At 57.8% G+C, this 57,671-nt stretch carries 53 protein-coding genes (2 of these 53 cut by a window edge); 26 read left to right on the top strand and 27 right to left on the bottom strand.

From position 1 onward, the window contains the following. Positions 1-1,147, bottom strand: partial view of a glycoside hydrolase family 30 protein gene (locus AC6IY8_RS13560; protein WP_497775056.1) — the 5' portion only. Its footprint begins 284 nt before the window's first position; the window shows 1,147 of its 1,431 coding nt (coding positions 1-1,147); the start codon lies at positions 1,145-1,147; its stop codon lies beyond the left edge, outside the window. A gap of 119 nt (positions 1,148-1,266) precedes the next feature. Continuing rightward, positions 1,267-5,019: a carboxypeptidase-like regulatory domain-containing protein gene (locus AC6IY8_RS13565; RefSeq protein WP_497775057.1), complete on the bottom strand. Its 3,753-nt coding sequence runs from the start codon at positions 5,017-5,019 to the stop codon at positions 1,267-1,269. Positions 5,020-5,446: 427 nt separating this feature from the next. Between AC6IY8_RS13565 and AC6IY8_RS13570 the strand changes: the two genes are divergently transcribed. Continuing rightward, positions 5,447-7,642, top strand: coding sequence for a winged helix-turn-helix domain-containing protein (locus AC6IY8_RS13570; RefSeq protein ID WP_497775058.1), 2,196 nt, complete (start codon positions 5,447-5,449; stop codon positions 7,640-7,642). 52 nt (positions 7,643-7,694) lie between these two features. Here AC6IY8_RS13570 and AC6IY8_RS13575 read toward each other — a convergent pair whose 3' ends face one another. The 7 genes from AC6IY8_RS13575 to AC6IY8_RS13605 all read right to left on the bottom strand — a co-directional run bounded on the left by AC6IY8_RS13575 (position 7,695) and on the right by AC6IY8_RS13605 (position 14,487). Beyond that, a complete protein-coding gene (locus AC6IY8_RS13575) occupies positions 7,695-8,060 on the bottom strand; it encodes a VOC family protein (RefSeq protein ID WP_497775059.1) in 366 nt (121 codons plus the stop codon). Between the two features lie 151 nt (positions 8,061-8,211). Continuing rightward, complete coding sequence (locus AC6IY8_RS13580) at positions 8,212-8,502, bottom strand: hypothetical protein (protein WP_497775060.1); 291 nt, start codon at positions 8,500-8,502, stop codon at positions 8,212-8,214. Positions 8,503-8,593: 91 nt separating this feature from the next. Next, positions 8,594-10,225, bottom strand: a complete 1,632-nt coding sequence (locus AC6IY8_RS13585; protein WP_497775061.1) for a carboxylesterase/lipase family protein — start codon at positions 10,223-10,225, stop codon at positions 8,594-8,596. Positions 10,226-10,273: 48 nt separating this feature from the next. After that, positions 10,274-11,281 (bottom strand): DUF362 domain-containing protein, encoded by a 1,008-nt coding sequence (locus AC6IY8_RS13590; RefSeq protein WP_497775062.1) that lies wholly within the window; start codon positions 11,279-11,281, stop codon positions 10,274-10,276. 8 nt (positions 11,282-11,289) lie between these two features. Then, positions 11,290-12,297, bottom strand: coding sequence for a DUF362 domain-containing protein (locus tag AC6IY8_RS13595; protein WP_497775063.1), 1,008 nt, complete (start codon positions 12,295-12,297; stop codon positions 11,290-11,292). A gap of 22 nt (positions 12,298-12,319) precedes the next feature. Beyond that, a complete protein-coding gene (locus AC6IY8_RS13600; RefSeq protein WP_497775064.1) occupies positions 12,320-12,820 on the bottom strand; it encodes a DUF6599 family protein in 501 nt (166 codons plus the stop codon). Beyond that, positions 12,817-14,487, bottom strand: coding sequence for a 4Fe-4S dicluster domain-containing protein (locus tag AC6IY8_RS13605; RefSeq protein ID WP_497775065.1), 1,671 nt, complete (start codon positions 14,485-14,487; stop codon positions 12,817-12,819). Before AC6IY8_RS13605 ends, AC6IY8_RS13600 begins: the two co-directional genes overlap by 4 nt. 460 nt (positions 14,488-14,947) lie before the next feature. Between AC6IY8_RS13605 and AC6IY8_RS13610 the strand changes: the two genes are divergently transcribed. The 9 genes from AC6IY8_RS13610 to AC6IY8_RS13650 are packed head-to-tail and all read left to right on the top strand — an operon-like array spanning position 14,948 to position 21,735. Next, complete coding sequence (locus tag AC6IY8_RS13610; RefSeq protein WP_497775066.1) at positions 14,948-16,036, top strand: NADH-quinone oxidoreductase subunit B family protein; 1,089 nt, start codon at positions 14,948-14,950, stop codon at positions 16,034-16,036. Positions 16,037-16,053: 17 nt separating this feature from the next. Then, entirely contained in the window at positions 16,054-17,856 is a 1,803-nt protein-coding gene (locus AC6IY8_RS13615; protein ID WP_497775067.1) for a nickel-dependent hydrogenase large subunit, read from the top strand. After that, a complete protein-coding gene (locus AC6IY8_RS13620; RefSeq protein ID WP_497775068.1) occupies positions 17,853-18,428 on the top strand; it encodes a NifU-related iron-sulfur-binding protein in 576 nt (191 codons plus the stop codon). The genes AC6IY8_RS13615 and AC6IY8_RS13620 overlap by 4 nt, the downstream gene beginning before the upstream one ends. Beyond that, positions 18,409-18,597, top strand: coding sequence for a hypothetical protein (locus AC6IY8_RS13625; protein ID WP_497775069.1), 189 nt, complete (start codon positions 18,409-18,411; stop codon positions 18,595-18,597). Before AC6IY8_RS13620 ends, AC6IY8_RS13625 begins: the two co-directional genes overlap by 20 nt. Before the next feature lie 19 nt (positions 18,598-18,616). Further along, a complete protein-coding gene (locus AC6IY8_RS13630) occupies positions 18,617-19,258 on the top strand; it encodes a DUF5947 family protein (protein WP_497775070.1) in 642 nt (213 codons plus the stop codon). Next, positions 19,251-19,892: a DUF6084 family protein gene (locus tag AC6IY8_RS13635; protein ID WP_497775071.1), complete on the top strand. Its 642-nt coding sequence runs from the start codon at positions 19,251-19,253 to the stop codon at positions 19,890-19,892. Before AC6IY8_RS13630 ends, AC6IY8_RS13635 begins: the two co-directional genes overlap by 8 nt. Continuing rightward, positions 19,889-20,911: a hypothetical protein gene (locus AC6IY8_RS13640; protein ID WP_497775072.1), complete on the top strand. Its 1,023-nt coding sequence runs from the start codon at positions 19,889-19,891 to the stop codon at positions 20,909-20,911. Before AC6IY8_RS13635 ends, AC6IY8_RS13640 begins: the two co-directional genes overlap by 4 nt. After that, positions 20,904-21,245, top strand: a complete 342-nt coding sequence (locus AC6IY8_RS13645) for a hypothetical protein (protein WP_497775073.1) — start codon at positions 20,904-20,906, stop codon at positions 21,243-21,245. Before AC6IY8_RS13640 ends, AC6IY8_RS13645 begins: the two co-directional genes overlap by 8 nt. Next, positions 21,235-21,735 carry a hydrogenase maturation protease gene (locus AC6IY8_RS13650; RefSeq protein ID WP_497775074.1) on the top strand — a complete coding sequence of 167 codons (501 nt, stop codon included), beginning with the start codon at positions 21,235-21,237 and terminating at the stop codon, positions 21,733-21,735. The genes AC6IY8_RS13645 and AC6IY8_RS13650 overlap by 11 nt, the downstream gene beginning before the upstream one ends. 260 nt (positions 21,736-21,995) lie before the next feature. Here AC6IY8_RS13650 and AC6IY8_RS13655 read toward each other — a convergent pair whose 3' ends face one another. The 3 genes from AC6IY8_RS13655 to AC6IY8_RS13665 are packed head-to-tail and all read right to left on the bottom strand — an operon-like array spanning position 21,996 to position 25,304. Further along, positions 21,996-22,817 carry an SDR family NAD(P)-dependent oxidoreductase gene (locus tag AC6IY8_RS13655; protein WP_497775075.1) on the bottom strand — a complete coding sequence of 274 codons (822 nt, stop codon included), beginning with the start codon at positions 22,815-22,817 and terminating at the stop codon, positions 21,996-21,998. Continuing rightward, positions 22,801-23,958 (bottom strand): homoserine O-acetyltransferase MetX, encoded by a 1,158-nt coding sequence (gene metX / locus AC6IY8_RS13660; protein ID WP_497775076.1) that lies wholly within the window; start codon positions 23,956-23,958, stop codon positions 22,801-22,803. Before metX ends, AC6IY8_RS13655 begins: the two co-directional genes overlap by 17 nt. A gap of 2 nt (positions 23,959-23,960) precedes the next feature. Continuing rightward, complete coding sequence (locus AC6IY8_RS13665) at positions 23,961-25,304, bottom strand: homocysteine synthase (RefSeq protein WP_497775077.1); 1,344 nt, start codon at positions 25,302-25,304, stop codon at positions 23,961-23,963. A 314-nt stretch (positions 25,305-25,618) separates the two neighbouring features. Here AC6IY8_RS13665 and AC6IY8_RS13670 point away from each other — a divergent pair, with 314 nt between their 5' ends. Then, positions 25,619-26,074, top strand: a complete 456-nt coding sequence (locus AC6IY8_RS13670; protein ID WP_497775078.1) for a hypothetical protein — start codon at positions 25,619-25,621, stop codon at positions 26,072-26,074. Positions 26,075-26,141: 67 nt separating this feature from the next. On the opposite strand, the gene AC6IY8_RS13675 is transcribed toward AC6IY8_RS13670, so the two are convergent. Next, positions 26,142-27,755, bottom strand: coding sequence for an acyl-CoA mutase large subunit family protein (locus AC6IY8_RS13675; RefSeq protein ID WP_497775079.1), 1,614 nt, complete (start codon positions 27,753-27,755; stop codon positions 26,142-26,144). A 556-nt stretch (positions 27,756-28,311) separates the two neighbouring features. On the opposite strand from AC6IY8_RS13675, the gene AC6IY8_RS13680 reads away from it, so the two are divergent. From AC6IY8_RS13680 to AC6IY8_RS13690, 3 genes are all read left to right on the top strand, one after another. After that, a complete protein-coding gene (locus AC6IY8_RS13680; RefSeq protein ID WP_497775080.1) occupies positions 28,312-28,605 on the top strand; it encodes a hypothetical protein in 294 nt (97 codons plus the stop codon). Positions 28,606-28,774: 169 nt separating this feature from the next. Further along, positions 28,775-30,025, top strand: coding sequence for a glucose-1-phosphate adenylyltransferase (gene glgC, locus AC6IY8_RS13685; protein WP_497775081.1), 1,251 nt, complete (start codon positions 28,775-28,777; stop codon positions 30,023-30,025). A gap of 84 nt (positions 30,026-30,109) precedes the next feature. After that, entirely contained in the window at positions 30,110-30,991 is an 882-nt protein-coding gene (locus tag AC6IY8_RS13690; RefSeq protein ID WP_497775082.1) for a hypothetical protein, read from the top strand. Between the two features lie 2 nt (positions 30,992-30,993). Here AC6IY8_RS13690 and AC6IY8_RS13695 read toward each other — a convergent pair whose 3' ends face one another. The 3 genes from AC6IY8_RS13695 to AC6IY8_RS13705 are packed head-to-tail and all read right to left on the bottom strand — an operon-like array spanning position 30,994 to position 33,809. Further along, positions 30,994-31,587, bottom strand: a complete 594-nt coding sequence (locus tag AC6IY8_RS13695) for a YceI family protein (RefSeq protein WP_497775083.1) — start codon at positions 31,585-31,587, stop codon at positions 30,994-30,996. A 29-nt stretch (positions 31,588-31,616) separates the two neighbouring features. Next, positions 31,617-32,732 (bottom strand): NAD(P)/FAD-dependent oxidoreductase, encoded by a 1,116-nt coding sequence (locus AC6IY8_RS13700; RefSeq protein ID WP_497775084.1) that lies wholly within the window; start codon positions 32,730-32,732, stop codon positions 31,617-31,619. A 12-nt stretch (positions 32,733-32,744) separates the two neighbouring features. After that, positions 32,745-33,809, bottom strand: a complete 1,065-nt coding sequence (locus tag AC6IY8_RS13705; RefSeq protein ID WP_497775085.1) for a type III polyketide synthase — start codon at positions 33,807-33,809, stop codon at positions 32,745-32,747. A gap of 361 nt (positions 33,810-34,170) precedes the next feature. On the opposite strand from AC6IY8_RS13705, the gene AC6IY8_RS13710 reads away from it, so the two are divergent. The 6 genes from AC6IY8_RS13710 to AC6IY8_RS13735 all read left to right on the top strand — a co-directional run bounded on the left by AC6IY8_RS13710 (position 34,171) and on the right by AC6IY8_RS13735 (position 40,479). Further along, positions 34,171-34,365, top strand: a complete 195-nt coding sequence (locus tag AC6IY8_RS13710) for a hypothetical protein (RefSeq protein WP_497775086.1) — start codon at positions 34,171-34,173, stop codon at positions 34,363-34,365. Between the two features lie 62 nt (positions 34,366-34,427). Then, a complete protein-coding gene (locus AC6IY8_RS13715) occupies positions 34,428-35,189 on the top strand; it encodes an iron-containing redox enzyme family protein (RefSeq protein ID WP_497775087.1) in 762 nt (253 codons plus the stop codon). Beyond that, the gene (locus AC6IY8_RS13720) at positions 35,186-37,453 is read left to right on the top strand and encodes a protein kinase domain-containing protein (protein ID WP_497775088.1); all 2,268 of its coding nucleotides are present in this window, start codon (positions 35,186-35,188) and stop codon (positions 37,451-37,453) included. Before AC6IY8_RS13715 ends, AC6IY8_RS13720 begins: the two co-directional genes overlap by 4 nt. Before the next feature lie 2 nt (positions 37,454-37,455). After that, a complete protein-coding gene (locus AC6IY8_RS13725) occupies positions 37,456-39,126 on the top strand; it encodes a S53 family peptidase (RefSeq protein ID WP_497775089.1) in 1,671 nt (556 codons plus the stop codon). 58 nt (positions 39,127-39,184) lie between these two features. Beyond that, positions 39,185-39,736: an RNA polymerase sigma factor gene (locus AC6IY8_RS13730; protein ID WP_497775090.1), complete on the top strand. Its 552-nt coding sequence runs from the start codon at positions 39,185-39,187 to the stop codon at positions 39,734-39,736. Next, positions 39,733-40,479, top strand: a complete 747-nt coding sequence (locus AC6IY8_RS13735; protein WP_497775091.1) for an anti-sigma factor family protein — start codon at positions 39,733-39,735, stop codon at positions 40,477-40,479. Before AC6IY8_RS13730 ends, AC6IY8_RS13735 begins: the two co-directional genes overlap by 4 nt. A 10-nt stretch (positions 40,480-40,489) precedes the next feature. Here the strand turns inward: AC6IY8_RS13735 and AC6IY8_RS13740 are convergent, their stop codons facing one another. From AC6IY8_RS13740 to AC6IY8_RS13760, 5 genes are all read right to left on the bottom strand, one after another. Continuing rightward, complete coding sequence (locus tag AC6IY8_RS13740; protein ID WP_497775092.1) at positions 40,490-40,915, bottom strand: c-type cytochrome; 426 nt, start codon at positions 40,913-40,915, stop codon at positions 40,490-40,492. A gap of 13 nt (positions 40,916-40,928) precedes the next feature. Continuing rightward, positions 40,929-41,423 (bottom strand): heme-binding domain-containing protein, encoded by a 495-nt coding sequence (locus tag AC6IY8_RS13745; protein WP_497775093.1) that lies wholly within the window; start codon positions 41,421-41,423, stop codon positions 40,929-40,931. Positions 41,424-41,430: 7 nt separating this feature from the next. Then, positions 41,431-42,333 carry a metallophosphoesterase family protein gene (locus AC6IY8_RS13750; protein WP_497775094.1) on the bottom strand — a complete coding sequence of 301 codons (903 nt, stop codon included), beginning with the start codon at positions 42,331-42,333 and terminating at the stop codon, positions 41,431-41,433. Between the two features lie 281 nt (positions 42,334-42,614). Beyond that, positions 42,615-43,256, bottom strand: a complete 642-nt coding sequence (locus tag AC6IY8_RS13755) for a cytidylate kinase-like family protein (protein ID WP_497775095.1) — start codon at positions 43,254-43,256, stop codon at positions 42,615-42,617. Positions 43,257-43,385: 129 nt separating this feature from the next. Then, positions 43,386-44,684, bottom strand: coding sequence for a 4Fe-4S dicluster domain-containing protein (locus tag AC6IY8_RS13760; RefSeq protein ID WP_497775096.1), 1,299 nt, complete (start codon positions 44,682-44,684; stop codon positions 43,386-43,388). Between the two features lie 233 nt (positions 44,685-44,917). Here AC6IY8_RS13760 and AC6IY8_RS13765 point away from each other — a divergent pair, with 233 nt between their 5' ends. Further along, entirely contained in the window at positions 44,918-46,600 is a 1,683-nt protein-coding gene (locus AC6IY8_RS13765) for a glycosyltransferase family protein (protein WP_497775097.1), read from the top strand. 61 nt (positions 46,601-46,661) lie between these two features. Here the strand turns inward: AC6IY8_RS13765 and coaA are convergent, their stop codons facing one another. After that, entirely contained in the window at positions 46,662-47,648 is a 987-nt protein-coding gene (gene coaA, locus AC6IY8_RS13770) for a type I pantothenate kinase (protein ID WP_497775098.1), read from the bottom strand. 228 nt (positions 47,649-47,876) lie between these two features. On the opposite strand from coaA, the gene AC6IY8_RS13775 reads away from it, so the two are divergent. After that, positions 47,877-49,208 (top strand): MFS transporter, encoded by a 1,332-nt coding sequence (locus AC6IY8_RS13775; protein WP_497775099.1) that lies wholly within the window; start codon positions 47,877-47,879, stop codon positions 49,206-49,208. A gap of 355 nt (positions 49,209-49,563) precedes the next feature. Here the strand turns inward: AC6IY8_RS13775 and AC6IY8_RS13780 are convergent, their stop codons facing one another. From AC6IY8_RS13780 to fabZ, 4 genes are all read right to left on the bottom strand, one after another. Then, complete coding sequence (locus AC6IY8_RS13780; RefSeq protein ID WP_497775100.1) at positions 49,564-50,856, bottom strand: amidase; 1,293 nt, start codon at positions 50,854-50,856, stop codon at positions 49,564-49,566. Positions 50,857-50,889: 33 nt separating this feature from the next. Further along, positions 50,890-51,765: an LpxI family protein gene (locus AC6IY8_RS13785; protein ID WP_497775101.1), complete on the bottom strand. Its 876-nt coding sequence runs from the start codon at positions 51,763-51,765 to the stop codon at positions 50,890-50,892. Between the two features lie 144 nt (positions 51,766-51,909). Then, complete coding sequence (lpxA, locus tag AC6IY8_RS13790) at positions 51,910-52,686, bottom strand: acyl-ACP--UDP-N-acetylglucosamine O-acyltransferase (RefSeq protein WP_497775102.1); 777 nt, start codon at positions 52,684-52,686, stop codon at positions 51,910-51,912. After that, positions 52,686-53,201, bottom strand: coding sequence for a 3-hydroxyacyl-ACP dehydratase FabZ (gene fabZ / locus AC6IY8_RS13795; RefSeq protein WP_497775103.1), 516 nt, complete (start codon positions 53,199-53,201; stop codon positions 52,686-52,688). Before fabZ ends, lpxA begins: the two co-directional genes overlap by 1 nt. A gap of 161 nt (positions 53,202-53,362) precedes the next feature. On the opposite strand from fabZ, the gene AC6IY8_RS13800 reads away from it, so the two are divergent. Both AC6IY8_RS13800 and tatA read left to right on the top strand, forming a co-directional pair. Continuing rightward, complete coding sequence (locus AC6IY8_RS13800; protein ID WP_497775104.1) at positions 53,363-54,520, top strand: M20 family metallopeptidase; 1,158 nt, start codon at positions 53,363-53,365, stop codon at positions 54,518-54,520. Positions 54,521-54,644: 124 nt separating this feature from the next. Next, the gene (gene tatA / locus AC6IY8_RS13805; RefSeq protein ID WP_497775105.1) at positions 54,645-54,821 is read left to right on the top strand and encodes a twin-arginine translocase TatA/TatE family subunit; all 177 of its coding nucleotides are present in this window, start codon (positions 54,645-54,647) and stop codon (positions 54,819-54,821) included. A gap of 41 nt (positions 54,822-54,862) precedes the next feature. On the opposite strand, the gene AC6IY8_RS13810 is transcribed toward tatA, so the two are convergent. Further along, complete coding sequence (locus AC6IY8_RS13810) at positions 54,863-55,498, bottom strand: Maf family protein (RefSeq protein ID WP_497775106.1); 636 nt, start codon at positions 55,496-55,498, stop codon at positions 54,863-54,865. A gap of 48 nt (positions 55,499-55,546) precedes the next feature. On the opposite strand from AC6IY8_RS13810, the gene treZ reads away from it, so the two are divergent. After that, positions 55,547-57,295 carry a malto-oligosyltrehalose trehalohydrolase gene (gene treZ / locus AC6IY8_RS13815; protein ID WP_497775107.1) on the top strand — a complete coding sequence of 583 codons (1,749 nt, stop codon included), beginning with the start codon at positions 55,547-55,549 and terminating at the stop codon, positions 57,293-57,295. A gap of 145 nt (positions 57,296-57,440) precedes the next feature. Further along, positions 57,441-57,671 carry the 5' end (the start) of a cell envelope integrity protein CreD gene (gene creD, locus AC6IY8_RS13820; RefSeq protein WP_497775108.1) on the top strand. It continues 1,179 nt past the right edge of the window, so only the first 231 of its 1,410 coding nucleotides appear in the window; its start codon is at positions 57,441-57,443; the stop codon falls past the right edge of the window.

Genomic DNA, 57,671 nt, shown 5'->3' on the forward strand with positions numbered 1-57,671 from the left:
CGGCGCACTGGAAGGGTCCGATGTTGGGCCGGCCATTTTCATCGAGCATGTAATTCCAAGTGATGATGCAGCGGGCCCAATTGCGGAGGATTCCGGCGAAGGTCGTGGACCACTTGCACCAGTTGGTCATGTAGTCCTTCTCGGCAAAGTCCGTTCCACCCTCGGTGTAGTACATGTGCTTGCTGGGATGGAAGTCGTGAACGCGGCTCATCCATTCGGGCTTGCCGACGTATCCGTGCCATGCAACACCATCGACATATTTGTTGAGGTCGGGATTATCGAGTTGGCAGGTGACGCGTCCCCAGAGATCATAATTGTGGTCGCACAGCCAGACCTTAGTGTCGAGATTGTTCTTCTGAAGCTGCGGACCGAGCGCACGGATGATGAATTCAGACTCGTATTCCTGACCCCAAAGGCAGGCAGGCATCTTGCCGTCCTGATCGGTATCGACCTCGTTCTGCGAGGTGAGGGCGTTTACGCGCACGCCTTCTTTTTCGTATTCCTGCAGGAAACGGACAAGGTAGCGCGCATAGTTCTGGTAGTTGCGCTTGGTCATGGCGCCGCCCAACATGGTGCCGCTGGACTTCATCCAGCCCGGGGGACTCCACGGGGAGGCAAGCAGGAACAGATCAGGATTGATGGCGCGGGCAGCCTTGATTACGGGCAGGATAGTTTCGCGGTCGTGGTCGATCGAGAAGCGCTTGAGTTCGGGATCGGCTTCGCCATCGCAATAGGAGTATGGCTTGCATGCGTAATCGCTGGAGCCGATGCAAAGGCGGCTGACGCTGCAACCCATTTCGGATGGGTCGAAGATTTCGTGCATCAAGGCATCGCGCTTTTCAGGCTTCAACGAAGCGATGTTATGGCAGGCGGCATCGGTGAGCGCGGCTCCGAAACCAAGCACTTCCTGGAATTTCTGATCTTCATTGAGCACGACAACGTCGCGAGAGCGCGGCTTTGCGGCTTTCCAGTTGATGGGGTTTTGGGACTGGAATCGTTTCTGACCGGACGTTACGCGAACGCTGATGGATCCGGTTGGAGGGGGTGCAACCCGGGAAGGGTCAGAGTGCGGGAGTACAGATTCGGCCATTGCCGAGGTCGCCACTCCGGCCACTGCGAGTTTCATGAAATCGCGACGAGTCTTCACGCTGGTATCCCATTTGGAACCGCGCCGTCAACGGCGTGGAACTTCCTCTGCGAGCTTGTGAAAGTTCGAAAAAGGGTGGAAAAAGGCCCGCAACCGTTGGCTGCGGGCCTCTGTTGTGGTTAGAAGTACAGCTTCATAGCAAGCTGCAACACGCGAGCATTGCCAGCGCTGTTGTACTCGCCGAAGTAGTTGCCGATGTTGCCCTTCTGGCCAGCAGGACGAAGCCTGCTCGGCTGAACCGGGCTAGCCTTCGACCAATTGCTCCAGTTTCCGAACAGGTTGCCCCACGGATTGAGCTGATCGCCAACGTTCGGGCTGCCCATGTTCGTGTTGATCCCCCAGAACTGCGGGTGATTGAACACGTTGAACGCCTCGGCGCGGAGCTGGATGTAACGCGATTCCTTGCCACCGAGCGGGATGTTCTTATAGACGGACATATCGATGTTGTTGGTTCCGCCGTTGCGCAGATAGCCGCGACGCTGCGGAGTGGAAGTGCCGATTTCAGGCAGTGCATAGGCATTGGGGTTCAGGTGCGAGTACGGATTGCCACCATTGCCCTTGGTCGGGTTGAACAGCGTAACGGTGTTCGGACCTTCCGTGTAGGAACCCGTGATTTCCGGCGCGATGTACCAGCCGTTGATCGTGTAGTTGGTTCCTGCGCTTCCAGCCGTACCCTTGATGAACTGAGCCAGACCTTCCCACTGATAACCATCAGTGATGTAGGAGAGGATCTTCGAACCACCAAGGTGCTTGCTGAACTTAGGCAGCGAATACACGTAGTTGATGACCAGGTTGTGCGGGCGATCGAACGATGCATACCCGTAGTTGAACTTCCGCACGCCGCCGGGAAGGATGTTGGTCCAATCACCGTCTGCGCTGGAGGTTACCAAGGTCTTCGAGAAGGTGTAAGCCGCACCGAAGGTCAGGTTCTTGCCGAAACGGCGGTTAAGAGCAACTTGCAGGGAGTTGTAGTTGCCGACGCCATCCCAGGTCCAGTACTCGATATCGCCATAACCCTGATAAGGAGCAAGGAAAACCTGATTGAAGGCGTTGTCGCCCATGTAGTGGAAGCCCTTCGAGGTCCAGGCCGAGCCGATCCAGGAGGATTCATCGGTCACAACGTGGTTGTTATTGCCGTACTTCGAAGGATCCTGAGCGGCGTAGGTGAACGTCTTCTCATAGGGGATGGCGTTCAGGTTGTGCTTCTGCGAAAGATGACGCTGCAGATTGCCGACGTAGGAAACATCCAGGATGGTGTTCCAGCCGATGTCATTCTGAATGCCGAAGCTGTAGCTGTAGATGGTGGGAACCTTACCGGTCTTGTCGAATCCGTACACCTTGAAGGGCGCCATGGGAGCCGCCGCTGCAAGAGCCGGAAGTGCATCGACTGTGCCGCCGTAGAACGTCGGGTCAGCACCGTTAATGTTGCCAACTGCCAGGTTGTAGATCGGATTACCCTGGAAGCGATCGTGGGAGATTCGGAAGCCGGTACGAACGACGTGCTTCGAGTTCCCGGTCAAATCATAAGCAAGTCCGATGCTCGGTTCAGGCATGAACCAACGGTTCTGGAAGCCGCCAGCGTATCCGCCGTTTTTGGCCGAAACCATGCCGTTGAACTGGTTGCCGGAACCGGGAACGATGGTGCCGATCTGGTTCTTGGCAACTTTGGCGCCGGTCAAAGGATCGTAGCCGGTGGCTCCGCCATCAGCAGGGGTCGGCTTGTACAGGCGGACGGTCTGAGTTGGATCCCATGCCTGCGGATCGAAGTAGCTGACCTGGTCGCGGGCATCATACTGGGGCTGAACCCAGGCGTAACGCATGCCGTAATCCAAGGTCAAGCGACGGGTCACCTTGAAGGTGTCCTGCAGGAAGAACTCAACATTGGAATAACGATAGAAGCCGCGCGGACGACCATTCTGCTGCTGGAAGCTGGTGTAGTTTCCGAGCAGGGCGTTCGCGTAGCTGTCGCCGGTGTCAAGAGACTTAGGCAGGTTGCTGTCGTTGGTCGAGAAATTGAACGTACCGTTTGCGTTGCCCCAAGAGGACTGATCCTTGCGGCTACGTTCCACCAGGATGCCGGCCTTCAGCATGTGCTTGCCGATCATCTTGGAGAGGTTGTCATTGAAGTCAATGACTGTCGCGCCGTTGCGCCAGGGGATGGAACCCAAATAGCTCCAGGTGGAGTTCTGGTTCGTACGGCTGCCGAAGCTGAAGTCAGGAATCGGCGAATCCGCGCCAACCGCGTAAACCAACGGGATGTTCAGGTTGTACTTGCTGGCAAGAACAGCATCATTAACAGAGTTGATCCACTGCCTGTTGACCGACCAGCCAAACGACAGGTCATTGACCATCGTCGGCGAGATCGTGCTGGTGAGGTGAAGAACCGTGTTGTAGCCCGGTCCATTCAGCCGCATGCCGCCGGGGAACATGAAATTCGAGATTCCCTGCGGGCTCATGCCTTCGGGCAGTCCCTGCGTGTCATCGTTGTTCGCGTAGCTGTAGTAGGCGCGATTGGCAGAGTTGATCTGGTAATCAAGACGGCCGATGTCTTCGCGACGGGGATGAGTGGTCGTAAGACTGGTGATGTAGTTGTACTGATAGCACTGACCACCGGGTCCTTTGCAGGACGTTCTCGGATCCCAGTCAGAAGTGCGAGGACGCGGATAAACAGCCTTCAAAGCGCCCTGCATGTTCTTGTTGACGGTGGGAAGAATGTTGCCAGGGTAAGGATTGCCGTTGGCGTCGTGAATCTTGACCAGGTTGCCATCGCCGTCACGGCTCTGGGAGAAGTCACCGTTCAACTCGGCATCCGTAGGCATGTATACCTTATCGAAGCCGCCGGGCAGAAGCTGGCGATACCACTCTTGGTTGAAGAAGAAGAAGACCTTGTCGCGATTCTTGTTGAAATCGGTTCCTGGGATGACTACCGGTCCACCGATCTGGCCTCCGAAGTAGTTGTAGCGATACTTCTGCTTCGGGTTTGGCTCGCTTGACGCCGTGGCATTCGGATGGGCCTGGAAGTAGATGGCGTTGGCCTGCTTGTCGCGCCACTGCTCGGCGTTGAAGCCTTCATGGCGATGGAACCAACGAAGATTGCCGTGGAACTGGTTGTCGCCACCCTTGGTGGTGACCGAGATCTGGCCGGCGGCAGACTTGCCGTATTCGGCCTGATAGTTCGAGGTCAACACCTTGACTTCGGCAATAGCGTCAGGGTTGATGGTGATCTGCGTAGCGCAGTTGCAACCGTTATCAACGTTGTTGATGCCATCAATGTTGAAGCCGGTCATGCCCGCACGGCCGCCGTTCACGTTGATGTTGCCTAGACCGCCCTTGCTGGACTGGGCTCCATTAAACGTACTGACAACGCCAGGGATGACCTTGAGGTAATCGAGGATGCTGCGGCCGTTCATGCCGAGATCGTTGATCTGTTCGCCAGTGATCGTGGCAGAACGCTCAGCGCTTTCACGCTGAATCTGGATCTGGCCTGCATCCGCTTCGACAGTTACGGTTTCTTTCGAGCCACCGACGGCGAGGTTGAATTCGCCGGCGTTCAGGTGGTCGCCGTTGGAGAGGGGAATTCCAACCTTATCGAACTGCTTGAAGCCAGTTGCGGATACGGTGATGGAATAGGTGCCCTTGGGCAGAGAGGCGAAATAGAACACGCCTCGAGTATCTGTAGTGGTGACGTAGTGTACGCCGATGGATTTGTCTTCGACGGTGACGGTGGCCTTGGGGATGATAGCTCCCGAAGCATCGCGCACCTCGCCGGTGATCGTGCCATTGATGACCTGGGCGATCGCGGCGGAACAAATCATCAGCAGGAGAACAAGTACCAGCACCGGCATATGCCAGCGCTTCGTGACTTGGGACATAGATGTTCCTTCCTCCATGAATATGTAAAACAAGACAACTCGTGCAAGGCGTCCGCCTTTACCGGTCCTTAGTAGGCTCGAACTCGGTTGGCGAATCTGCCACTTTGCTACTTGAGTTTGGGCTCATCTCTCCGGTCGGACAGTAAAACTCAATGTCCGATCGTGGATTTGCTCCGGTTGTATATTCTGCTAAGCTCTGAACCGCAGCGAGAGTACTAAGGACGCGATACCCAGGCAAGAATGGGCTGAGGATGCTTTCCTAATGAATCTCCATGAGGGTCTTCAGGGATTCATCAGCTGTGATTTCCCCTTTAGAATCAGCTACACTGGGCTACACAGAAATAGGATATGTGATTTCGGAAGTTCTCTGATAAGGACGACCGACGTCTGCGTCTGACCAACGCAATATCTGGAGAGCTCACTCGCGATGGCGCTTGAAGGTAACTTTCAACTCGGACAATGGAGCGTTCAGCCCGCTCGGAACCGAATGCAGGACGAGAACTCGGTGGTGCGGTTGGAACCGAAGGTCATGCAGGTGCTGGTCGAGCTGGCGGCTCGTGCCGGGCAGGTGCTCTCCAAAGAAGAACTCATTCAAAAGGTCTGGCCGAATGTTTATGTCAGCGAGGCCTCGCTGACCCGATGCATTTCCGAACTTCGGCACGCACTCAAGGACGATCCGCACGCTCCCCGGATAATCGAGACCATCAATAAGCAAGGCTATCGGCTGATGGTTCCGGTGACATTTGAAGCCGAGCCGGAGGAAGCTGAACCCGAGCCTGAGCCGGTGCCAGAAGTGGTGGCTCCTGAGCCGGAAACGAGTATGACGTCGCCGGGGGTCGAAGTTCCGGTGGTACCGCCGGCTGCGAAGTCTCGATTGCTGTCGGGTGCAGGGTGGTTGGCGGGGTGGCCGCTGTTGGTAGTGGGGTTCCTGCTGGCGGCGATCCCCGGGCTTATATGGGCTTCGCACGTGAGGCGGGCCTCGGCACCGAAGGACTTCCGGATTGTTCCCTTTACCTCCTATCCCGGTCGGGCGATGTCACCAACATTTTCTCCGGATGGCAACCAGATCGCATTCATATGGAACGGCGGGGTGAAAGAGGAGAGCCCTAACCTTTATATAAAGCTGATTGGGAGTGAGCCTCCGCTTCGGGTCACGTCAACGCCGAATCCGAAATACAGCCCGGCGTGGTCTCCGGACGGGAAATGGATCGCGTTTTTGTCAGAGTCGGCAAAGGGGGGCGGGATATTCCTGGTACCGGTGACGGGCGGCGAGGAGCGACAGGTTTATAAGCTGCACGGCGCGGTGGACTCGGACAGTCCGGGGCTGTCGTGGTCTCCGATGGGCGACAGACTGGTATTTGCAGACGACAAAACGCAGGACAGTTCGGCCGCGATCTATTCACTGTCGGTAAAGACGTTTGAGATTCAGCAACTTACGAAGCCGGAAAGCTCGTGGGATGGCGATACGTCCCCGGCATACTCTCCCGATGGGCGGAAGATTGCATTCATCCGCGGGGCCGATGCGGCAACGCGCAACATATATGTGATGAACGCGGATGGTTCCGATGTTCGCCAGTTGACGTTTCACCAGCGACAGAAGTACGGGCTGGCCTGGAGTCCGGACGGCAAGAACATTATTTATTCCAGTGACGAAGGCGGCAGTCCGGGGTTGTGGCAGGTTTCGGTGAAAGGCGGAGCGCCGGAGCGACTTGCCTTTGGAACGGACAACGCGCGCTATCCCGCCGTCTCTGCGAACGGTGATCACGCGGCGTACTCGCAGGGCACGAGCATCTGGAGCATCCTGCGGTTGGACCTGCAAAATCCGGCAGCAAGTCCGGCGCTGATTTCGTCGTCGATGACGCAGGATTCCGCGCCGAAATGGTCGCCAGATGATCGACTGATCGCCTATCAGTCGGTGCGCTCGGGAGCGCAGGAGATATGGATCTCGGAGAAAGACGGCTCCCGCCCGGTGAAACTGACATCGTTCGACGGCCCGCTAACGGGAAGTCCAAGCTGGTCGGCTGATGGACGGCAGATCACATTCGACAGCCGCGTCGGTGAGCACTCGCACATCTACATCATGGACGCGGATGGACGTAATCGCCGGGTGCTGACCTCGGGCGCGGCGAACGACATTATTCCAAGCTGGTCGCGTGATGGGAAGTGGGTGTATTTCGGCTCCAAACGCACGGAGCGATGGGAAATATGGAAGGTTTCGCGAGACTCCGGTGAAGTTGCGCAGGTGACTCGAAATGGCGGCTTCGCTGCCGCAGAAACTCCCGATGGGCAGTGGGTGTATTACACCAAGTACGCGATGGCTGGGCTGTGGCGGCAACCGACAGCGGGCGGAAAGGAAGAGCTTGCGGTCGCGGGGCCTCCGATCAACTACTGGGCAAGTTGGTGTCTGACGAACGAGGGGATCTACTACATCGATAAGGACACCGCGGGATGGTCGATCCGGTTTTTGGCCAAGAACAAGAGCACGCCTGTGCAGATATTGCGTCTGCCAAAGCAGCCGCCAGCGTATTCGTGCATCAGCGTATCCCATGATGGGCACTGGCTGCTGATGTCGGACGAAACATCGTCGGCAATCAATATTCAGATCGTGACAGGGCTGAAGTAGATCGAGTTTTGTGCAGGCGCTCGGATTGACCACAGCGCCTGCGGAAACTCACTCAGTCGGTGGCGGCGGGCTGCCAGAGTTCGACACGGTTTCCTTCCGGGTCGGTGAACCAGCCGAACTTTCCGAAATCGTAGTTTTCGCGTTTGGGATCGACGGCAACGCCCTCGGATGTGAGACGGTCGAGCACCGCACCGAGGTCATCCACCTGAAGATTGATCATGGCTTTCTGGGCCGGAGGAAAGTAGGCATCCTGCTGTCCGAAGAATGCGAAGACAATCTGGGCGCGTTGCGCTGCGGCGGGGAACGAGAAGCAGCCCCCAGACCTCACGAGACCGAAATGCTGTTCATACCATGCATATAGAGCTTCGGGATCATTTGCTCGCAAGAATACTCCGCCGAACCCGGTGATTGAAGCCATGCAACCTCCTCTTTGAGGAACACTTATCCAGAGCTTATGTCTGGAGAACAATAGTGTACCGGAATGCTTGTAGCAGCCTCGTTGTTTCCTTCGATCAGGTGAAACGACCCCACTCTCTGAATAGAGCGTTGAGTGGGACACCTGTTGTGGCTTAAGGTGTGGCCAAGAGGGTAGCAATCTTTTGCAGGCGATGTCCGTGGGCAGTTTCTTCGCCGCCGTTTTGGCGGAACAGTTCTGCGGCTTCCGCATTGGAGCATTTTCTGGCCCAGCCTTCGAGAGCTTCGCCGCCAAACTCCGCCCGGGCAAGATTCCGCGCCAACTCCAGTGTGAGCTGAGGCTTCACCCATCCGGCAAGATAGGGGTTTTCATCACGCGCGGGGACCGGATAACTCGTTCCTCTCAATTTGCCGATTGCCTCGCTGAGACGCTCGGCGTGTTTCATCGGCGTTGCCCTGAGGTGAGGAGCAGCGGGCGTTGCGAGGAAATGTGCGATGGAAGAGGAGGCCCGCCGAAGACGGCGGGCCTTGATTCATCTATTTACCTTGCGCAGGTTCGGAGATTTGTCCCGGTTCTAAGCGCCTGGGTGTGGCAAGGGCTTCGACGAGGTCGAGACGGGCTTTCCAGGAATCAGGTCCGGCGACAGGGCCGTGCAGGGTAAAGTTCATGACCGTGTCGGAGTCGGCGGTGTAGGCGGGCCAGTTGGGAAGACCATCGCCAGTGGGGTTTCCAGTTCTGGCGAAGTTAACCCAGTACGCGTTGCATTGGCGAGCGATGGCTTCGTCCTGCTCGGTGGTCTTCACGTTATGGACAGCCTTTACCGTGTCGAAGACGAACGGAATTTCGGTGGCGTGCGGTGCGCCTTTGAGACGCTCGCGCAGCGTTTCGGCCACGTAGGAAAAGCGGTACTCGTAGGCGGGGGCGCCGGTTGCGGCGACGGCGCGAGCCACGAAGCGCGCAGGTTCGACCATCATCTGGTCGGAGGCGATGCGAATACCGACGATCATTGTGTTGTCGGACTTTTCAGGATTGAAGGCGGCTTTAGCTTTTTCCGTGTCGGGGCCGAAGGGAGCGAAGACCTCCTCCATGGAGCGGCCGCGCGGGAATCCAATGTCGGCACTATTGGCACCGATCATGACGGGAATTCGAGGCCAGCGTCCGGAGACGAGCGCAGATTGCGGACTCTCGCGAACGATGACGCCATCGACCATTGGGCCGGAATAGGTGTTGGCAGCCTGCCACATGGTTGCCATGTTGAGTCCGGCAACGACCTTGTCGGCAGGAAGTTTGCGAAGAGCCGCAAGGGCATTTGCATCTGTGCCCTCGATGCCGACGCTTTTGGCAAAGTTGACGCCGAGCTCTTCAGCAGATGGGCGGCCTTGCGGCGAGGTCTTGTCGAGATAGCGGAGGCCCATGAGGTGGTCGCGACCGCCGCCGGATTGCACGATGGCTTTCTGGAAAAGTCCCTGAGAGGCTGAGGAAGAGAGCAGGGTCAGGACCGAGCCTCCGCCGGCGGACTCTCCGAAGAGGGTGATGTTTTTGGGATCGCCGCCAAAGACAGCAATATTGCGCTGCACCCACTTGAGCGCGGCGATCTGATCCATGTATCCGTAATTGCCGAGTGGGCCGCTGGGGTTCTCTTTAGTCAGGGCCGGATGCGCGAAGTACCCGAAGCGGCCAATGCGATAGTTGAAGCTGACGAAAACAACTCCGCGCTCGGCGAAGTGCGTGCCATCGTAAACGCTGGGAGAGGTGCCTCCGTTGACGAATCCTCCACCGTAGATCCAAACCATTACCGGGCGCTTGGTTTTCGACGGCGCGGCGGGCGTCCAGACATTGGTGTAGAGGCAATCTTCACTCAGCGGGCCACCGAGCGGCGCGGCATCGGAGGGAAATGGAACCTGCATGCAGTCGGATGCAAAGGCAGTAGCGGAGCGTATGCCCTTCCACGGAGTGACAGGTTGAGGCGCTTTCCAACGCAAGTCTCCTACGGGCGGGGCGGCGAAAGGAACGCCGAGGAATGAAACAACACTGCCATGAATGGCGCCTTTGATTTCTCCAGTGTCGATCTTGACCTGGTCGGGTGTGGCGGTTGCAGCCCACACGCTGGACGCGGTGAAGAGAACTACGATGGCAATGATTCTGGTAAACAAGTTCGTTCGATCCATGAGATCCGTTTCTGCGGTATGTCCGCGAATGAACACTTCAATGCGTATTTACGAACTCAATGTCACCAGTCGCGAGTTAACCTTCTCGAACTCATGTTTTCCGAGCCCGCGCTGGCTGGCCAATGCGAGGTATGGCATGCGGTCGAGGCCAAGATTCCAGAAGGTTTTGGCGACGTAGGCGTCGATGGCAACGGGATCGGTTCCGGCGACCATGGTCTTCTTGAGTGCGACATCGGCGAGATTTCCTCCGGTGGGGCCGTTGCGCATGAGGATACGGTAGCAGTCCACCATGGTGAGGGTGGGGCGCACGAAGTCGGCAAGATCGACGAGGCTCTCGTGAATGTGCTGATGCAACGCGCTGCGCTGGCCTCCTAGCATGCCGAACCAGTTCTTCATGCCGATGGTGGCTCCGCTCAGGCTGTGGTGCTTGGCGATGGGAAGATTGATGATCTTGTCGGCGGTGAGAAACGGCTCGAAGATCTGCCAGTTGCGCAGGCCTTCGCCTTCGAGATCAACTTCGCGGAAGCGGCTGGGGTCGGGGAGCATGACCTCGGCACCGGCGTTGCGCGCGGCTTCGGCGATGCCCGAGCGCTGGAAGCAACGGCGCGGGTCGTTGCAGCTAACATCGGTAACGATGACCTTTTTCGCTCCGGCTTGCATGCATTGGCGCACGACTTCGGCGACAACGTCGGGGTTGGTGTTGGCAGCCTGCTCGGGCGTGCGGTCCCATCCGATATTGGGCTTGACGAGTACAACATCGGAGCGCGAGATGAATCGCTCGATGCCGCCGAGTTCGCGGAGGGACGACTGCACGAGTTGCGCGGGTTCGCCGCCCTGCGCAATGACAACGTCAGGGAATCGGGCATCGGCGGCAACGGTATGGCTGCGCTTGACGTTGGTGAGAACGGACTCGACCGGCTTGCGGCTGCGTCCGGTGAGCCATGTGCCGAGGGCAGCGGTGCAGGCGCCGATGGCGCCGAGTTTTGAAAGCGTGAAGAGGGCTTCACGGCGGCTAACGCCGCTGTTTCCGGTTTGCATGTCGTTGCCGCCTTTCATAATGTGAACTACACCTCAACCAATGTGATTCGCTTCGGATCGTTGGTTCCGAGGGCGCGTGCGTGATCGGCGGCGCTCGAGATGTAGCGCGGCGGACGGCCTTCGGCCTCGAGCGTCTTCAGACCTTTTTCGGCACGCTTACGTTCGATCATCTGCCAGGCGGTGAAGTCGAGAGCTACGGGATCGCTGCCGACGATGAGGCTGTCGGGGCGCCACACGTATTCTGCTTTGAAGCCGGGGCCGCCGTGGTAGCAGGCGCTCGTGGCGTCGCAAATGGTGAAGCGCACCTTGTTGCGAATGCTGGGGAGCATGTTGACATCGGCGACGGCAGGATTGCAGCCGTTATCGTGGCAGTTCTGCGGGTTGTTGATGACGCCGTACATGTTCTTCATGCTGGCTGTAACGCCTGCGCCACTGTGGTCCTTGAGCAGAGGGACGTTGATGGTAAGGGCAGTCATGCGGGTAAGTATTTTGGATACGCAGCAACTGGCGACACCAAACTTCTCGGGAACATCTTCGTAGCCGACAGCATCGGTGCCGACGCAACGCACTTTGCCGGGAGCGGAGGATAGCTTGAATCCGGCGCGCTCGAGTTCGCGATTGGTGCGGTCCCAAATGACGATGTCGTAGGGCTTGATACCCGCCTGCTGCAGGCGCTCGGTGATTGCCTCGACGAGAACGACATTGGTCGAGAGGCCGCGTCCGGCGATGGTGTTCACCTTGAGACCTACGACTTCGCCGAGTTTCACGAGTTTCTTCCAGGGATCGACGGGATTTTTCGAGCCGAAGTAAGACTGCATGGCGCGATCGAGCAAGGCGAGCATGCGTGCAGGATCGGGCGAGGAGCCGGAACCGCGCAGTGCAGCATCTTTGGCAATGACGATTTTCGATTTCGCGGCAGCGACGGACGGTGCGCTCTTCGTGAAGGCCAGCGCGTCGACGGCGCCAAGCGCGACGGTTCCGGCGACACACGTTTTCAGAAAGTCGCGGCGGTTTGTTTCCTGCTTCGAACTCATGAGTGCCTCCTGTGCTGCGCGCTTATTGCAAAATGCGCTTCTCGATTCCCTGCCCCAGGCTGACCAACGCCGGCTGTGCATCGGGCGTGTCCTGATAGGCGACGATGCGGACGAGATACGGGCCCTTGCGGAAGACAACGCTTTGGCTGAATGCACGCGCGGCATCGCCGAGTGGAACTGATTTGGAGTTTCCGGCGGGATCGGCGTCGTAGATGGTTTTAGCGGCGTTGGCGTCGCTCATGTGATAGACATCGGCGACGGCTTCTATCTTGCCCTGGAACTTGTAGTCGGAGGTGGCAGCGCTCTTGAAACCCGCCTTCAGATACTGCTCGGCACCGCCATCGATGTAGTCGGAAAGATTGGACGATGTATAAGTGCGGGTGTCGCCGGTCTTCTCCCAACCGGCAATCTCGTTGGAAGTCGGCAAGGGCTGGGCATCGCCTGATTTCTTGCACGCAGTCGCGATGAACAATGCAAAAAGCATGAGCGTGGTCGCGACGCGCAATGTGTTGCGAAAAGTCATTTCCTGGATTTCTCCTTGATCCTGTTGAGCAAAATCTGATTGTCACGCGAACGGCTCTCGCCGACGCTGGTGACCGCGATGGCGGGGCGGTCCTGCAGCACGCAGGCATGCTCGCATGAACCGCACCCGACACATCGCTCGGGGTTGACGCGCGGCTGCTTGATCGTCTTCGGCTTGCCGCTTGCGTCGATGACTTCGGCTTCCTGCACGTAGATGGCTTTGGGCGAGGTGGGACACCACTCTTCGCAGACAATGCAGTCGGTAGCCATGGCCCACGGCAGGCAGCGTCCACGATCGTAGAAGGCGGTGCCGATGCGAATAGGCTTTGTTTCGCTGGTGCCGCCAACGCCGACAACCCATCCCTTTTCTTTCGCAGTGATTTCCCAGATGGCGCCAGTGGGGCAGACTTGCGAGCAGAGAACGCAACTCGGCTCGCAGTATCCGATGTGCGGCACGACAACGGGCGTCCATAGGCCTTCGAGGCCGGCGTCGGTAAATGCAGGGTGCAGAGCATTATTGGGACAGGCCTTCATGCACTCACCGCAGCGAATGCAACGTTGCAGGAAGTCGCTCTCCTTGAGTGAACCCGGAGGACGGAGCAGGTGTTCGTTGCGGCCCGTGGCGAACCCGGCAGTGCTGCGCAAGAGCGGAACGGCGGCAACTCCGGCTGCGATTCCGGTGAAAGCCTTGCGACGCTGCAGGTTCGGTGTCTCTTCTGTGGTTGGGCTGTCGGGGAAGAACTTGAAGGAAACGCTGTTCTCAGGGCAGGACTCGACGCAATTCAGGCACAGGACACATTCGGACTTGTGCCACTTCGCGGTGGCGATGGGATCGTCGCCTCCCTGGCAGTGCATGAGACAGCGATTGCAGTTGGTGCAGCTTTTCGCATCCTTCTGAAGGCCGAGAACAGACCAGCGAGAGACGATGCCGAGCAACGCTCCAAGCGGGCAGATGGCGCGACACCAGAAGCGTGTGACTCGCAGGTTCGACGCGAGAACAAGAAAGAAGATGATGCCGAGGAAAACGCCAGTGCGGAAGTAGGGCTGCTTGAAGGACAACAGAACGGTTGAACCCAGAACGGTATGCAAGCCTCCGCCCAAGAACTGGAGTGGGGCGAACCTGCTGTGCTCAAGCGGGGCGAGCGCGCTGTTGAGAGCGTAATTAAAAGCAGGCAGCACGGACAGGCTAAGCGAACGCACGAGGAAAGAGAAAGGATCGAACCAGCCGACGAGTCCGGAACCAAAGGCGGTAGCGACGAGCACGGCGAATAGGATGTAGTACTTCGTGTTCTGCCAGCGCTTGTAGCGGTTGGATTCAATGAGTTGCTTGCCGCGCTTGCTCTCGGATTTCCAACTGCCGAGGAAGTGATGGATGGAACCCATGGGGCAGATCCACCCACAAAAGAAGCGGCCGAAGAAAAGCGTGGGGATCAGGACGAGTAATGATATGAGAAGTCCGCGATACAGGGCGTGGCTGGCAAGAGCATTTGAAACTGCGACCAGTGGGTCAAGTTCGAAGAAGAAACGGACAGGGTAAGCAAGCCGAATATCACTGGCGGTATTGCGGACAGAGCCGCGGAACTCGGTGAGCAGCAACAGCAGAAGAAACAGAACAAAAAAGCAGATCTGCGACAAACGACGAAGCTTAACTACTCTCCCGCGATCCACGACGCCCCTTCTATGCGGTGTAAAAATGCCTTTCTACCGGGAAAGTAAATTAGAAGTCTTCGAGCTACTTTCGTCAACGGGCACGGGGGCGTCGGCAACATGATGCGTGTTGCCGCTCACAGCGCCGTGTGCGACGGGTCACCAAGGAAAGAACCGCAGGATCTCATAGGGTGCGTTCGGAGCTGGTTGAGAGTGCTCCAGAGGCTCGCAATGACTGAGGTTCTGGCGCGTGCTGCTTAACAAGTTTCGCGAACAATCGAAGGCATCTCACTAGAAGGGTGCGCCATCTCATGCCACGTTCACACGGCACTGCGTGGTTGCGTGACCTCAGCAATCCCTATCTCCCACGCGGGGCCAGCATTCCGAGCGCAACTCTTCTGAGGTTCACGACCTCACGACTCCATTGCGCTGACCGCCTCTCGCGACGGCCGACGCCTTCCTGATAGAAAGGAGCGCCAACATGCCGGCAGACGTTCTCTCCTTCGGCAACAAGCCTGCTGTGAGCGATGTACATATTGTGTGGCTTACGGCTGGCCTGAGCTGCGACGGCGATTCGGTTTCAGTCACTGCGGCCGAACAGCCCAGCATCGAGGATGTGGTTCTGGGAGCAATTCCGGGACTGCCGAAGGTTCACCTGCATAATCCCGTGCTCGCCTATGAAGTGGGCTCCGACTTTATGAAGTACTTCTACCAGGCTGAGCGCGGCGAACTGGACCCGTTTGTGCTCGTGGTGGAAGGCTCGATTCCGAACGAAGAGATCAAGCAGGAAGGCTACTGGGCAGCGCAAGGAACGAATCCTGAAACTGGCCAGCCGATCACAACTTGCGAATGGATTGACCGCCTGGCACCAAAAGCGCTGGCCGTGGTTGGAGCAGGAACATGCGCCACCTATGGCGGTATTCATGCGATGGCGGGCAATCCGACGGGCGCAATGGGGCTGGCTGACTATCTGGGCTGGGGATGGCGCTCAAAAGCAGGTCTGCCGATTGTGAATGTGCCGGGGTGTCCGGTGCAGCCCGACAACTTCATGGAGACGTTGCTGTACCTGCTGTTCCAGGCTGCGGGGCTGGCGCCGATGATTCCGCTGGACGAGCAGTTGCGGCCTACGTGGCTGTTTGGCAAGACGGTGCACGAAGGCTGCGATCGCGCCGCGTACTACGAGCAAGACGATTTCGGAATCGAGTATGGCACGCCGAAGTGCCTGGTAAAGGTCGGGTGCTGGGGGCCGGTGGTGAACTGCAACGTCACCAAGCGTGGCTGGATGGGCGGCATCGGCGGATGTCCGAACGTGGGCGGCATCTGCATTGGCTGCACGATGCCGGGCTTCCCGGACATGTTCATGCCATTCATGGACGAGCCTTCGGGCGCGCGCTTCTCAACCGCAGCACTGACGATGTACGGCAAGATGATCCGGGCCCTTCGCGCAATTACCAACCGAACCGTGAACGGAGAACCGGAGTGGCGCCGTCGCGGTCGCGAGCTGATTACCGGCTACAGGCCAAAGCAAGGCGCCTACAAGGCGCACACGCACGAGCGCAGAGCCGCTTGAGTGGAGAGGATCGAGACATGGGAACAATTGCCGATACATTGCACGAAACTCCGGCCAAGAAGCGAAACCTGGTGGAGATGAACTGGGATCCCATTACCCGAATTGTGGGCAGCCTCGGAATCTTCACCAAGATCGACTTTGAAAACAAGGAAGTGGCTGAGTGCTACAGCACCTCGTCGATCTTTCGCGGATACAGCATCTTCATGAAAGGCAAAGATCCGCGCGACGCGCACTTCATTACGAGCCGCATCTGCGGCATCTGCGGCGATAATCACGCGACCTGCGCGTGCTATGCGCAGAACATGGCGTTCGGCGTGAAGACTCCACCACTGGGCGAGTGGATCATCAACCTGGGCGAGGCAGCCGAGTACATGTTTGACCACAACATCTTTCAGGACAACCTGGTCGGTGTGGACTTCTGCGAGCAGATGGTGAAGGAGACAAACCCGGCGGTGTGGGACAAGGCACAACACACTCCGGCTCCGAATGCAGACAAGCACGGACACCGCACCATAGGCGACATAATGACGGCGCTGAATCCCTTCACTGGCGAGTTCTACCGAGAGACGCTGGTGATCAGCCGGCTGACGCGCGAGATGTTCTGCCTGATGGAAGGGCGGCATGTGCATCCCTCAACGCTGTATCCAGGCGGTGTGGGAACGGTGCCGACGGTGCAACTGTTCACGGACTACCTGGTGCGTCTGATGAAGTACGTCGAGTTCATGAAGAGGTGTCTGCCGCTGCACGATGATCTTTTCGACTTCTGGTATGAAGCACTGCCGGGATATGAAAAGGTCGGCCAACGCAGAGTGCAACTCGGCTGCTGGGGTGCATTCAATGATCCGAGAGTGGTCGATTACAAGTACGAAAACATGTCGAACTGGGGACGCCACATGTTTGTGACGCCCGGGATCATAGTGGATGGTGAGCTGGTAACGAATGATCTGGTACAGATCAATCTTGGAATGCGCATCCTGCTGGGCAGCTCGTTCTACGACGATTGGCAGCAGGAGGAAACGTTTGTAAAGACCGATCCGCTCGGGAATCCGGTGGATCAGCGGCATCCGTGGAACCAGACGACGACGCCGCGTCCGCAGAAACGCGACTTCAAGGGCAACTACACCTGGGTGATGTCGCCTCGCTGGTTTGATAAGCGAAGTGGAGATCACCTAGCGCTCGACACGGGCGGCGGACCGATTGCGCGACTGTGGTCTACAGCGCTCTCTGGGCTGGTCGATATTGGCTACATCAAGGCGACGGGACAGAGTGTGAAGATTACGCTGCCAAAGAGCGCGACGCTTCCGGAAACGACGTATGAGTGGAAGATTCCGAAGTGGAGCAATGCAATCGAACGCGATCGCGCGCGCACGTATTTCCAGGCGTATGCGGCGGCGGCGGCGATCTACTTCTGCGAGCAGGCTATGCAGGAACTGCTGGCGGGAAACTCGAAAACGTGGGCGCCGTTCAAGGTTCCGGAAGAGGCAATCAGTTGCGGATTCCACGAGGCAGTGCGGGGCGTGCTGTCACATCATGTGGTGATTCGTGATGGCAAGATTGCAAACTATCATCCGTATCCGCCGACTTGCTGGAATGCGAATCCTCGCGATGTGTATGGCACGCCGGGTCCTTACGAAGACGCGGTGCAGAACACGCCACTCTTTGAAGAGAACGGCCCGGAGAAATTCAAAGGCATCGACATCATGCGCACGGTGCGCAGCTTCGACCCATGCCTGCCGTGCGGTGTGCACATGTATGTCGGGGGAGGCAAGGTGATCGAGGCGCGGCATTCACCGATGTTTGGTGTGGATGGGAAGAAATGACGATGGACAATCGCGAGTTCCAGGCGCACACAGAGCAGATCGAACGATTGGTGCAACGCGTTTCCACATTGCCGGATGAAGTGGCGCGCAATGCGGGGCTTGAGCTGCTGCAATCAATGATGGACCTGCATGGCACAGTGCTATCGCGCGTAGTGGAAGTGCTGAGCGCAACGGAGGCGGGACGAACGTCGCTTGAGAAATTGGGGATCGATCCGCTGATATGCGGGATGCTGGTGCTGTATGGCATTCATCCGGTGCCGGTTGAGGAGCGCGTGAGAGCGGCAATCGAGCGAGCACGTGCGCAGCTTCGAAAACAGAATGGCAGCGCGGAGTTGCTCGAAGTTTCCGACACGGTAGTGCGAGTGAAGATCACCAGCACAGGACATGGATGTGGGTCGTCACTCGATGCCTTGAAGAGCACGGTCGAGCAAGCGATTTACGAAGCCGCACCAGACGTGGTTGACGTTGCGGTGGAAGGTGTAACTTCGGCGTCCACGAGTGATTTTGTTCCGCTGAACCTGATCCAGCCAATGACAAAAGAGGATAGGAATTATGAAGAATCCGCGGCCTGATATCAGTTCGCATACGCCCGGAACGAAGCGTGCAGAAGAGTGGACGTACAACGGCCATAAAGAAGTAGGGCGTGAAGGGCGTACTCGAACTGCACGCGATGCAACGGGCATCAACGCCGACCGCCGCGCTCCGATCGACCCTAGAATGCCGCACCTGCCGCCAGCGTAGGCCCACGAGGATGAATGCAGTGAACGGCCAGACGGGGCGAGGATCGCTCGCAACACTGCGTCAGTTTGTTCGCCAACGGCGAGAGCCGGTGGAGGTGTGCGAGCTTTGTGCAAAGCCAGTCCCAGCACAACATCAGCATCTGCTGGAGTTGCAGAAACGCGAGGTGGTTTGCGCGTGCGAGGGCTGCGCGATTTTGTTCGGCGGTAATGCACGGCAGCGCTATAAGCGGATTCCGCGTGATGTGGTGCGGTTGCGCGACTTCAAGATGGAGAGTCACGAGTGGGAGAGCCTGCTGATTCCGATTAACCTGGCGTTCTTCATTCATAGCAGTACGGCAGATCACGTTATTGCGATGTATCCGAGTCCGGGCGGCGCGATGGAGTCTTCCCTGGACCTGGAATATTGGAATGCGGTAGTGGAGCGCAATCCTGTACTGACGAGTTTTGAGCCGGATGTAGAGGCACTGCTGGTGAATCGACTCCCGCATGATCCGCTGTATTTTCGCGCTCCGATTGATCAATGCTTCCGGCTGGTGGGGCTGATGCGAATGCACTGGAGAGGACTCTCGGGCGGGGAGGAAGTGTGGAAGGAAATTGAACGCTTCTTCGACGAATTGAAGACGCTGAGCAGAGAGCAGTGGTGCGAGGAACAAGGTGCCTGAGCTGCGCTTCCAGGTCGAGGGAGCGGAAGCTACGGCGCACGCGGCGACGCCGTTGATCACCTTCAAGGTGCGCGCAACGGACGCGCAGATGCAGCCGATTCAGTCGATGGCGCTGCGGGTGCAAGTGCAAATTGAGCCTGCACGGCGGCGCTATACACCCGAGGAGCAGGAGAACCTGCGCGACCTGTTTGGCGAACCTGAACGCTGGAGCAAATCGGTGCATTCGCTGCTGTGGGCGAATGTGAACGTGAATGTGCCTGCATTCGATGGCAGCACGCTGATTGAGGTTCCGGTGCCGTGCACATTTGATTTCAACGTGGCGGTCACGAAATACATTCACGGCGTTACGGCTGGCGAGATTCACACGTCGCTGATGTTCAGCGGAACGATTTTCCATTCCGGCAGGATGGGACTGCAGATTGCGAAGATCCCGTGGAACAGTGATGCGACGCATCGGCTGCCCGTGCAAGTGTGGAAAGACATGATGGACCTCTACTATCCGAACACGGCGTGGTTGTGCCTGCAACGCGACGTGTTTGAGCGGCTGTACAAGTATCGCTCGCGCTACGGGCTGGCGACTTGGGAGCAGGCGCTGGAACGCATGCTGGAGCAGAGCGAGGAAGTGAAATCGTGAACCGCGAGATTGCCCGCAAGATCGCAGACGCCGTCCTCTATGAAGGGCACATGCTGTATCCATACCGGCCATCGGCAATCAAGAATCGGCAGCGCTGGACCTTCGGCATTCTGTATCCGGGCGACTATGTGGAGGTAGGGCGTGGAACAGAACGGCGCGCAATGCACTCGGAATTTTTGCTCGAAGCGAAGGGTGAGGCAAAGCTGCATGTTGAACTGCGGTTTCTGCAGTTGAGGGCGCGGCAGGTGGAACGCGCCGATGAGTCCGGCGAGCGTTTTGAGCACAGGGAATCTCTGCGCATCGATGGGCGACTGGTTGAAAGTTGGGACGAGGTGGAGGCACGGTCGGTGGAGTACGAAGTCGCGGTGCCGGGATCTGCTTCGCAGCAGTTTCGATTTCCCGGCAGCAGCCGGAGTGAATTGGTGCATGACGCTTCTGGCGCGCTTGCGGGAAGGTTGAGGTACACGCAGCAGGAAATATCGGGATCGATCTTCGTGAAGGCGGAGGAGGTTGCAAGCGGTGTTACGAAGGTCGCCATTGATGTGGTGAATGAGGGCGCAGCGCTGGGCGATTCGACGAATCGGGACGCGACGTTACTGCGTTCGTTGCTATCGGCTCACCTGATACTCACGGCTGAGGGAGCGCAGTTTGTCTCGCTGCTGGATCCGGTGGAGGGGTTGCGAGAGGCGGTGAGCAGGTGCAAGAACGTGGGTAACTTTCCTGTGCTGGTGGGCGTGGAACCTGAGCGCGATATGCTGCTTTGCTCGCCGATTGTACTCTATGACTATCCACAGATTGCGCCGGAGAGCGCCAATGACTTCTTCGACGCGACGGAGATGGACGAGATGCTCACGTTGCGCATTATGACCCTGACCGACGACGAGAAGAGCGAAATGCGCATGGCGGACGAGCACACGCGGATGCTGCTGGAGCGCACGGAGCAGAATGCACGCGAGCAACTGATGCGGACGCATGGAGTGATTCGAAGCATGCGTCCGGCGAGCGATGGACATGAGTGAGTGGAATGTCGGGTGGAATCCGCTGGCTGAGGAACCGGAACACGAGCCGATACGGAGCATCATGCTTCGAGGCGCGGAGGTGAGGCTCGGGGATCGCGTGCGGGTGTGGCCGGCGAAAACAGCGGACATTCTGGATATAGCGCTCAAGGGAAAGGTGGCCGTTGTTGAGGCGATTGAGTGCGATTTCGAAGGACGCATGCATTTGGCTGTGGTGCTGGAAGACGATCCGGGCAGAGATTTGGGAATGATGCGGCAGCCGGGACATCGGTTCTTCTTTACCCCGGAAGAATTGGAGCCTTTCGCGGTTTCAGACGAGGCATCTGATGGGCGATGACACGAGCAACATGATTCTGGTCGCGGGAGTTGGAAACATCTTCCTGGGCGATGATGCGTTTGGGGTAGAGGTCGCGCAAAGGCTCGGGAAACGCGAGCTTCCAGATAACGTGAGCGTCGTGGATTTCGGAATTCGCAGCTACGACCTGGCGTACGCGCTGATGGAACCGTGGAAGCTGGTCATCCTGGTGGATGCTGTTCCGCTGAACGAGGCTCCGGGAACGGTGTGCTTGATTGAGCCGACATTGCCGCAGGAAGGCGAAACAGCATTCGATGGGCACACGATGAATCCGGTGAGCGTGCTGCAAATGGTTCAGACTCTCGGCGGCAAGGTGGGACGCATGCTGGTGGTGGGATGCCAGCCAGCGGGTGTCGAGGCAGACGAGGATGGACAGATGGGGCTGAGCCCGCCAGTGGCAGCAGCAGTGGACGAAGCGATTCGGATGATTGAGGAAATCATTACAAGCACTCGAAGGACAATCGCGGCGTAGCCGTGAAGGAGATTCCTATGCTCAAGAACATGATGAAGTGGGGAACGGTAGCGGCGACGGTCTATTCGCTGTACTTCTTCAGAGGAGACATTCAGCGGTACGTGAAGATGAAGATGATGTAGGTTGTCTCCCACATTCGCCAACAGAGGGCGGATGTGGGCCACCGGGCGGAGTGGGACGGCTAAGAAGCAAAAGCAAATGCAAGAGCAACCCCACCCTAAACTCGCAAAGGACGCGAGTTAAGGATGGGATGTGGGAAATTAGCCGCAGAGCACTGAGCCGCCGTTGACGTTGAGCACTTCGCCGCTGATGTGGCGGGCCCAGTCAGAGGAGAGGAAGACGACAGGGTGAGCGATGTCCTCGGGAGTGGCAACGCGCTGCAAGGGAATGGAGCGCGCGATTTCGTCGTAGCGCCCGCTACGCTCGAACTCGGATTTGTTCAACTCGGTATCGACCCAGCCAGGGGCAATACAGTTGACACGTATGTGCGGGGCAAGTTCGGTGGCGAGTGATTTGGCGAAGCTGATCTGGCCGCCTTTGGAAGCTGCGTAGTTGCTGTATCCGGCCTCGCCGCGCTGACCTGCCGTTGAACTGATGATGGTGATGGCTCCGCGGCCGCTGCGTTTTAGCTCGGGCACGGCGGCGTGGCAGATGGCCCAGGTGCCTTTCAGGTTGGAGTCGATTACTCGATCCCAGAGCTTCTCATTGAGCTGCTCGATGGGAGCGCCTTCCCAGATACCGGCGTTGGCGACAACGATATCGAGTTTGCCGTATGCCTTTACCGCTTGCTCAACGAGGCGATGGCAGGTTTCAACGCTGGTGATGTCGCCGCGAAGAGCGATGGCCTGTCCTCCGGTCGATTGCACAAAATCCAAAACTTCTTCGGCGGCGCGGTCGGCCTGCAGGTAGTTGAAGACGACCTGAGCGCCAGCTTCGGTAAAGCGCTCGACGATGGCGCGGCCGATGCCGCGCGAGCCTCCGCTGACGATGGCTACGCGGTTCTCAAGAAGTTTCTCGGGGGACAAACCAACAGCCGAACTGGAAACGAAATTGTCTCGCACTGTCTCAGGCAAGGTCGCCATTGCGCACTCCTTCTGTTACTCCGATCTCGAGCCCGCGAAAGGAGTCGAGCGACGCTTCCTCCGCATTGACGAAAGCCCGCAGCGAGTGAATCAGCTTGTCGGGCTCGGCGAGGAAGGAATCATGACCGTGGGAGGAAACGATCTTTTCATATTGGCAATTGACGCCCGCGGCACGGAGCTCCTGGGCGAAGGCGTAGACATCGGCCTCGGGGAACAGCACGTCGCTCGAGATGCCGAACAGCAAGACCTTGGCGCGAACGCGCTCCCAGGCGTGGCCGTTCCAATCACGCTGGGGGTCGAAGAGATCCATGGCACGCGTGATGGTGAGGTAGGCATTGGCGTCGAAACGTTCCCAGAAGATCTTTCCCTGGTATTCAAGATAGCCCGCGATGTCGAAGCGGCCCTCTTCCGATTCCCACGGCGCAGTTCCCTTTCGATCGGCACGGCGACCATGGCGCTCATGGAAGAGTTCGGCAGACTTGTAGGTGGTCATGGCGATACCGCGCGCCTGGGACAATCCTGTGCGCGGGCCGGGACCGTCGTAGTAGTCTCCACCGCGCCATTCGGGATCGAGTTTGATGACCTCACGTTGGAGATGATTGAGGGCGAGCCCGAGAGCGTTGAGCTGGGTGGTGCCCATGGCGACGACGCGATCGACCCACTCAGGGAATTCAACCGCCCACTGCAGTGCCTGCATTCCGCCGATGGAGGGGCCGATGACGGTCTTCAGGTGCTTGAAACCCAGTTCCTGCAAGCCAAGTTTCTCGGCGCGTACCCAGTCACGAACTGTGACTTGCGGAAAGGTCGCTCCGTAGGGACGTCCGGTGGCGGGGTCGAGCGAAGCTGCGCTGGTGGAGCCGTAGCAGGAGCCGATGACGTTGAAGCACACCACGCATTCGCGCTCGAGGTCAAAAACCCGTGTCAGCAGATCGGGCCACCACTGGTCCACCCGCGCTGAACCTGACAGCGCGTGGCAGACCAGCGTGACATTGCTCCCGTCCTCATTGGGCTCGCCGTAGATGGCATAGCGCAGATTCACGCTCTGCAATGTACGGCCACTCTCAAGCTGGAACGGACATCGCTTGGTGATCGACACCGTTCCCTGAGTGAGGTGAAGGTTGCGTAAGTGGTCGGTCGCCATGGCTATTTTCCTGCTCCGCGGCCAGCCGGCTCGGGCTGGGTGTGCTTGGTTCCATTGGCGGCTTCGATGGCCTGTGCGAGATCGTCGATGATGTCGCGCACGTCCTCGATACCGATGGACAGCCTCACCAGTTCAGGCGTGACTCCGGTGTCGGCCTGCTCGGCGGCGCTCAACTGCTGGTGAGTGGTCGAGGCAGGGTGAATGATGAGCGACTTGGAATCGCCGATGTTGGCAACGTGGCTGAAGAGCTTGATGGAGTCGATCAGCTTGCGTCCAGCTTCGTAGCCACCCTTAATGCCGAATGTGATGAGAGCTCCCTGCCCATTGGGGAGATACTTCTTGGCGCGCTGGTAATACTTGCTGGATTCGAGTCCGGGATAGTTGACCCACTCGACTCCGGGGTGCGTCTCAAGGTAGTTGGCCACTTTCAAGGCGTTTTCGGAGTGACGCTCCATGCGAAGGTGAAGAGTTTCAGCGCCCTGGAGCAGCAGGAACGAACTGAAGGGAGAAAGAGCCGCGCCGGTGTCACGCAATCCCTGCACACGGGCCTTGAGGATGAAGGCGAGGTTTCCGAAGGCAGTGGTGTAGCTGATGCCGTGGTAGCTCGGATCGGGATCGACGAAATCCTTCTTGAAGCGCGGCGAGGCTGTCCAGTCGAACTTGCCGCCATCGACGATGATGCCGCCAATGGTGGTTCCGTGGCCCCCGATGAACTTGGTGGCCGAGTTCACGACGATGTCAGCTCCCCACTCGATGGGGCGGGTGAGGGCGGGAGAGGCGGAAGTATTGTCGATGACGAGCGGGATTCCTTTTTCGTGCGCGATCTTGGCCAGCGTCTCGATGTCGGAAACGTCGAGCTTTGGATTGCCAAGCGTCTCGGTGTAGAGGGCCTTGGTCTTATCGGTGATGGCGGCGCGAAGGCCGTCGAAGTCATCTGCATCGACGAACTTGACCGTGATTCCCAGGCGCGGCAACGTGTAATGAAACAGGTTGTAGGTGCCGCCGTAGAGCGAAGTGGTCGATACGATCTCATCCCCGGCTCCGGCGAGCGTGGTGATAACGAGCGTCTCAGCGGCCTGTCCCGAAGCAGTGGCGAGTGCTGCGACGCCGCCTTCAAGGGCCGCAATGCGGTTCTCGAAGACGTCGGTCGTGGGATTCATGATGCGGGTGTAGATGTTTCCGAATTCCTGCAAGCCGAAGAGTCGGGCGGCGTGATCGCTGTCATCGAAGACGTAGCTGGTGGTCTGGTAAATAGGGACCGCGCGCGCCTTTGTGGTCTTATCTGCGCTCTGGCCGCCGTGGACGGCAATTGTGGCTAGTTGGTGCTTCTTCTCGTTTTCCGGCATCGCGTGACTCCTATTCAAAATTTCTTGGCATAAACAGAAACGACCCAGGCTATGTGCCGTGGGTCGTTTGGAAACTCGTTGATGTCGCTTTGCTTGTTCTATTTAAGCTTCTGCGAACTCTCGAGCGCGCCCACGGCGGTACGCATGCACATCATGTGCATACACATGGCCATGGCCGTAACAATGAGAGTAGCGCTCAACATCATTCTGCGTTTCTACAGGAATGTGGGTTGTGCTGTCAAGTCCGTAATTTTCTCGTTTGTGGGACTGGAGTTCTGGCCAGCGCTGCCGATAACGTTCCTTGGAGACTGTAGATGAAGATCGGCTGCTTCCTCGTCCTGCTTTGCTGCACGCTTCCCGCCTTCAGTTTCGATGGGCGCGCGCAGCATGCCACTATTCACTCGATGCGAAAAGTTTCGTGCGAGCTAACGTCTGTCATACCGACACCCGGAATGCCGTTCGCTGCCGTTCCGAGCGCGGCTGAAGACGAGTGCACGGAATATGAAATTCTCACGGAACAGGTGGCCTACATTGTGCGGCCAAATCGTCCGGTTCTGCTTCAGCTTGGGACCAGTGTGTCGATCAAGCTGGTTAAGAACGAATTACTACTGCGCGCGCCTAACGCGGCGAAAGATGTACGTTGCGCGGTGATCTCGATGGACATGCGCTCGGAGTCGGAACGTAAGCAGCGGGGACGCTCTGAAAACATGTGCTACACCGATACAGGACGGGAAGCACCCTGCCCCGAGCACACGAGTCTGCGTCGTTGACGCGGTAGAGCAAGCAAAAGAAAAGGCGCGGATCGCTCCGCGCCTCGTTTATTGGGATGTCGCTGGATCAGATGACCATGACTTCCTTGTATTCACCGAAGACCTTGCGCATGGCGTCGCAGATTTCGCCAAGAGTGGCGTTCTTTTCGACGGCTTCGATGATTACGGGCATGAGGTTGCTACCGCCACGAGCGGCTTCATCGACGGCGCGAACTGCAGCATCCGTGGCTGCCTGATCGCGCTTGGCACGGAAGGCACGCAGACGCTCGACCTGACGACGCTCGAGTTCGGGATCGATCTTCTGCAGCGGAACCGGCTTCTCCTGATCGACGGTGAAGGAGTTCACACCAACGACGACCTGCTCCTTGCTATCGACCGTCTTCTGGAACTCGTAGGAGGAGTTCTGGATTTCCTGCTGCACGAAGCCGCGTTCGATGGCCTTCAGCATGCCACCCATAGTGTCGATCTTGCCCAGGTATTCGCCGGCGCGCTTTTCGATTTCGTTCGTCAGCGTCTCGACGTAATAGGATCCGGCGATCGGGTCGATGGCCGCTGTCACTCCACTCTCGTAGGCGATGATCTGCTGGGTGCGCAGAGCGATGCGGGCCGAATCTTCGGTAGGCAGCGCCAGCGCTTCGTCAAACGAGTTGGTGTGCAGCGACTGCGTGCCGCCGAGAACCGCAGCCAACGCCTGCAGAGCCGTGCGAACAATGTTGTTCTGCGGCTGCTGAGCGGTGAGCGTCGATCCGCCGGTCTGGGTGTGGAAGCGCAGCATCAAGGCCTTCGGAGAGGTGGCGCCGAAGCGTTCGCGCATGATCTTGGCCCACATACGGCGGGCGGCACGGAACTTTGCGATCTCTTCGAGGAAGTTGTTGTGGCAGGCGAAGAAGAACGAGAGGCGCGGAGCAAACTGGTTGACGTCGAGTCCGGCGTCAACAGCGGCCTGCACGTAGGTGATGCCGTCGGCCAGCGTGAAGGCGACTTCCTGCACGGCGGTGGAACCGGCTTCGCGCATGTGGTAGCCGCTGATGGAGATAGTGTTCCACTCCGGCACGTTCTGGTTGCAGAAGGCAAAGATGTCGGTGATCAGGCGCATCGCAGATTTCGGCGGGTAAATGTAGGTACCGCGCGCGATGTACTCCTTGAGCACGTCGTTCTGGATGGTGCCGCTGAGCTTCTTGGGATCGAAGCCATTGCGCTTGGCAACAGCGATGTAGAGCGAGAGCAGAACGGCAGCCGACGAGTTGATGGTCATCGAGGTGGAGACCTTCTCCAGGTCGATGCTGTCGAAGAGCCGCTGCATGTCTTCAATGTTGTCGATGGCTACGCCGACCTTGCCTACTTCGCCGAGTGCGAACTGGCTGTCACTGTCATAGCCGATCTGGGTGGGAAGGTCGAAGGCTACCGAAAGGCCCATGGTGCCCTGGCTGAGCAGGAAGCGATAGCGCTTGTTGCTCTCTTCGGCATCGCCCATGCCTGCGTACTGACGCATGGTCCAGAAGCGTCCGCGATACATGGTGGGCTGCACGCCGCGCGTAAAAGGAAAGCTGCCCGGCGAGTTGAGCTCCCGCTCGTAGTCAAAGTCAGCCAGATCGGCTGGCGTATAAAAAGGGTTCACTACGATGTGGGAGGTGGTTTGAAAGACTTTTTCTGGCTTCTTAGTGGCTGCTTTTTCAGACATTGGCCGGCCTCAAGGCTTTAAATTCTGGAGCGCTTCCGGCGTGCCCGCCAGAAGGAGCTCAATCCAAAGTAGAGAAACATAGCGCCGATGACTCCAGCGATCACGACCCGCTCCGGTCCTGCTTCATGGGCCGTGTATTTCCTGTATTCACGGAGAAAGGCGCTAACGATGATGACGGTAAAGCAAAGGAATATAAATCCGCTGACTTCCAAAAACAATACTCTAAGCGTGCCCAGCACGGACCCGAAAAAAGCAGCCGCGCCCGAACGGACCCCCCGGAAGACGCGCTTGTTCCGGCCCGGAGCACCACGCAGTTGCCGGAAAGCGGTTCCCGCCCCGGCACCCAGAAGGGCACCGAGCGAGGATCGTCTCACGCGAGGTTGTGCATCGCTCATGGCCGTATTGTAACGCCCTCGCCCACGGCTTCCGAGAGGCAATTGTCACAAGCCGCGGTGCTGTGGCCCATTTTGCCCTGAATGCCCAGAAAATCCCTTTAAAAACTTATGACTGCCACGTGGCATCTAATGCGGAGGTAGGGCCTTACCGGGAGACTATTGTGGATCAAAAACTTGAAAGGCTCATGAAGCAGCTCGGGGAAGCCATCAACGACTCCATATCCGATTCCGAGCAAATTGCCGAAGTCATATCGCGCATCAAGACCGACGGCTATGACATTTTTGTGGTGCTCGAGGCCACAGTGGGCTTCAATAAGCGAGAATCTGAAGCTCCTCTCGCCGCCCCTTCACAAGGTGAACCGGAATTAAAGATGAGTCCGCAGGACGCTCGTTTTCTGAAGTCACTCAGAATCTCCGTCGACCCTAAGCCCGGCCGCAACGAAAAAGCCGCTTAGCGCGCCTTCCGGCGTTCGACCTTCTAACATTTCAACTTTCAACAGAGGCTGGTCGCCTGTGCTACCATCCTCTGTTGTCGCCCTCGTTACATTGCGCACACATCAGCACGCATTCCTGTGCTGCAGTCGGGCACTCTACAGTTAAAAACTCTTCAGTTCAGGATAGAAGATGAAGGACACTCTGGGAGTTTTACTTGCTGGCGGCGCAGGCGAGCGTCTTTATCCGCTTACCCGCGACCGGGCCAAACCTGCGGTCACTTTCGGCGGCATCTACCGCATTATCGACGTAACGCTCTCCAATTGCATTAATTCAAATCTGCGCCGCGTTTACATTCTTACGCAGTACAAAGCGCTGTCGCTCAATCGCCACATTCGCGAAGCGTGGGCGATCGTTGCCACGGAATTAGGCGAATTCATCGAGATACTTCCTCCCATGAAGCGCGTCAGCGAAGACTGGTACAAGGGAACGGCGGATGCCGTGTACCAGAACATCTACTCGATTGGAAGCGAGCGCTCGAAGTACGTCCTGATTCTTTCCGGCGACCACATTTACAAGATGAATTACGAGCTGATGCTCGAGCAGCACTGCCAGTCGGGCGCCGACGTCACACTGGCTACCATCTTGATCGACCCCAGCGAGTCGCGCAGCTTTGGAGTGGTGGAACTGGCGCAGGATGGACGGGTCACAGGATTCCAGGAGAAGCCGAAAAAGACAGACCTGCGCTCGCCCTATGATCCGACCAAGATCTCGGCCTCGATGGGCATCTACCTGTTCAACACCGATGTGCTGATTCCCGCACTGCTGAAGGATGCCGAGGATCCCGAGTCACGCCACGATTTCGGTTACAACATCCTGCCCAGGATGGTGGATGACTACAAGGTGTACTCGTACAACTTTGTGGATGAGAACCGGAAGGAAGCTCTGTACTGGCGAGACGTGGGAACGCTCGAAGCTTATTACGACTCGAATATCGATTTGGCAGCAGTTTCCCCGGAATTCAACCTCTACGACCAGAGCTGGCCCATTCGCGGTTATCAGCGGCAGTATCCGCCAGCGAAGTTCGTCTTCGCCGAACCGGGACGCACGGGGCTTGCGATCGATTCGGTGATCAGCCAAGGCTGCATCATCTCGGGCGGCTCTGTGCGCAGGAGCGTGCTGTCGCCGGACGTGCGGATCAACTCGTATTGCGAAGTGGATTCCAGCATCCTCTTTAGCCACGTGAATGTTGGGCGTCACTGCCGCATTCGGAAGGCGATCATCGATCGCGACGTTCACCTGCCTGAGGGCACGGTGATTGGATACGACACAGAAGCTGACCGGCAGAAATACTTTGTTACCGAGAGCGGGATCACGGTGGTTACGCGAGACTACTCGCTCTTCGAAAGCCCGGTCGCGGTGGACTACTACACCAGCGAGTAATCTCCTACGTCTTTGCGCAGGCCCGGATACGTCCGGGCCTTAACTTTTGTCTCCGCAACTGTGAATGCAGATTTGCGAATTTGCATGTTGCCGCGTGGAGGAAATCAGCAATCCCGCGCCAAGCATCCAATCGACATGCGTAATGTTCCCGCATTCTTCGCAGCACAATGCCTTTTGGCGGTGGCGCTGCTCGGTGCACAGGCCAAGGCGACCGCGTGCAATGTAGATGGGGGTTATCGCCAGATGTATAACCTCGACTTTGCGGGCGCACATGCGACCTTTGAAAGCTGCGAGACGGAGCGCGCGAGCGATCCACTGCCTCATGTTTCCAACGCAGCAGCGTATCTGTTTTCCGAGTTTGAACGCCTTCACATCCTTGAGGTTGAGCTGTTCACGGATGACTCGCGATTTGATGCGCGCAGCAAGCCGCGGCCGGATCCCGCGATACGTGAAAAGTTTATGTCTGAGCTCTCATTTGCCGACAGCCTGAGCGGGCGGACATTGGAGACGAATGGCAATGACCGGGATGCACTACTGGCACAGGTGCTAGCCAACGGTTTGCGCAGCGACTACGCGGCGATGATTGAAAAGCGCAACATGGCGAGTCTTGGATACATGAAGACCTCGCGCAAACTTGCGCAGAGGCTCCTTGAACTCGATCCGTCGTGCTATGACGCCTATCTTGCGGTGGGAGTGGAGAATTATCTGCTGGGAGCTTCTCCCGCGCCGGTGCGATGGATGCTGCACTTGGGCGGGGCTGAAACCGACAAGAACGCCGGTGTCGCAAGGCTAAGAATGACTGCAGAGCACGGACGCTATCTCGCACCTTTTGCGCGATTATTGCTCGCGGTGGCTGCGATTCGAGAGCACGACAGCACGACGGCACGCACCCTGCTTGCGGGATTGAGCCGCGAATTTCCTAACAACCAGCTCTATGGCCGCGAACTGGCACGCATTCCGAAATGATCTCAGCGGGTCGCGGCTGCTGACTGCGTGAGCAGGGCGTGAGTATGGATTGAGACATCCACCTTCTTGCTGACCTTCAGGAACATCACACTTGGATTCTTCATACCCCACGCGACGTATGGAATTTCAAACTTGGTGTCTGCATCGGCTGCGCCGTTCTTCGACTCCGTCTCGACTGCTAACGTCAGGGGATGGTCCTCACCATGGATGCGAAACGTCCCGTGAAATTCCAAGTGCGATGGACCTGTTTCCGCTAGTTTCCCGCTCACCGATCGGGCGGTAAAAACGACCTCTGGATACTTCTGCGTTTCGAGAACTTCGCTAAGCATCTTGTGATCGCGACTCTCATTGCCTGTCTGCCCACTTGTGGCATCAACGATAAGCTGGCCGCTCGCGTGGCTGGTAGATGGATCGAAGCTGAGAGTGCCACTCTTGAGCCGGAAAGTGCCGTGAACGGTATGCATGGTGCTGGATAGAGTGAACTCGATTTTCGTGTCCTTGGGATCGAGCCGCACCGCCACAGGTTGCGCCCAAAGCGAGCCCCATGAAGAGCAGCAGATAACCACGGCCAAACCAGCTACGATCGAACGCCTCATGCCTTGCCTCCAGATCCTTTGCCTGCAACTCAGGCGGTCAGCAGGTTCCACCCAAACGAGATGAAATCGCTCACTCCAAGCTCGAGCGGTGAAATGCTCCTGGTGTGCATTGCGAGCAGCTTGCCGAAAATTTGCGGTGACTGATCGAAAGCCTGAAAGGCGCGGCGGCGCAAGGATGGATGATCGTCCATCAGCAACATCAGCTCACCCATAAACCGCGGTAATCGGCTGATGCGCTGATGTACGGCCTGATATTGCCGCAGGTCACCAGAGCACATGGCCTCGGCCAGAGCGAGCGCCTGATGAAAGCTCAGGCTAAGGCCATCGCCGGTGACAGCATCGACAGAGCCGGAGGCGTCTCCGATGAGTGCGAGATTATCTCGCGTCACGGCTGAAAGTCTGCGTGTGGTCGTGACTGCTCCCATGGTGCGGTCGCAGGGCTGAAGGTCCGAGAGATGCGCTTGCAACTTGGGAAACGCAGGCAGTGCGCGTTCGAGTCTGGCATGTTGGTCTGTGGTGATAAATGCTACGCAGATCTCATCGGCAGAAACAGGCGATACGTACATCTGGCCGCAGTTGGCCCAATGCACCTCAACAAACGACGACCATGGCGTGATCTTGTAATGGCTACGGAAACCGAATCGGCGGCGGTAAAGCTTACCAGCGGCGAGACCCGCCTTCTGTCGCAAAGGAGAGTTCTGCCCATCGGCACACACTGTGTAGCGGCTTCGGATCACACTGCCCGCGACGGTTACCGCATCGCGTGCGACCATCTCTACGCGTGTTCCCCAGTGAAGCTTCACACCGAGACTTTCTGCGCGGGCGACCAGCGCGCTGTGCAGCACGGGGCGCTTCATGGCGAGGCCGTGGCCGTGCGGGAAACGCGCGCGGGTTTCTCCCGCTGCATCGATGAAGTGAATTCCCTCGAAGGGAGCTGCGCCGAGGCTGCTCAGATTGATACCAAGCTGTTGTAGTGCGACAAGGCCGTCGGGCATGATGCCTTCGCCACAAGCTTTGTCAATGGGAGGACGAGCGCTGTCGGCAAGCACGACGCTGAGGCCGCGTTGCGCGGCGGCGATGGCGGCGGCGAGACCTGCCGGGCCTCCGCCAACTACGAATACGTCAGTGCCTAAATCATTCGACAACCGATCGCTCTCCTACCAGCGCAACAAGACGAGTTCCGCGCAAAAGCCTGGGCCCATGGCGGCGAGAATGGAGTAGCTGCCAGCGGGCGGACGGCGCTCGCGCACGAATTTCTCGAGAACAACCAGAACCGACGCAGAAGATAGGTTGCCAACTTCACGCAGCGCTTCCCACGAGGCATCGAGGGCGCCTTTGGGCAACTGCAGGGCTTCGGCAGTCGCGGCCAAGACCTTGGGACCGCCGGTATGCATGATCCAGCTATGCACGTCGTCCTTGGTGAGGCCGTTGTCTCGAAGAAACGTGCAGACGTCGTGTGCAAGATGCTCGTACACCATGTCGGGAACACTCGGCGACAGCACGATTCGAAAACCCTTTTCGGAAATATCCCAACCCATGACGTCTTGGGTGTCGGGGTAGAACGAAGAACAGGTCGCAAGCACCCGCGGCCCCGCGCACTGCAAATCCGAACCAGCCACGATGACGGCCGCGGCTCCATCCCCGAATAAGGCGGACGAGATGAGATTTGCTATGGATAGATCATCGCGCTGCCAGGTGAGGGAGCAGAGTTCAACTGAGATCAGGGCCGCAGCCTGGTCGGGAAAGGCGCGGACATAATCAGCAGCGCGAGCGATGCCCGCGGCTCCAGCAACACAGCCCAACCCGAAGATGGGAATGCGCTTGACGTGCAACGGCAACTTGAGGCGGTTGATAAGACGCGCATCGATCGAGGGACTGCAAATGCCGGTGACGGATACGAAGAAAATAGCGCCGATGTTTCCCAGGTGCAGGCCAGCGTCGTCAACCGCTTGCACAAGAGCTTGCTCGGCCAGTTCTTCGGCGGCCTCGATCCACTGATTGTTGGCCTTGCCCCAGGTGTCCATGGGCAAGTAGCAGTCCAGCGGAAGAACGAAATGACGCTGCTCGACGCCAACACGCGACATCATGCGGCTCAGGTATCCGGGGTTGGGCACTTTGTCGTCCCATTGTGCCTTCAACGCATCGGCAACTTGTCTCTGGCTGAAGCGGTACCTGGGGTAGGCTGTGGCTACTCCGCTGATGCGTATGGCAGTGTCTTGCAACTGGATGCCCCCTGTAGATATGGATGTTGCGAATACTTCAAGGTCGGTAACGATGATGTAAATTCTGTTACAACAAGCAACAAACGATATCAGAACTCCCAGCCAGAATAGTCACCTAATCCTAAGGTGCCAGAAGTTGTATCCGCGTAACGGAAATTTGACAACCATCGTACGAGTGACATATAAATCACCACCTCGGGACGGCTTTTTGCCGACCGCATCCGTGTCTCTGGCCCCTCGGAATCTCAAAAGCAGTGAAGATGAGGAGCTTGCTTCACCATATCTCCTTCATCTGGCGAAGACTTGTTGTTCGTTTTAACGATTCATCCGGAATCTTTCTACAAGCACAGGAGGTTACGAGTTGGCCGACGCACAAGCGAAAGTGAAGAAGCTCGAAGAGGCTGGAATTCTCGAGAGCAAGCATTTCACCGCCGAAGAAATCGCGATGATCGACAAGATCGATGATGAAGAGATCGAGGTACTGATTCGGCTTCGCAAGAAGTTGGGCCCCCCAGCCGAAGGCCGGCACCACATTCGACCAAACTTCATTGTTTAAGACATCCCGCAAGATGTTTCCCAGGCTGGAGATTTCTGCTGCCTGGTACAAGATGGTGGCCCGTGAAGAGAGTTGCCACGCGGTGTAGCTCGCGGAACTCACGACTGGATACGGCCGAGGGAGCTCACACTTCACTCGGCTCCATGTTGTGGCTGAAAATCACTCTTTCACAACGGCTGCTGAATCAGGCAGCACAGCAGTTCTGGACCGGCACACAGGTTGCCACGGTCTTCCCGTCGTTTCTTCTCGATCTCTATTCCATCGTAAGCTGCAGCGTTCCACTAATGCGCGCAGCCCACGAGCGCGCGCTTGAACTTGGCTCGAAGGATCGGCTGGCGGCTGTGACTGAGGCGTACCTGGAAGAGCATATCGCGGAAGAAACTCACCACGATGAGTGGCTGCTTGATGACCTGGTAGCCAGTGGCATGGAACGTGACAGGGTGCTCAAGAGACATCCCAGTGCTGCGGTGGCAGCACTAGTCGGTGCGCAGTATTGCTGGATCCGACACGCGCATCCCGCAGCAGTGTTCGGCTATCTCGCCGTCATCGAAGGCAATCCGCCTTTGCCCGAGCATCTGGACGAAATTCAAGATCTTACGGGCTACCCTCCGGAGACATTCCGTTGCCTGCGCCAGCATGCGGCGGAGGACGTCGCACATCTGAAGGAGTTGCACGAGACAATCGTGGCCCTCCCCTTGAATTCACAGCAGGAAGCGCTAGTCGTTACGAGCGCATACGCAACGGTCGAGGGGTTGATGCGCATCTTCGATGACCTGAAATCAAGAACTCCCAGAGTAGAATGCAGTAAAGGAGAGCTTGGTTGACCGAAGGGACCGTTGCGCATTATCGAGTACTCCACGAGCTGGGACGTGGAGGCATGGGAGTGGTGTGCAAAGCCGAAGACGTACGGCTGCGGCGCATGGTCGCCTTGAAATTCCTTCCGAGCGAACTGGTGCGGGATCGCACCCGACGCGAACGATTGTTGCGCGAAGCTCGCGCAGCTTCCAGCCTCGATCATCCGAACATCTGCACCATTCATGAGGTGGAGGAAACTCCCGACGGACAGATCGTGCTGGTGATGGCCTACTACGATGGCGAAACGCTGTCGTCGCGCATCCAGCGCGGGCGGATGGAACTGGAGTCGGCAGTCACTGTGACCCGCCACATTCTTTGCGGGTTGCGGCATGCGCATGAACGCGGCGTAGTGCATCGCGACATCAAGCCATCGAATGTGATTCTGACCGCGACGGGCGAAGTGAAGATCGTGGACTTCGGATTGGCGAAGCTTGCGGATGCCAGCGAGTCACTGACGGAAACTGACGCGCTGTTGGGCACGGTCGCCTATCTGCCGCCTGAACTCATTCGTGGCGAGCCAGCGGATCATCGCGGCGATCTATGGTCGTCAGGCGTGGTCTTCTATGAAATGCTTGCCGGCCGCCCGCCTTTTGCAGGAGCAAATAATTACGTCGTGCTGCACGCAATCACGCACGATGAAGTTCCGTCGGTCCTGCTATCTCGTCCAGAGCTGCCCGCCGCCACTCACGACGTACTGCTGCGCGCTCTTGCGAAGGATCGTGCGCTGCGATATCAGAGTGCGGACGAGTTCTTAGTCGACCTCGACCGCCTCGTAGGGGCACAGCCCTCATCTGGATCGGCGAGTTCAATCACGGCAGCGACGGGCACCACTGCCGAAAAGTCGATCGTCGTACTGCCCTTCTCGGTTCTGGGCTCCGACGCGCAGGGAGAGGTGTTCAGCGAAGGGCTGTTTGATGAAGTCATCACCGATCTCTCGATGGTCGCGAACCTGCGAGTGATTTGTCGCACGTCTGCCATGCGCCTGAAAGGCGGGACAGATAACCTGCGAAAGCTCGCCACCGACCTCAAGGTGCAATACGTCATGGAGGGCGCGGTTCGCACGAGCGGCAACACACTTCGAGTGACGGCAAAACTGATCAATCCCGCTACGGATTCGATGGTTTGGGCAGATAAGTTCTCTGGAAGCCTCGAAGACGTTTTCGCGATTCAGGAAAGCCTTTCGAGAAAGATCGTAGGGGCGCTCAGACTGAAGCTGAGCCCGACCGAATCGCTGCGTTTGGCGGACAAGCCGATTCAGGATATTCGCGCATATGAGTTCTACCTGAAGGCAAAACAGGAAATCCTGTCTTACTCTCGCGAAGGGCTTGAACGCGCGCTCGAGTATCTTGCGCAGGGAGAAAAAATCATCGGCGAAAACGTTTTGCTGCTCTCCGCTGCGGGGCAAGTGCACTGGCAATATGTGAACGCCGGAATTTCAACCGATCCGGAACATCTTGAGACGGCGGAACGGTGCGCGCGACGCATTCTGGAGATCGACGAAAAGTCAGCCCACGGAATTCGGCTGCTGGGGCTTGTCGAAGTGGCACAAGGCAAGACACAGGAAGCCGTGCGGTTGCTGAAGAAATCGCTGGAGAAGAATCCGAACGATCCGGACACACTGAGCTGGCTTTGCGCTATCTGCAGTCTGAGCGGCAAGGGCTATGCCGTGAAGTCAATGGCGCAAAGATTGATTGATGTCGATCCATTGACAACCATGTGGCAGATGGTTCCCGGAATTGTGGCAACGCTCTCTGGCGAGTTTGGACGAGCTCTGGCGCCCTTTGAACGCGCATTGGAGAGCGATCCGCAGAACGCGATGCTGCGCCTGGCACGAGGACAGATCCTCGCGCTCAATGGCCGAACAGCTGAGGCAATCAGTGAGTTAAAACAGCTCGCGCAAGACGCCCCCGAGAATTTCTTCGCGCAACTCGGCAGGTTCTACGCACACGCGCTCAGTGGCGACAAAGAGTCTGCGCTCGCGTGTCTGGATGAAGACTTGAAATCGGCTGCGGCTTCAGACTTGAACTACGCGTGGATTACGGCACAGGGACTCGCGATGCTGAACGAACGCGACGCGGCCATGGACTGGTTGACCATCGCAGTAAATCGAGGATTCATCAACTATCCGTTGCTGAATCACCTGGATCCGTTCCTGGACAACTTGCGCGGCGAAGCCGCATTTCGCGAACTGATGCAAAAGACGCGGGAACAGTGGGAAGCCTTCGAGGTGTGAGCATGGAGCGAAGTGAAGATGCGCGCACAGGGCGAACGAAACTACACAGCCATGCGCATGCTCCACTTGCGGGCGAGAAGAAGATAGGCAGCACAAATCCCGACCTCAAGCTCGAAGTTACGGTTCTTCTACGGCGACGCAAGGAGTTGCCGGATCTTCACACCGCGCTCGGTTCCCGGCCGCTGCATGAGCGTAAGCATCTCACACAAGAAGCATTCACAGAGACGCACGGCGCGGACCCATCGGACATTGAGCAGGTGCGGCGATTTGCTGCTGAACACAATCTGCGAGTCCTAAGCACCGACAACCAGCGACGCGCAATGGTGCTATCAGGAAGGGCTGCGGATTTAGAACGCGCTTTCGATGTGAAGCTCGTCGAGATGCAGCACTCTCGCGGAGCACATCGCTCGACCCAGGGAGAAGTCAGCGTTCCGCACGAACTAGGTGATGTTGTACGAAGCGTGCTCGGGCTGAACACACGAAGCTGTGCGCGGCGTCCTGGAGTTCACCACCCAAACACAACCAAGCCTTTCTGGACAGCAACGGAGATGGCTCAGGCATATGGGTTTCCGTCAGGATTGAATGCGTCAGGACAGACCATTGCGCTGATCGAACTCGGCGGCGGATACCACGAAGAAGATCTGCGCCAGTTCTTCGAAGGCCTGAAGCGTCCGATGCCGGTAGTGCAGTGCATCTCTGTCGATGGCGCGAAGAATTCGCCCGCGCCGAAGGAGCATATCCGACAGTTTCTGGATGCGGTGGAAGGCAAGCGCAAGCTCTCCGAGGTTCCCGCCGAGGTGCTGGCTGCGGCGCAGTGCACCGTGGAAGTGACGATGGACACTGAGCTTGCTGCGGCATTTGCTCCGGGCGCGAAAATTGTGGTCTATATGTCTCCGGCGAATGAGCGGGGCATTTATGAAGCGGTGAGCCGCGCGATTGCGGAGAAACACTCGCTTCCGGCTGCGATATCGATCAGTTGGGGAGAACCCGAGGAAGACGTCTCTCGCGCATACCTGCACAGCATTGACGAAGTACTGCGTGACGCAGCCATGCTGGGAGTCACGGTTTGCGTGTCCTCTGGCGACGAGGGCGCGATGAATGGCGCGCAAGATGGCGAGCCCACAGTTAATTTTCCGGCGAGCAGTCCTCATGTGCTCAGTTGTGGCGGTAGCACGGTGGAAGGCGCGAGCGAGAAGCTTGTTACGGAAGCAGTCTGGAATTGCATGCTGCACGGCATCCATGGAGCGACGGGCGGAGGCGTGAGTCGCAGATTCGAGCGTCCGGAGTGGCAGCGCGACCACCCGGTTCCCCCGAGCCCTGTCGGCAAGGCCGGACGTGGAGTGCCCGACGTTGCCGGCCCTGCGGACCCGCATCGCGGCTGTGCGATTTTCGTGGGTGGAGATGTGTGTGCCTCGGCTGGAACCAGCGCAGTCGCTCCGCTGTGGGCAGCACTGATTGCATGCGCCAACTCTCGCCTGGGGGCGCGTGCAGGGTTTGTTACGCCTCTACTCTACAATCTCTGCGTGGCTGGAACGAGCACTGCCAACAGCAAACCCTTTCGCGACATCACAGAAGGCAACAATGGATTCTACAAGGCAGGCCCGGGCTGGAATGCCTGCACCGGCCTTGGCTCCCCGGTCGTAAACCTGCTCCTGGATTCTTTGCGGAAGTAGTCGCTGACCCTGATTTTTCGGGAATAAAATCACTCATCCTGAGTTGGCATATAGAGCCGTGGCCGACGTTCATAGCGATTCCGGAACATTCGAAGAGCTCGTGATGCCCTTGCTGCCGCGGCTTTACAACTTCGCGCACTGGCTCACGCAAGATCGCAGCGAGGCTGAAGACCTGCTACAGGAAGCGTGTATGAAGGCACTCAAGGCATTCGATTCATTTCGGCAAGGAACAAATTTCCGCGCATGGATGTACCGCATTGTGCGCAATACTTTTCTGACGACACGCACCGGACTCAAGTCGGCCCCACTGTCACTCGATGATGACGAGCACGAGCATACGGAACCAGCGACAGGCACCACGCCGGAATCGATTTTCCTGGCCGGCCTGGACCAGCAGGCGATTCAACGGGCACTGAAGAGTCTCTCTGTCCCTTACCGCGAAGTGATTCTGCTGTGCGATTTCGAGGAGATGAGCTATCAGGACATCTCGGAGACATTGGCAATCCCGATCGGGACTGTGATGTCCCGACTGTCGCGCGCACGAAAAGCGATGCGCGAGATGCTAAAGGTCGCCGGGCTTCGAGGCGTTTCGCGAGGTACACAGCAATGACCTGCGAAGAGGTATGCCGCAAGCTGGAACCCTATCTCGATAAGGAGCTCCCGGCCGATGAACTGGCCAACATGGAGTTTCACATGCGCAGTTGTGCGGGATGCTCCACCCAGGCGCTCGGCATGCTACAGATGAAGAATGCAGTGCGCGAAGCCGCAAATCGATACCGCCCATCCCCCGAGTTCCGACTGCGGCTTGAGCAGAGCATGCGCCCGCGTCGCAAGATTTCGTGGGTTCCAATTAGCGTTCCGAAACTTGTTCCTGTCGCGGCAATGGCCGTGCTTCTGATTGCGGCGACACTGTTTGTTAATTGGCGGATGCAGCGCGAGCGAGCGTTCACGGAGATTGCGGATTTGCATGTTGCTACGCTGGCCAGCGCGACTGCGGTGGACGTAGTATCGACCGACCGTCATACGGTGAAGCCTTGGTTTGCCGGAAAATTGCCGTTCACATTCAATCTTCCTGAGTTGCAGAACTCGCCGTTCGCACTGGATGGAGGCCGCGTTGCCTACTTCCAGCACAACTCGGGGGCGCACCTCATATACTCCATTCGCAAGCATCGCATTTCGGTGTTCATCTTCCCTGACTCGCAGACGGTGCCTACGACGAGCAGTGCAACGCGGCTGGAGTTTCATATTGAATCATGGAGCGAGGGCGGGTTGCGCTATTACGTTATCAGCGACGCTCCGGCCTCCGACGTGCATGCCCTCAGCACGCTGCTGAGGGATGCAAATCGGAGTTGATCGACACTTATCAATGTCCGTTGGTTGTGGTGTTCTTCTGTACGGGAGAAATCATCTTGAGGTAGCGAATGATGTCGGCTCGCTCATCCGCCTTGGGAACGTGAAAGTCCATCTTGTTATCGGCAACAACTGAATCGGTGTCACTCAGCCAGCGTTCCAACTGCGGTTCATCCCAAGTGAACTTCGCGGATTTCATTCCGGATGAATAGTCGAAGCCCGGTGCTGTGCCCACCTGCCTGCCGAAGACATCTCCGAGTCGCGGCCCCTCTTTGTTGCGGTCGAGGGAGTGGCATCCGGTGCAGCGCTTCTCAAAAAGCTGCTTGCCGCGATCCGTATCGCCGGTGGATTGACTCTCGCAGAGTCCGGTCAAAGTCGTCACGAGTAGGAGTCCAATCGCAACTGCACCGGCCTGACGCTTTCCATAACATCGAATCATCTACTCTCTCCAGTCATTGTGCTTCCTGACGCAGCAGGCTTTTGCGCTCTGCTTTCGCCCAGTTTTGAATGTGTTGGCGCTCCTCGGCGGTGAGGCGCGCGTGCGGATGGAGCAGAAGATATTGCTTCATCGGCATCTTGCCATCGCGCACCTGGGTTGCAATCTTCGACAGCAGATCGATGCGGCTTTCAATTGCATATCCCTCCCAGCGCGAGAGGTTCAGGTGCTCGCGCCCCTCATGGACATCGTGTTCAACGAGCCATGAAGCGGGCGCAACCCTGCTGTAAATCGGCCATTCGGTGCGCTCGGAATGACAATCTCCGCATTTGCGGGCCAGGGTTTCGCGAACGTCATCGGGGACGGACGCACCCGCCAGGATGGGATGATTTGTGGCAGGTGCGCGCAGATTGCCCCAGGGATGCACCGTCGACAGCGCGGTAAGTGTGAGGGGCAGCAGCCCCGCTCCTACCCAAAGCGCGGTGCCAAGAAGTCTTGATCCAGTACGCATAGGTCCGCTACTCTGCCCCGGCGTGCGCCGCGTTGCCACCAGCCAGCGTGGAATCCACAACCGCCAGTTGCGCTTTCTGCGGAACGAAGTGCACGTCTGTAAGTCCGAGCACGCTTTGCAATTTCTCGGCCGGAACTTTCATCGGTCCGGCGGAAGGCGCTGCGCCCGGTGCGGGTTGCGGGAAGGCCGTGGACATCGCGGTATGGAAGCTGATGTTGCCTTCCACCTTCTGCATGACTTGGTGGATGTGACCGTTCAGGACTGTGAGCGAGCCAAAGCGCTTCAGTGTACTAAGTGCTTGCGCACTATCCTCCGTGCTCCAACCCCACTCGGGATACACGGCCCAGAGCGGAATGTGCGCGAAAAGAACAATGGGGGTACTGCTGCCAAGATCGGCGGTGTCCTTCTTGAGCCATGCAAGTTGATCGGCTCCCAGCTTCCCCATCCCCTCGAGTTGCACAACGTTCACCAGGCCTACGAAGTGCACGCCCTTGTGATCGAAGCTGTACCAGCCGTTTCCGCTGGTGCCTTTTCCGTATCGCTCAAGGTAGAGCTTGCCGTCATCGACTGAGGTGTCGTGTTCTCCGGGAACATAGAAGATCTTCTTCCGAGTGGCCGACAGAACTTGATCCATGGTGTCGAACTCGGCAGGCTTTGAAGTGTGCGACAGGTCGCCGGTGTGGATCAGGAAATCTGGTGTGTTCGGCGACGCCTGGATCCTGTCCACGGCTTTTTGCAGCGTCGCGGTCACGTCCGTATTGGCCGGCTTATTGAAACCGATGTGGCTGTCGCTGATTTGTATGAAGCTGAAGTCTTCGGCCTTTTGGCGGGGCGTGGTCGCACCAAAAACCCTGGAAACTGGAACGCCGCCTATGAAGCTCCACACAATTCCGGTCCCGGCCCAGGCCATGCATTCAAGAAATCCTCTGCGGTCAATGCCGTCCGAGGATGCCACTTTCCTGGAATCTAAATATCGCTCGTGCTCGTTGTTTGCGCTGCGCATGATTCTCCTTTCATAGCGCGTCTAAGAGACGCGTGATGACGAGAACCAATGCCGCAAAGGTTTATTCCCTAAATTGCGCTTAATTGTTTACTGGAAAATAGACGCGCGACTCTGCCTGTAACAAAGACAGGCAGAGTCGCGGTATTGAATGTGAACAGCGCGGGGTAAAGCAGCGCTGTTCGAGGCGGCTAGACGGCTAGCTGCCTTTCGCGCTCTTTGGCGGAGATGCGCACCTCATTGACGACCAACTCTGCGCAGGAATCGATGCCAATCGTACTATTGAGGCACATGTGATACAGGCAGCGGTCGGCAGGATTGCAGCCATAGTAGTCCTGCGTATAACGAGCGCGCTCGGCGTCCATGCGGCGCAAAAGACCGTGCAAGTCCTTCTCATCCGGATGCCGGATTTTCATTCGTTCCAGCTTTTCTACCATTGGCGCATAGATCATGACGTGCAAAGCCCGAGGGTCCCTGCGCAAAACACATTGCGAGCTGCGTCCTACGATGACGCAGTTCCCCGTTTTACCGCCCTCCTCGATCACTCGCGCCGTGAACTGCTGCAATGAGTCGCGATCGACGCCCCCATCGGCCACGCCGCCGATATACACTTCCGGCCCGCCATGCTTGAAGCCTGAGAGGACACGTTCCCACCAGGCGACACATTGCTCATCCGCTTTCTCGGCCCACTTGCGATCGAGTTTACCCATGGCGGCCACGCGCTCGATGATCTGCTTGTCCAGGAACTTCCAACCGAGCAACTCTGCTACCCGGCGTCCAACCTCAGCGCCGCCGCTGCCGTACTCTCTTGCGATGGTCACAACGTTGAACATAAATTCCTCCCTACTGCCGTGCTCTGCTGGCCGCTGCTCCAGTCCAAACTTCGATGAACTCAAGCTCCACAAATGATGTTCGCAAGGTTCAAAGATCCTGAAAAAGAGCTCCTGACCAGCTCTGACAGTCTAATCTTGCCTGTGCGTGAACTCATGGTTCGCCAGCAGGTATTCAAGATAACGTGATTTCATCTGCGTACTCGCCATGGCCCGCTTTAGTGGTGGCAGCTTCAGTATTACCCCCAGAATCGCCGCCATTGCCCGATGGCTGAACAGGGCGCGATTGTCGAAAATGAGGTCCTGCAGCTTCCCACGCTCGATCGCCATCAGAACCGTGCGATGTGCCGTATTGACCGGGGTGATCACGCGGCTTGAACGTGACCGCAACTTTGCTGCCCCCGGCGTGCGGCATTGCCGTACGCATACGCCGCAACCAAGGCACAGCTCTTCGTTCACCCGTGCCTTCTTGAGCTTTGGACGCTTCGGGTCGGCTTTGGAGACCAGGCTCATGGCCTCCACCGGACAGGCCTCGACACAACGGCCGCACCCGGAGCACTGTTCCGCGTTAATGTCTGGCAAAAAATTGGTGGTGGCGATGGGATGTAATACGGCAAATCGCTTGGCAGCCAACATGGCCTCGCAGCAGCAACCACAGCAGTTGCAGATGAAGGCCACCTGCTCGCGAACGTTCTCCCCGAATTGGACCAGACCGTGCTCGATTGCCGATTGCAGTAGCTCGAGGCCTTCGCTCGCGTCCACGCGGCGCGCAATACCGTGCTTGATCAGGGAATTCGCCGTGGAACTGAAGGTCATGCAGATATCCATCGGCGCATTGCAGGCGCGATCTAAATGCTGCATCTTGTGCCGGCAATAGCAGGTGCCAATGGCGATGTGCGATGCGCTCTTTACTACTTCGGACGCGCGTTCGTAGTTGAGTACGTGCAGCATGTTGTCAGACGCGAGGGCAGGTTCATTCACGAACACTCGGCCTAGTTGCGTCTCGCCTCCGGCGAAAAGTGCACGAACGAAATCCTCTTCGACGTTGAGGTACTGGTAGAACAACTCTGCCAGCAACTGCTGATCGTAGCTATTTCCCAGGCGCATCATGGAGAACTCGAAGAAGCCCGCCATGGGCGGCGGCAGGACGAAGGCTTGCTCGCCATATATCTCAAGGTCAACCATCATGCCTCGTGAGGCAAGACGGTCGAGTATCGAACGCGATTCGGCTTCGGTCTTCTTCCAGATGCGCGCTGCGGTTTCTACGTTGAATGGCTTGATGGGAAGGAGCGAGACCAGTTCAGCTTCTTCGGGCGAGAAAAGAACTTGCAGGATTTGGAACAACAGTTCTGTAGGTGGCGCTCCCAGCGGAAAGCGATTCAACCTCTCGGAAAGCTTTCGATAATTCTCGCGTGCGGTCTGGTGCGACATTGCCGCTCTCCTTTCCGCCGGAACCATGCGCCGCAGACCTCATCGAGACCGGCTGCTCGCGACACAACATAATGTGATACCCCCATTTTCGCCAGCTTGCAAGCAGGTTGCGCGCCAAGGGCGGAAAGCATGGTTGTTGCAAGCAGCTTTGTGATGCCTCTCCAGCCACGTAGAATGAACTCCGACCGCCTATGTCCAGCCGCAACCTAAAATCAACGAGCTTACTTAATGCAATGATCGGCGCAATCCTGTTCTGCGCGACGGCGGCCTTCGTCCTCTGGCAAAACGCTCACCTGACGATACTTTGGGACCTGAGCTACATTCTGGAAAACGCCACTCGAATGTCGCTGGGGCAGATTCCTTATCGCGATTTTCCCTTTCCATACGCGCCTCTGACGTTTGCCTTACAGGGGGCAATTATCAAGCTGTTTGGGCGGGAAGTGCTCCACCATTACCTCTACGCCTCGGTAACGGCAGGGATTGCGACGGTCCTGACCTGGCGCATTCTGCTTCGAGTGCTTGGCCCTTCTCAACTTCCGCAGCGGCTGGTTGCATCGTTGCTTTCGCTGCCGCTTGTGTTTCTCGGAACCAGCAGCATTCTTCCGATCCCGTTTTATGACTCCGACTGCACGCTGTTTATATTGTTCTGCGTCTGGCTGCTGCTGCGTCTAGAGGCGGCGGGGTACCCACCGCTGGCAACGTTTGCCTGCGGAATGCTGGTTGCAATTCCACCGTTCATCAAGCAAAACACGGGGCTCGCTTACCTGCTGAGTGTGTGCGTGTGCTTCGTATATCTTGCGATCCGAAAAAAGAGAGGGTGTGCGGTACTTCTCGCGGGAGCGGGTGTTGGGTTAGCCGCAATACTCACGGTAATCCAGATGACCGCTGGCCTCGGGAACTACTATCACTGGACGATACAGTTTGCTGCTTCGCGCCGCCTGCCCGGGCTCTCGACTATGCTCGCCACCTACAAGGACCCGGCACTGATCTGGATTTTCGTGGTGTTCGCGATGGGCTTGGGTGCTTGCTTCCTGCTTGGGAAAAGAGCTGCATTCTCTTGGGCGGCGGTTGCGCTGATGGCGTTACCGTTTCTGTGGGCTGTGGTGGAATTGCTGCGTCAGCAGGATGCTTCTGATCGCGTCGAAGCCCTGCTGCATCTGTGGCCGCCGCTGCTGGCCACTGCATTACTCATAGCCCTCTATAAATTGCCCCGCGCCCACGCTTTTGCGCAATTGTGTCCCATGGTTGTACTAGGTGTGATTCACGGCGCGTTTCTTTCGCAACAGCTCTGGGGATCGACCTATGCGCTCTGGCCCCTGCTGATGATCCTGATCGCAACGATCCTCGTCGCGCTCAGCAATGCTAGTCATCGCAAAGAAGATTCCGACAAACAATACGGAAATTCTTCACTCCCGTTCACCGCTCTCGCAGTGCTGATCTCAATTACGCTGCTCATCACGGGTGCGTATTATGCGGTGAGCCACGAGCGCCTGGATTACGCCGATCTCACGGGCGATACCCTGAACCACAGCAGCCTGCAACCACTGCACGGTCTTGCAATGCGCGGCAACTGGCTACCGGATTTCGAAGAGCTCGTCGCATACTCCGACCGCGAGATCCCGCGCGAGCAAGCTATCCTGATGCTTCCGGGAGAAGACCTGTTCTATTTCACAACAGGGCGTGTGCCGAGGTTCCCGGTGGTGATGATGGACAACACCGTGAATCCTTACTCAGCCGCACAACTCGTTGAACTGGCACGTCAGCAGAATGTGCAATGGCTGGTTGTGAAGCGCACGTTGCAGCTACAGGAGGACCCTACGCCGTTCCGTTCGCAGTTCCTGTCGCTTGCCGAACGGAAGTTTGAACCAGTTGAATCGCTGAACAACTACGATGTCTATCGACGCAAGCACGAGTAGGGTTCGACTACAAACAAGAAGGCCGAAGCCTCAGCCCCGGCCTAATCATTCAACTCATACCCTAGACGCGCCGTAGCCAAACTTCCTGCACGCGGTGATCGGGACCCTTCTGCATCACCACTTGCGCTCGCTCCCGCGTCGGCGCCACGTTCGTCACCAGGTTCAGCAGGTTGATGCGTTCCCAGATGTTCTCGGCAAAGGCCTTTGCCTCCTCCTCGTCCAGATTCGCATAACGGTGAAAGTACGAGCGGGGATTCCGAAAAGCCGTGTTCTTCAGCAACATGAAACGTTCGAGATACCAACGCCGGATGCACGACTCCTCGGCATCCACATAGATTGAGAAATCAATCAGGTCGCTGGCAAAAAGCATTGGCGAGCGTCTTCCGCTGAAGGGATTCATCTGCAGCAAATTCAGGCCTTCGAGGATCAATATCTCCGGGCGCCGGATCTCCAGATATTCATTAGGCACGATGTCATAGCTGTCATGCGAGTACACGGGCACCTTCAGCGTCTTATCACCCTGCCGCAAGGCCACCATGAAGTCGAGCATCTTGTGGACGTCGTAGCTTTCAGGGAAGCCCTTTTTCTCCATCAGCCCCCGCTCTTGCAGCACTGAATTGGGGTAGAGAAATCCATCGGTGGTCACCAGTTCCACGGAGGGATGATCAGCCCAGCGAGAAAGCACCTGCGCCAGCACCCGCGAGAATGTGCTCTTGCCTACTGCGACGCTTCCAGTGACGGCGATAATGTAGGTGGGACGCAGGCTTGGGCGTCCGAGAAAAGCGTTCTTCACCCGCCCCAACCCATTCACCATCGCGATATGGATATTCAACAGTCGCCCGAGCGGAAGATAGATCGACTCGACCTCGTCCAGCGATACAGGATCGTTCAATCCTCTCAGGGAGTCCAGATCCTCATCGCTGATTTCCAGCGGCATGTTTGCCCTGAGCTGTGCCCATTGTTCGCGGCTGAACTTGTCATAAAGATGCGGAAACATCTTGTGCATCTCGTCAGCGTTTCGACTATGAGCTGTCTTGCCGTTCGCCATCGAATCCCCTTCGCTCGTCAATTGCTTTCGTCGGATGTACGGTGCAATCCTGCCGTTGCTAGTGTAGGGCACCAGCGCTGTTCCGCGCCACGTACTCAAAAAGGCGCAACACGCTCGCATATTGTTAAGCGTCAACCTGCTAGAACACGCTATAACAACAAAGAATAAGCCCATGCTCAACGCTAGGTGCGCCAAACTCACGCCAGTTATCATCTAACCGACTGAACCATGCCTGCTGATCCGTCGATTCCGCGCTGGCGATTTCTTCTGCGCGCCCTGGAACATCGAAATTACCGTCTCTTCTTCAGTGGCCAGAGCCTGTCTCTGATTGGCACCTGGATGACCCGCATCGCGACCAGTTGGCTGGTTTACCGGCTCACCGGCTCGGCTTGGATGCTTGGAATCATCGGATTTCTCGGACAAATTCCAACTTTCCTGCTCGGCCCCTTCGCAGGAGTGTGGGTGGACCGCTGGAGCCGACATCGCACGCTTGTGTGGACGCAGGTTTTCTCGATGGTGCAGTCCTTTGCGCTCGCTGTGCTCGCCTTCAGCGGACACATCGCAATGTGGGAGGTCGCCCTCCTTAGCGTTATGCAGGGCGTCATCAATGCTTTCGATACGCCGGCGCGCCAGGCATTTCTGATCGAGATGGTCGGAGATCGCGCTGTGCTCTCGAATGCGATCGCGCTCAACTCCACGATGGTTAATGCCGCGCGGCTGCTAGGCCCTTCGATCGGCGGGCTTATTATCGCCAAGTTCGGCGAAGCATGGTGCTTCGCGATCGATGGCTTCAGCTACGTGGCGGTCATCCTAAGCCTGTTGCTCATGTCCGTGGCTGCCGCAGCGCCTCGTCATCATGAAGAGGAAAATCTCTGGCGCGAGTTGGCGGAAGGCTTCAGCTATGTTTCGGGCTCGGTACCGATGACGTCGATTCTGCTGTTGCTGGCCATCGTGAGCCTGGTCGGCATGCCATACTCCGTCCTGCTGCCGATATTTGCTTCGCAGATCTTTCAAGGAGGGGCCCACACGCTGGGCCTTCTGATGGCCGCTACCGGAGTTGGAGCACTCACCGCGGCACTCACCATGGCAGCTCGGCGATCAATCATCGGTCTGGGCCGGCAGATCGGAATTGCCGCCACGCTCTTCGGCAGTGGGATCTTTGTGTTTTCCCTCTCTCGCAACTTGCCACTGTCGCTACTGATGCTGCTGATCACCGGCTTTGCCATGATGCAGCACATGTCTGCCAGCAACACCATCCTGCAGACCATCGCCGATCCGGACAAGCGTGGTCGGGTGATGAGCTATTACACAATGGCCTTCATGGGGATGACGCCGTTCGGTTCACTCTTTGGCGGAGCAATCGCCGCGCGCTTTGGAGCACCCCGCGCCCTGACCATTAGCGGATTGATCTGCATTGCGTCAGCAGCGACTTATTTCGCCGTACTTCCTTCTATCCGGCGGGCGCTGCGCCCCATCTACATCGAGTTGGGAATCCTGCCGCAGATGAACCAAGCCATCAACTCCGCGTCCAACCTCGCTTCCGATAGCGCTCCACAATAAAAAAGGCCACCGGACGCCCGATGGCCAAGTCGCAGAGTTCAGAGCTTAGAAGTGCTTCCCAAAGAATTCTTGAACTGTCCCGGGGCCGCCTTAGCCAGCACCCGAACACAGGCAGGACCGGAGTCCCGCACTTCGATAGCTCACAAAGGTGGTATGCAAATATGTGTCCATCTCGGATGAATTGTTTAGGTGATTGAAAAACCGCATCTTACCTGTTGTTAGGAGAAGAAGACGGATTGCGATTCTATGGAAAGCAGAAAGATGCGGCGGGATTGTCTCCGCTTTTCAGTAGATTCACTTAAGCCTGTATAACTTTTTGGATACAAGATCCTGATTGATCCCGCAACATCCGACTTCAAACCAAGAGCGCGCGCTCCAGTTCCCTCGCCGCACTCAGGACGAGCCAGTCCTTTCCCCATGCTGCGCTCAACTGCACGCCGACCATACGGGCACAGGGGACGGAAATCGTCGGCCAGCCGAGCACGTTTAGCGGTCTCGTGTTGCGAAGCATTTTCAACTCAAGTACCCGAGCATCAGGCCCCTCGATCTCCTCCACCGTGGGCGGCAGGATTGGCGACGTAGGCGTGAGCAATATATCGATTTCCGGTACGCCCGCTCGATTCCTCTCTCGCATAAGTTCCAGCCAGCGCCGCGCCTCGACATAGGTTTCGACCGCGACTTTCTTGCCATTCACGATGCGTGGCAGCGTGCGCGGATCATACAGACCGCTGTGTTCGGCAACCATCTTCTCGTGGTAAGCCCAGCTCTCGGCATTGCTGGCCTTGCGGTCTTCGCTGACCTCGATTTCTACGTCCTGCAGTGTCCACCCAAGTCGTCGCGCGGCATTGAGTGCCTGCTCAAAGCCTGACGCCACCTCGGGCGCCAAGTCATCGCAGAAATATTTGCGCACGACACCGCAGCGCAATTGGGTTGGAGCACTCCACTGCGCAGGTTCGCCGGCGAGCACGGTAAATAGTTCGCCAGCATCCTCCACAGTGCGTGCGAGCGGTCCCACGTGATCGTAGGAGAATGCAAGAGGAATGACTCCCGCAGCGGGAACGACGCCATAAGTTGGCTTGAACCCGACTACGCCGCAACAAGCCGCTGGCAGCCGGATAGAGCCTGCCGTATCGGTTCCGAGTGCTCCAAAGCACATTCCTGCTGCAACGGAGGCGGCCGACCCGGAGGACGAACCTCCGCAAACTCGGGTGGGATCGAGCGGATTTCGCGCGGCACCGAAGGCACTTACGACCCCACTCCCGCCATAGGCGAACTCATGCAAATTGGTTTTGCCGATGAAAATTGCGCCAGCCTGACGCAAGCGGCGCACGCACTCGGCATCAGCCTCCGCCGGAAGCGCGTTCTCAAGGACATGACTTGCGGCGGTCGTGCGCATTCCGCGCACGTCGATGAGATCCTTGATGGCGAGCGGAATGCCGCGCAATGGACCTTCGACAGAACCAGAGTCCACGACGGCGGCGGCCCGGAACGCCTCCGCCGACGCGACGCTGATGAATGTGCGCAGATCATCGTTGTCGGCCGAGATCGTTTCCAGGCACTCGCGCACGACTTGTACGCATGAGGTTTCTCGGCGATCCATGGCTGTCCGCAGTTGGACCAGACTTCGGAATTGCGATGAGTTCTTCATCTGGATGTCACTCCGGCTTCACAACTCGTCAAACTAGCTGCGCATGGGCCCAGGGTGATGGTGTACGGTTGGCTCCTCGGCAACGATGGCGATTTCCGCATCATTCGCTGCAGCGATGACTCGTTCGCGATCAAGCATGAGGCACTTGTTGGCGTCTAGCGCGAGGCAGCTTGCACCGGCCTTCACCATGGTCTCAATCGTGTGGATGCCAACCACAGGAACGTCGAAACGCATGTCCTGATTCGGCTTGGCCACCTTCACCACGGTCAAGGCGCGGCTCAAGGTACTGGCCTCTCCGTGCAGGCTCTGCATCAGCGTGCCCGCACGCAGGATGGCTTCGTCTGTGCCTTCCATGGCTTCGATGGCTACACAGGCGGCCTCGGCGATCACCACTGTCTGTCCGATGTCGAAGCGCGCGACATGATGGGCCACGGCGCGCCCATAGGTGATGTTCGTCTGCTCCTGATCGTTTGGAGCGCGGCGCGTGAGCACACCGGCCTGCGCCAGCATCGGCTCAAGTAAGCTGGTCGAGTTCTGGAGGTGGATGCCTTCGTCACCAAGTACCTTGGCGACGGCCCCAATCAACGAATCCGTGTTGCGGGTAGCGAGGCTCATCAGCAACTTTGCGAGCTTCCAATCCGGCTTGATCGAACTGAAGATCTGCTTGTGCTTAACCTGCCCGGCCATAATGGCTTCGCTGACGCCTTCCTGCTTAAAGGTCTCGATCAGCTTGCCTAACTCACCCAGAGAAAGCCAGTGCACGGCGGCCGCGCCACGCTTCTCGATGGCCGCATCTGTTTCCTCGCGAATGGCCGCGACAACTACCTCATAGCCCTTTGCCCGCGCAGCATCCAACACCAGAAACGGGAACTTACCATTGCCCGCAATCAACCCCAGCCGTGCACCCATTCGTCTCGCTCCCTTCGGAGTTACCCGTTACACAATAAAGCCGGAGCATAAGCCCCGGCGAAACTATCGTCCACTCTTACTCTCAACTCAAGTCCAGAATTTCTCGTTGTCGCCCGAAACAGGCCGAAAACACACTTCGAAATTCTACTTAAGAACCCCGCGCTCGCTCTTGCGAATGAAGTCGACGAGCATCTGCACGTCTTCAGACATATCGCCGTCGCTTTCAATCCGCTCTAGCGCTTGCGTGGTATTCAGCTTGGCGGCCAGCAAGAGCCGGAAAGCTTTCTGAATCTTGCGCACGCGCTCTTTGCTGAATCCGCGGCGCTCCAATCCTACGGAGTTTGCGCCGTAGGCATGCACATCGCGAACCGCGCTGGTCTTCGAGAACGGCATTACGTTCTGCGTGATCGTCGTTCCACCACCGATATAGGAGTGCGCTCCAACGGTCACGAACTGATGCACCGGGCACAGCGCTCCGACAACCGCCCAGTCCTCCACGGTGACGTGTCCGGCCAGGGTGGCTGCGTTGGCCATGATGACGTTGCTTCCGATGTGGCAATCGTGCGCAATATGGGCGTAGGCCATGATCAGGCAGTTGGAGCCGATCGAAGTCAGCCCGCCGCCCTTCACTGTACCGCGATGGATCGTGACATATTCGCGGATCTCGTTGTTGTCGCCCATCTCCAGCCGCGTCGGCTCGCCTTTGAACGACAGGTCCTGCGGCCCCATGCCGACCACCGCAAAGGGATGAATTCTGTTTTGGCTGCCCATCTTGGTTGGCCCGGTCAGCACCACATGCGACATGAGCTCGCAGTGCTCGCCAAGTTCCACGTCGGGTCCGACTAGGCAGAACGGTCCAATCGTGCACGATTCGGGCACATGTGCTTTCGGGTCCACCACCGCGCTTGGATGAATCGCCATTACTCTGCCGCCGCGTCGTCAGACTTCTTGATTCTGACCAGCTGGCACATTACCGTCGCCTCGCAAACCTTCTTGCCGTCCACGGTGATGATACCTTCCATTTTCACGGCCAGCGTGCGCCAGTTGATCACATTGACCTCAATGCGCAGCTGATCGCCGGGGATGACCTGGCGGCGGAATTTCGCGCGATCGATCCCTGTAAACACCGTCAGCATCTCGCTGCGGTTTGGAATTTCGGTCATCAGCAGTGTGGCGCCCGCCTGCGCGATCGCCTCGATCATCAGCACGCCCGGCATAATGGGATTTCCCGGGAAGTGGCCACGGAAGAACTCTTCGTTTGCCGTCACGTTCTTGATGGCGACGATGTGCTTTGTCCGCTCCAACTCGATCACGCGGTCGATTAGCAGAAAAGGGTAACGGTGAGGCAGTATCTTCTGGATGGCAACGCTGTCGAGGGGCAACTTCTCCAGAAATTCAGGCGTAAGGGTGGCGTCAGGACTATGGAATTCGCTCATTGAACTTCCCGTGGATTGGTGAATAGAAGTATAGCAGCCAGTGTTGCTTGGGACGAAACGCCAATCGGCTCGCTCAGTTCGTCAAAAGCTTGAGAACGCGCTTACGATGATCAGCTTCGTTTCAAGTTCTATGCAGGCCCGGCGTACAATCCCAAGTCACGATGCCGAAGCGCTCATCATCGCCGCTGCTTCACACTCTCACCGGCCAACTCCCCGAGATGGTGGCCACCCTTCGCCGATACGTCGAGCAGGAGTCACCATCGAACTCGCCCGAAGCTGTCGCGGCACTCGTATCACTCATTTCGTCCGACTTTGCCTCGCTCCCGGCACGGATGACTCAACATAAGCTTCCCGGCTATGGCCCGGCACTGCGGATCGACATCTCCGGCCAACGTCGTGCGTCACGTCTGCTGTTGCTCGGCCATACCGACACGGTGTACCCGCTCGAGACACTACGCAGCATGCCTTGGCGGGAGAATAGCGGCCGCGTCTACGGCCCCGGCGTCTTCGACATGAAGGGCGGGATCATGCAGGCCCTGTTTGCCCTGCGAGCTCTCGCCTCCCGAGGCCCATTGCCCTGCCCCGTCACCCTGCTGCTGGTTCCAGATGAGGAAATCGGCAGCCCCGCTTCACGTGGCATTACGGAGAAGCTTGCACTGAATTCCAAGGCAGTCCTCGTGCTGGAGCCGGCATTTGGTCCGAAAGGAGCCTGCAAGACCTCCCGCAAGGGCATTGCCCGCTACACGGTGAGAGTTCATGGACGAGGCGCTCATGCGGGACTCGATTTCGAACGTGGAGCCTCGGCGATTACGGAAGCTGCGCGGCAGGTGTTGGCCGCGGCTGCGCTTTCGCGGCCCGAACGCGGACTCACCCTGAATCCGGGCGTCATCTCAGGGGGCACGCGCCCCAATGTCGTAGCCGATTTTGCAGAATTTTTGGTGGATGTGAGGTTCCTCACAGCGTCCCAGGCAGCCCGCGTAGATGCTTGTATGCACAAGCTGCAACCGAATGATCGAAGATGCCGGTTGGAGGTACTGGGCGGAGTGGAGCGAGGGCCTTTTCAGCGCTCTCCCGCGACAGCGCGCCTTTACCGGATGGCGGCTCAGGTCGCCGATCAACTCGGGTTTCACCTCGACGAGGCGGCTGTTGGGGGAGCCTCGGACGGAAACCTTACCGCTGCCCTGGGTTTACCGACGCTTGACGGCCTCGGCGCCGTGGGTGATGGAGCCCACTCGATGGGTGAATACGTGTTAGCTCGGGAGATGCCCCGCCGTAGTGCTCTGTTGGCGGAACTAATAACAACTCTGGCTAAGTCTTAAGGGGTTTCATCCTTTGACGAGGCGTAAGACGTAACCTACACTTATACAGAATGCACAGCCTGCAGGTGGAACGATCCGTTCCGAAAAACCTCGAACAGTCTGAGCGAAATGGAGAATACACACAATGTTCGGTGGAAAAATTGGCGTTCCGGAACTGCTCGTCATCCTCGTGATCGCGCTCATCATCTTTGGCCCCTCGAAGATCTCTGAGCTGGGTAAAGGCCTCGGCGAAGGCATCAAGAACTTCAAGAGCGCCGTGAAGGATGGGGAAGCGACCCCGGCCGAGCCTGAAAAGAAGTAGTTCGGCGCCTTTTCACGTCAAGTTTCGTGGAACGCGCCTCGCTACCTTGTGAGGCGCTTCCGGTCCGCAATCTGGCCTAACGTTTGCCGTAGCGTGTGCTCGCTGAGTGCCTCTGCGCGTTTGAGCACGCTGCCTAGCCGGGCCACCGGCAGTCCCACCACGTTGAAATAACACCCTCGTATGCGCGGAATCCACATGGAAGCTCTGCCCTGAATCGCATAGGCTCCGGCTTTGTCCATGGGCTCGCCTGTCGCAACATAGGCTTCGATCTCCTCGGAGGTCATGGTGGCGAACTCTACCTCGGTCACCTCCGATGCAACTTCCGAGTCCATAACACCTTCGGCGTTCCAATAAGCCACGCAGACACCAGTGGTCACTTGGTGCGTACGCCCACTTAGGGAACGGAGCATCCGCCTCGCGTCGTCGGGGTCCACCGGCTTGCCAAGACTTACACCCTCGACCACAACCGTGGTATCCGCACCCACGACCAGCGCATCGCGAGGAGAGGCCTTGAGCACTTCCAAGGCCTTCTCGCATGCTAAGCGTTTCACGTACTCGAACGGGTCTTCCCCCGGAAGCAGGCTTTCGTCCACTTCGGCGGGACGGACGTCAAACTCAAATCCGGCGTTGCGCAACAGTTCTGCTCGTCGTGGCGACTGTGAGGCGAGTATCAGCATGTCTTCATTCTACGCAACCTTCCTCCCACGTTCGCTCGTCCTACCAGCGTGCAAACCGCAATTCAGCCTTCTCCCCTGGGCGCCACTCTCCGAGGAGATCTCGTAGATTTCTATCTCTGGGCACCGAACCTCAACTCGGTGAGCCTTCGCCTGTTTCGTCCAGATGCGCCGCCACGTACCTATCCCATGCTGCCTGCCGCTGGATACTGGTCGTTGACCCTACCGGCCTCGGCTGGAGACCGTTATCAGTACATCGCCGGAGGTCTCGCGCTACCTGACCCTGTCTCGCGGCTACTTCCGGAGGGCGTACACGGCCCTACAGAAATCGTCGATCCCAGCTTTCCATGGACGGACAATATCTGGCGCGGACTGCCACTCTCGAACTATGTCATCTACGAGCTTCACGTTGGCACCTTCACTCCGGAAGGCACTCTCGATGCCGCAATCCCGCGGCTCGACTACCTGCACGACCTTGGAGTCACCGTAGTCGAGCTCATGCCGCTGAACGCCACACCGGGCAAGCGAAACTGGGGATACGACGGCGTGGGCCTTTACGCCGTACAGGCCAACTACGGTGGCCCGTCTGCGTTGCGCCGTTTTGTCGATGCCGCGCACTATCGCGGGCTCGGCGTGATCATCGACGTTGTCTATAACCATCTCGGTAACGAAGGAAATTACCTTTCACAGTTTGGGCCATACTTTTCGAGCAAGCATCAGACGCCGTGGGGAAACGGCGTCAACTATGACGACAACGGCTCCGCCCATGTGCGGCGTTTCATTGTTGAGAACGCCGTGTACTGGCTGCGCGAATATCATCTCGATGGGCTTCGCCTCGACGCCGTGCAGACGATCAAGGACGACTCTCCGCAAAACATTGTTGCCGAGGTCGCCGCGCGCGCTCATCAATTCGGAGCCGCCGAGCACCGCACGATCGTGGTCACCTGCGAGACGGATGAGAATCTTCCAAGGTACGTGCTTGCCCCCGAGCAGTCCGGCTATGGCGCCGATGCCGTCTGGAGTGATGACTTCCATCACGCCATTCACGTCCTGCTCACTGGAGAAGACAAGGGCTATTACCAGGACTTCGCGAATCCTGAGCATCACGATGAGCTAATCACCAAAGTTCTCTCCGAACCATTCGCATTTCAGGGAGAGCCTTTTCAATTCTGGCAAGGTCGCCCGCGCGGAGCCTCACCCAAAGGGATACCGCTGCCTTCGCAGATCATCTGCATTCAGAACCACGATCAGGTTGGCAATCGAGCCATCGGCGAACGCCTGACGGCGCTCGCTCCGGCGGGGGCACGCAAACTCGCAGCGGCACTTCTGCTGCTGTCTCCACACACGCCGCTGATATTCATGGGAGAGGAGTACGACGAGTCTGCACCGTTCCAGTTCTTCACGGACTACGGTGACCCCGTGCTCCAAAAGGCCGTGTCAGAAGGCCGACGCAAGGAATTCGCCGACTTCGATTGGACCGAGGTTCCCGATCCGCAAGACCCTGCCACCTTCGAACGCTCGCGCCTGCAGTGGGCGCAGAACCCGGAAAACCTCGACATGCTCACCTGGTATCGCACGCTGCTGCGCCTGCGCCGCAAGTACGTGCTACCAAACACGCGCACGGCTGCCGCCAACTGGAGCAATGATCACATCCTGTCAGTTCAAGTTCCCGCCGATGCACCACAGTTGCAGATCCTCGCCAGCAATGGCGCCCCTATGCCTCCAGTGAAACAAGAGTGGAAACTCGAACTGGAAAGCCATCAGGACGGCTACGACGTGCAGATCTATGTGCGAGGATAATCTCGCGATCGGAAGGCGGATGAAGTGGAGCGCTCGGGGGGCCGCGGCTCGAGCGCAAGAATAATGAAATTTTCAATTGAGTGCGGCATCCGCAAGGCATAGTCTCACGCTGTACAGTCTAGTTCTTCTTCCATGGAGCAATCAGGTGAGCGAACCCTCTCTCGTTCCGGCCAACTTCGCACTGAAGTTCAACACCCGCTCTATGGGTGTGAAGCTGATCGTTGTGTGCGGTTTGGCGATCATCATGTTGATTCCCGCGCTGTTTGTCAGTGAGGTAGTGAATGAGCGTGCACGGCGTGCTCAAGACGTCATACAGGAAATCAGCGGTCATGTGGGCGGGCAGCAAACTTTCCTTGGCCCAACGCTCACCGTACCT

Source organism: Koromonas soli (genome assembly GCF_059726265.1).

Coding starts and splice junctions, on each gene's coding strand:
- AC6IY8_RS13565 (WP_497775057.1), bottom strand. CDS start 5,019: ATGTCCCAAGTCACGAAGCGCTGGCATATGCCGGTGCTGGTACTTGTT.
- AC6IY8_RS13570 (WP_497775058.1), top strand. CDS start 5,447: ATGGCGCTTGAAGGTAACTTTCAACTCGGACAATGGAGCGTTCAGCCC.
- AC6IY8_RS13575 (WP_497775059.1), bottom strand. CDS start 8,060: ATGGCTTCAATCACCGGGTTCGGCGGAGTATTCTTGCGAGCAAATGAT.
- AC6IY8_RS13580 (WP_497775060.1), bottom strand. CDS start 8,502: ATGAAACACGCCGAGCGTCTCAGCGAGGCAATCGGCAAATTGAGAGGA.
- AC6IY8_RS13585 (WP_497775061.1), bottom strand. CDS start 10,225: ATGGATCGAACGAACTTGTTTACCAGAATCATTGCCATCGTAGTTCTC.
- AC6IY8_RS13590 (WP_497775062.1), bottom strand. CDS start 11,281: ATGAAAGGCGGCAACGACATGCAAACCGGAAACAGCGGCGTTAGCCGC.
- AC6IY8_RS13595 (WP_497775063.1), bottom strand. CDS start 12,297: ATGAGTTCGAAGCAGGAAACAAACCGCCGCGACTTTCTGAAAACGTGT.
- AC6IY8_RS13600 (WP_497775064.1), bottom strand. CDS start 12,820: ATGACTTTTCGCAACACATTGCGCGTCGCGACCACGCTCATGCTTTTT.
- AC6IY8_RS13610 (WP_497775066.1), top strand. CDS start 14,948: ATGCCGGCAGACGTTCTCTCCTTCGGCAACAAGCCTGCTGTGAGCGAT.
- AC6IY8_RS13615 (WP_497775067.1), top strand. CDS start 16,054: ATGGGAACAATTGCCGATACATTGCACGAAACTCCGGCCAAGAAGCGA.
- AC6IY8_RS13620 (WP_497775068.1), top strand. CDS start 17,853: ATGACGATGGACAATCGCGAGTTCCAGGCGCACACAGAGCAGATCGAA.
- AC6IY8_RS13625 (WP_497775069.1), top strand. CDS start 18,409: ATGAAGAATCCGCGGCCTGATATCAGTTCGCATACGCCCGGAACGAAG.
- AC6IY8_RS13645 (WP_497775073.1), top strand. CDS start 20,904: ATGAGTGAGTGGAATGTCGGGTGGAATCCGCTGGCTGAGGAACCGGAA.
- AC6IY8_RS13650 (WP_497775074.1), top strand. CDS start 21,235: ATGGGCGATGACACGAGCAACATGATTCTGGTCGCGGGAGTTGGAAAC.
- AC6IY8_RS13655 (WP_497775075.1), bottom strand. CDS start 22,817: ATGGCGACCTTGCCTGAGACAGTGCGAGACAATTTCGTTTCCAGTTCG.
- metX (WP_497775076.1), bottom strand. CDS start 23,958: ATGGCGACCGACCACTTACGCAACCTTCACCTCACTCAGGGAACGGTG.
- AC6IY8_RS13665 (WP_497775077.1), bottom strand. CDS start 25,304: ATGCCGGAAAACGAGAAGAAGCACCAACTAGCCACAATTGCCGTCCAC.
- AC6IY8_RS13670 (WP_497775078.1), top strand. CDS start 25,619: ATGAAGATCGGCTGCTTCCTCGTCCTGCTTTGCTGCACGCTTCCCGCC.
- AC6IY8_RS13675 (WP_497775079.1), bottom strand. CDS start 27,755: ATGTCTGAAAAAGCAGCCACTAAGAAGCCAGAAAAAGTCTTTCAAACC.
- glgC (WP_497775081.1), top strand. CDS start 28,775: ATGAAGGACACTCTGGGAGTTTTACTTGCTGGCGGCGCAGGCGAGCGT.
- AC6IY8_RS13690 (WP_497775082.1), top strand. CDS start 30,110: ATGTTGCCGCGTGGAGGAAATCAGCAATCCCGCGCCAAGCATCCAATC.
- AC6IY8_RS13695 (WP_497775083.1), bottom strand. CDS start 31,587: ATGAGGCGTTCGATCGTAGCTGGTTTGGCCGTGGTTATCTGCTGCTCT.
- AC6IY8_RS13725 (WP_497775089.1), top strand. CDS start 37,456: ATGGAGCGAAGTGAAGATGCGCGCACAGGGCGAACGAAACTACACAGC.
- AC6IY8_RS13735 (WP_497775091.1), top strand. CDS start 39,733: ATGACCTGCGAAGAGGTATGCCGCAAGCTGGAACCCTATCTCGATAAG.
- AC6IY8_RS13740 (WP_497775092.1), bottom strand. CDS start 40,915: ATGATTCGATGTTATGGAAAGCGTCAGGCCGGTGCAGTTGCGATTGGA.
- AC6IY8_RS13745 (WP_497775093.1), bottom strand. CDS start 41,423: ATGCGTACTGGATCAAGACTTCTTGGCACCGCGCTTTGGGTAGGAGCG.
- AC6IY8_RS13750 (WP_497775094.1), bottom strand. CDS start 42,333: ATGGCCTGGGCCGGGACCGGAATTGTGTGGAGCTTCATAGGCGGCGTT.
- AC6IY8_RS13755 (WP_497775095.1), bottom strand. CDS start 43,256: ATGTTCAACGTTGTGACCATCGCAAGAGAGTACGGCAGCGGCGGCGCT.
- AC6IY8_RS13760 (WP_497775096.1), bottom strand. CDS start 44,684: ATGTCGCACCAGACCGCACGCGAGAATTATCGAAAGCTTTCCGAGAGG.
- AC6IY8_RS13765 (WP_497775097.1), top strand. CDS start 44,918: ATGATCGGCGCAATCCTGTTCTGCGCGACGGCGGCCTTCGTCCTCTGG.
- coaA (WP_497775098.1), bottom strand. CDS start 47,648: ATGGCGAACGGCAAGACAGCTCATAGTCGAAACGCTGACGAGATGCAC.
- AC6IY8_RS13775 (WP_497775099.1), top strand. CDS start 47,877: ATGCCTGCTGATCCGTCGATTCCGCGCTGGCGATTTCTTCTGCGCGCC.
- AC6IY8_RS13780 (WP_497775100.1), bottom strand. CDS start 50,856: ATGAAGAACTCATCGCAATTCCGAAGTCTGGTCCAACTGCGGACAGCC.
- AC6IY8_RS13785 (WP_497775101.1), bottom strand. CDS start 51,765: ATGGGTGCACGGCTGGGGTTGATTGCGGGCAATGGTAAGTTCCCGTTT.
- lpxA (WP_497775102.1), bottom strand. CDS start 52,686: ATGGCGATTCATCCAAGCGCGGTGGTGGACCCGAAAGCACATGTGCCC.
- fabZ (WP_497775103.1), bottom strand. CDS start 53,201: ATGAGCGAATTCCATAGTCCTGACGCCACCCTTACGCCTGAATTTCTG.
- AC6IY8_RS13800 (WP_497775104.1), top strand. CDS start 53,363: ATGCCGAAGCGCTCATCATCGCCGCTGCTTCACACTCTCACCGGCCAA.
- tatA (WP_497775105.1), top strand. CDS start 54,645: ATGTTCGGTGGAAAAATTGGCGTTCCGGAACTGCTCGTCATCCTCGTG.
- AC6IY8_RS13810 (WP_497775106.1), bottom strand. CDS start 55,498: ATGCTGATACTCGCCTCACAGTCGCCACGACGAGCAGAACTGTTGCGC.